This is a genomic window from Pandoraea anhela (assembly GCF_902459655.1).
Lineage (GTDB): Bacteria > Pseudomonadota > Gammaproteobacteria > Burkholderiales > Burkholderiaceae > Pandoraea > Pandoraea anhela.
Genome location: NZ_CABPSB010000006.1, coordinates 1 through 57671 on the forward strand (window position 1 = coordinate 1; position 57671 = coordinate 57671).

General features: G+C 64.7%; 47 protein-coding genes (1 of these 47 running past the window's edge). 26 read left to right on the forward strand and 21 right to left on the reverse strand.

The window, feature by feature from the left end; genetic code table 11:
- The first annotated feature begins 330 nt into the window (after positions 1-330).
- On the forward strand, positions 331-2019 hold the full coding sequence (locus PAN31108_RS10325) for a phospholipase D family protein (RefSeq protein WP_150668783.1): 1689 nt from the start codon (positions 331-333) through the stop codon (positions 2017-2019).
- Between the two features lie 66 nt (positions 2020-2085).
- On the opposite strand, the gene PAN31108_RS10330 is transcribed toward PAN31108_RS10325, so the two are convergent.
- The 4 genes from PAN31108_RS10330 to PAN31108_RS10345 form a co-directional block, all read right to left on the reverse strand.
- Positions 2086-4674: a TonB-dependent siderophore receptor gene (locus PAN31108_RS10330; RefSeq protein WP_150668784.1), complete on the reverse strand. Its 2589-nt coding sequence runs from the start codon at positions 4672-4674 to the stop codon at positions 2086-2088.
- A 218-nt stretch (positions 4675-4892) separates the two neighbouring features.
- Positions 4893-5906 carry a FecR domain-containing protein gene (locus PAN31108_RS10335; RefSeq protein ID WP_370819628.1) on the reverse strand — a complete coding sequence of 338 codons (1014 nt, stop codon included), beginning with the start codon at positions 5904-5906 and terminating at the stop codon, positions 4893-4895.
- 11 nt (positions 5907-5917) lie between these two features.
- On the reverse strand, positions 5918-6433 hold the full coding sequence (locus PAN31108_RS10340; protein ID WP_150668785.1) for a sigma-70 family RNA polymerase sigma factor: 516 nt from the start codon (positions 6431-6433) through the stop codon (positions 5918-5920).
- Positions 6434-6620: 187 nt separating this feature from the next.
- A complete protein-coding gene (locus PAN31108_RS10345) occupies positions 6621-7334 on the reverse strand; it encodes a M24 family metallopeptidase (protein ID WP_150668786.1) in 714 nt (237 codons plus the stop codon).
- 325 nt (positions 7335-7659) lie between these two features.
- Between PAN31108_RS10345 and PAN31108_RS10350 the strand changes: the two genes are divergently transcribed.
- A complete protein-coding gene (locus PAN31108_RS10350; protein WP_150668787.1) occupies positions 7660-8631 on the forward strand; it encodes a GlxA family transcriptional regulator in 972 nt (323 codons plus the stop codon).
- Between the two features lie 297 nt (positions 8632-8928).
- Positions 8929-10128 (forward strand): acyl-CoA dehydrogenase family protein, encoded by a 1200-nt coding sequence (locus PAN31108_RS10355; RefSeq protein ID WP_174994922.1) that lies wholly within the window; start codon positions 8929-8931, stop codon positions 10126-10128.
- A gap of 51 nt (positions 10129-10179) precedes the next feature.
- Here PAN31108_RS10355 and PAN31108_RS10360 read toward each other — a convergent pair whose 3' ends face one another.
- Positions 10180-11163, reverse strand: a complete 984-nt coding sequence (locus tag PAN31108_RS10360) for a LysR family transcriptional regulator (protein WP_150668789.1) — start codon at positions 11161-11163, stop codon at positions 10180-10182.
- 90 nt (positions 11164-11253) lie between these two features.
- Between PAN31108_RS10360 and PAN31108_RS10365 the strand changes: the two genes are divergently transcribed.
- The 16 genes from PAN31108_RS10365 (at position 11254) to PAN31108_RS10440 (ending at position 26985) form a co-directional block, all read left to right on the forward strand.
- Positions 11254-12879: an ATP-dependent acyl-CoA ligase gene (locus PAN31108_RS10365; protein WP_150668790.1), complete on the forward strand. Its 1626-nt coding sequence runs from the start codon at positions 11254-11256 to the stop codon at positions 12877-12879.
- A 139-nt stretch (positions 12880-13018) separates the two neighbouring features.
- Complete coding sequence (locus PAN31108_RS10370) at positions 13019-14353, forward strand: MFS transporter (protein ID WP_150668791.1); 1335 nt, start codon at positions 13019-13021, stop codon at positions 14351-14353.
- A 1-nt stretch (position 14354) separates the two neighbouring features.
- Positions 14355-15539 (forward strand): thiolase family protein, encoded by a 1185-nt coding sequence (locus PAN31108_RS10375; RefSeq protein ID WP_150668792.1) that lies wholly within the window; start codon positions 14355-14357, stop codon positions 15537-15539.
- Positions 15536-15838 carry a zinc ribbon domain-containing protein gene (locus tag PAN31108_RS10380; protein ID WP_150668793.1) on the forward strand — a complete coding sequence of 101 codons (303 nt, stop codon included), beginning with the start codon at positions 15536-15538 and terminating at the stop codon, positions 15836-15838. Before PAN31108_RS10375 ends, PAN31108_RS10380 begins: the two co-directional genes overlap by 4 nt.
- A 24-nt stretch (positions 15839-15862) precedes the next feature.
- On the forward strand, positions 15863-16582 hold the full coding sequence (locus PAN31108_RS10385) for an SDR family NAD(P)-dependent oxidoreductase (protein WP_150668794.1): 720 nt from the start codon (positions 15863-15865) through the stop codon (positions 16580-16582).
- Between the two features lie 53 nt (positions 16583-16635).
- Positions 16636-17874, forward strand: coding sequence for a dienelactone hydrolase family protein (locus PAN31108_RS10390; RefSeq protein WP_150668795.1), 1239 nt, complete (start codon positions 16636-16638; stop codon positions 17872-17874).
- 165 nt (positions 17875-18039) lie between these two features.
- Positions 18040-19131, forward strand: coding sequence for a porin (locus PAN31108_RS10395; RefSeq protein WP_150668796.1), 1092 nt, complete (start codon positions 18040-18042; stop codon positions 19129-19131).
- 150 nt (positions 19132-19281) lie between these two features.
- Complete coding sequence (locus tag PAN31108_RS10400) at positions 19282-20199, forward strand: MBL fold metallo-hydrolase (RefSeq protein WP_246183882.1); 918 nt, start codon at positions 19282-19284, stop codon at positions 20197-20199.
- Between the two features lie 219 nt (positions 20200-20418).
- On the forward strand, positions 20419-21435 hold the full coding sequence (gene paaA, locus PAN31108_RS10405) for a 1,2-phenylacetyl-CoA epoxidase subunit PaaA (RefSeq protein ID WP_150668798.1): 1017 nt from the start codon (positions 20419-20421) through the stop codon (positions 21433-21435).
- 47 nt (positions 21436-21482) lie between these two features.
- The gene (paaB, locus tag PAN31108_RS10410) at positions 21483-21779 is read left to right on the forward strand and encodes a 1,2-phenylacetyl-CoA epoxidase subunit PaaB (protein ID WP_039393802.1); all 297 of its coding nucleotides are present in this window, start codon (positions 21483-21485) and stop codon (positions 21777-21779) included.
- Between the two features lie 85 nt (positions 21780-21864).
- Positions 21865-22668, forward strand: a complete 804-nt coding sequence (gene paaC / locus PAN31108_RS10415) for a 1,2-phenylacetyl-CoA epoxidase subunit PaaC (RefSeq protein ID WP_150668799.1) — start codon at positions 21865-21867, stop codon at positions 22666-22668.
- 46 nt (positions 22669-22714) lie between these two features.
- Positions 22715-23293 carry a 1,2-phenylacetyl-CoA epoxidase subunit PaaD gene (paaD, locus tag PAN31108_RS10420; RefSeq protein WP_370819630.1) on the forward strand — a complete coding sequence of 193 codons (579 nt, stop codon included), beginning with the start codon at positions 22715-22717 and terminating at the stop codon, positions 23291-23293.
- Between the two features lie 32 nt (positions 23294-23325).
- A complete protein-coding gene (gene paaE, locus PAN31108_RS10425; protein ID WP_150668801.1) occupies positions 23326-24414 on the forward strand; it encodes a 1,2-phenylacetyl-CoA epoxidase subunit PaaE in 1089 nt (362 codons plus the stop codon).
- Between the two features lie 210 nt (positions 24415-24624).
- Positions 24625-25413: a DUF1835 domain-containing protein gene (locus tag PAN31108_RS10430; RefSeq protein ID WP_150668802.1), complete on the forward strand. Its 789-nt coding sequence runs from the start codon at positions 24625-24627 to the stop codon at positions 25411-25413.
- A 9-nt stretch (positions 25414-25422) separates the two neighbouring features.
- A complete protein-coding gene (locus PAN31108_RS10435; protein WP_150668803.1) occupies positions 25423-26091 on the forward strand; it encodes a TetR/AcrR family transcriptional regulator in 669 nt (222 codons plus the stop codon).
- A 237-nt stretch (positions 26092-26328) separates the two neighbouring features.
- Positions 26329-26985: a GNAT family N-acetyltransferase gene (locus PAN31108_RS10440; protein WP_150668804.1), complete on the forward strand. Its 657-nt coding sequence runs from the start codon at positions 26329-26331 to the stop codon at positions 26983-26985.
- Positions 26986-27075: 90 nt separating this feature from the next.
- Here PAN31108_RS10440 and PAN31108_RS10445 read toward each other — a convergent pair whose 3' ends face one another.
- Positions 27076-27564 (reverse strand): Lrp/AsnC family transcriptional regulator, encoded by a 489-nt coding sequence (locus PAN31108_RS10445; protein WP_150668805.1) that lies wholly within the window; start codon positions 27562-27564, stop codon positions 27076-27078.
- Positions 27565-27808: 244 nt separating this feature from the next.
- Positions 27809-28027, reverse strand: coding sequence for a hypothetical protein (locus PAN31108_RS10450; RefSeq protein WP_150668806.1), 219 nt, complete (start codon positions 28025-28027; stop codon positions 27809-27811).
- A gap of 618 nt (positions 28028-28645) precedes the next feature.
- On the opposite strand from PAN31108_RS10450, the gene PAN31108_RS10455 reads away from it, so the two are divergent.
- Entirely contained in the window at positions 28646-32212 is a 3567-nt protein-coding gene (locus PAN31108_RS10455) for an indolepyruvate ferredoxin oxidoreductase family protein (protein ID WP_150668807.1), read from the forward strand.
- Between the two features lie 173 nt (positions 32213-32385).
- On the opposite strand, the gene PAN31108_RS10460 is transcribed toward PAN31108_RS10455, so the two are convergent.
- Positions 32386-34665, reverse strand: a complete 2280-nt coding sequence (locus PAN31108_RS10460; RefSeq protein WP_150668808.1) for an NADP-dependent malic enzyme — start codon at positions 34663-34665, stop codon at positions 32386-32388.
- Between the two features lie 325 nt (positions 34666-34990).
- Positions 34991-36247 carry an MFS transporter gene (locus tag PAN31108_RS10465; RefSeq protein ID WP_150668809.1) on the reverse strand — a complete coding sequence of 419 codons (1257 nt, stop codon included), beginning with the start codon at positions 36245-36247 and terminating at the stop codon, positions 34991-34993.
- Between the two features lie 442 nt (positions 36248-36689).
- On the opposite strand from PAN31108_RS10465, the gene PAN31108_RS10470 reads away from it, so the two are divergent.
- Both PAN31108_RS10470 and crcB read left to right on the forward strand, forming a co-directional pair.
- Positions 36690-37379: an orotate phosphoribosyltransferase gene (locus PAN31108_RS10470; protein WP_150668810.1), complete on the forward strand. Its 690-nt coding sequence runs from the start codon at positions 36690-36692 to the stop codon at positions 37377-37379.
- A gap of 180 nt (positions 37380-37559) precedes the next feature.
- On the forward strand, positions 37560-37958 hold the full coding sequence (gene crcB, locus PAN31108_RS10475; protein WP_150668811.1) for a fluoride efflux transporter CrcB: 399 nt from the start codon (positions 37560-37562) through the stop codon (positions 37956-37958).
- A gap of 5 nt (positions 37959-37963) precedes the next feature.
- On the opposite strand, the gene PAN31108_RS10480 is transcribed toward crcB, so the two are convergent.
- Positions 37964-38863 (reverse strand): helix-turn-helix transcriptional regulator, encoded by a 900-nt coding sequence (locus PAN31108_RS10480; RefSeq protein ID WP_150668812.1) that lies wholly within the window; start codon positions 38861-38863, stop codon positions 37964-37966.
- Between the two features lie 128 nt (positions 38864-38991).
- Here PAN31108_RS10480 and PAN31108_RS10485 point away from each other — a divergent pair, with 128 nt between their 5' ends.
- Complete coding sequence (locus PAN31108_RS10485) at positions 38992-39825, forward strand: class I SAM-dependent methyltransferase (protein ID WP_246183883.1); 834 nt, start codon at positions 38992-38994, stop codon at positions 39823-39825.
- A gap of 40 nt (positions 39826-39865) precedes the next feature.
- On the opposite strand, the gene PAN31108_RS10490 is transcribed toward PAN31108_RS10485, so the two are convergent.
- The 4 genes from PAN31108_RS10490 to PAN31108_RS10505 all read right to left on the reverse strand — a co-directional run bounded on the left by PAN31108_RS10490 (position 39866) and on the right by PAN31108_RS10505 (position 44481).
- Positions 39866-40621, reverse strand: coding sequence for a peptidylprolyl isomerase (locus PAN31108_RS10490; protein ID WP_150668814.1), 756 nt, complete (start codon positions 40619-40621; stop codon positions 39866-39868).
- A 101-nt stretch (positions 40622-40722) separates the two neighbouring features.
- Entirely contained in the window at positions 40723-41283 is a 561-nt protein-coding gene (locus tag PAN31108_RS10495) for an LbetaH domain-containing protein (RefSeq protein ID WP_150668815.1), read from the reverse strand.
- A 289-nt stretch (positions 41284-41572) separates the two neighbouring features.
- On the reverse strand, positions 41573-42535 hold the full coding sequence (gene panS, locus PAN31108_RS10500; RefSeq protein ID WP_150668816.1) for a ketopantoate/pantoate/pantothenate transporter PanS: 963 nt from the start codon (positions 42533-42535) through the stop codon (positions 41573-41575).
- Between the two features lie 254 nt (positions 42536-42789).
- Complete coding sequence (locus PAN31108_RS10505; protein WP_150668817.1) at positions 42790-44481, reverse strand: DEAD/DEAH box helicase; 1692 nt, start codon at positions 44479-44481, stop codon at positions 42790-42792.
- Positions 44482-44948: 467 nt separating this feature from the next.
- Here PAN31108_RS10505 and PAN31108_RS10510 point away from each other — a divergent pair, with 467 nt between their 5' ends.
- Positions 44949-45866 (forward strand): LysR family transcriptional regulator, encoded by a 918-nt coding sequence (locus PAN31108_RS10510; RefSeq protein ID WP_150668818.1) that lies wholly within the window; start codon positions 44949-44951, stop codon positions 45864-45866.
- 88 nt (positions 45867-45954) lie between these two features.
- On the opposite strand, the gene PAN31108_RS10515 is transcribed toward PAN31108_RS10510, so the two are convergent.
- The 3 genes from PAN31108_RS10515 to mprF all read right to left on the reverse strand — a co-directional run bounded on the left by PAN31108_RS10515 (position 45955) and on the right by mprF (position 52046).
- The gene (locus tag PAN31108_RS10515; protein WP_150668819.1) at positions 45955-47262 is read right to left on the reverse strand and encodes a solute carrier family 23 protein; all 1308 of its coding nucleotides are present in this window, start codon (positions 47260-47262) and stop codon (positions 45955-45957) included.
- Positions 47263-47451: 189 nt separating this feature from the next.
- Complete coding sequence (locus tag PAN31108_RS10520; RefSeq protein WP_150668820.1) at positions 47452-49275, reverse strand: virulence factor family protein; 1824 nt, start codon at positions 49273-49275, stop codon at positions 47452-47454.
- On the reverse strand, positions 49272-52046 hold the full coding sequence (gene mprF, locus PAN31108_RS10525) for a bifunctional lysylphosphatidylglycerol flippase/synthetase MprF (protein WP_217426296.1): 2775 nt from the start codon (positions 52044-52046) through the stop codon (positions 49272-49274). Before mprF ends, PAN31108_RS10520 begins: the two co-directional genes overlap by 4 nt.
- Positions 52047-52537: 491 nt before the next feature.
- Between mprF and PAN31108_RS10530 the strand changes: the two genes are divergently transcribed.
- Entirely contained in the window at positions 52538-53833 is a 1296-nt protein-coding gene (locus PAN31108_RS10530) for a serine hydrolase domain-containing protein (protein ID WP_150668821.1), read from the forward strand.
- On the opposite strand, the gene PAN31108_RS10535 is transcribed toward PAN31108_RS10530, so the two are convergent.
- Positions 53805-54233 (reverse strand): GIY-YIG nuclease family protein, encoded by a 429-nt coding sequence (locus PAN31108_RS10535; RefSeq protein ID WP_150669000.1) that lies wholly within the window; start codon positions 54231-54233, stop codon positions 53805-53807. The genes PAN31108_RS10530 and PAN31108_RS10535 overlap by 29 nt on opposite strands.
- Positions 54234-54565: 332 nt before the next feature.
- On the opposite strand from PAN31108_RS10535, the gene PAN31108_RS10540 reads away from it, so the two are divergent.
- The gene (locus PAN31108_RS10540) at positions 54566-56038 is read left to right on the forward strand and encodes an SLC13 family permease (RefSeq protein WP_150668822.1); all 1473 of its coding nucleotides are present in this window, start codon (positions 54566-54568) and stop codon (positions 56036-56038) included.
- On the opposite strand, the gene PAN31108_RS10545 is transcribed toward PAN31108_RS10540, so the two are convergent.
- The 3 genes from PAN31108_RS10545 to sctE all read right to left on the reverse strand — a co-directional run.
- Positions 56002-56433: a hypothetical protein gene (locus PAN31108_RS10545; protein WP_150668823.1), complete on the reverse strand. Its 432-nt coding sequence runs from the start codon at positions 56431-56433 to the stop codon at positions 56002-56004. The two genes, PAN31108_RS10540 and PAN31108_RS10545, sit on opposite strands and share 37 nt — an antisense overlap.
- 82 nt (positions 56434-56515) lie before the next feature.
- Positions 56516-57208 (reverse strand): hypothetical protein, encoded by a 693-nt coding sequence (locus PAN31108_RS10550; protein WP_150668824.1) that lies wholly within the window; start codon positions 57206-57208, stop codon positions 56516-56518.
- 217 nt (positions 57209-57425) lie between these two features.
- Positions 57426-57671 carry the end of a type III secretion system translocon subunit SseC family protein gene (gene sctE, locus PAN31108_RS10555; RefSeq protein WP_150668825.1) on the reverse strand. It continues 1263 nt past the right edge of the window, so 246 of the gene's 1509 nt are visible here — the last part of the coding sequence; its start codon lies beyond the right edge, outside the window; its stop codon occupies positions 57426-57428.

Here is a 57671-nt window from a genome sequence, read left to right on the forward strand (position 1 = left end):
CCGGGCTTTGCAGCCCGTCGCTTCAACTTCGTCGCTGCTTTCGCTGCGTCGCTGTCGTTGCGAGAGACGAGATATTAGTGAAAACCCCGAACCTTGGCAAGCGCTTTGTGAAAATAATTTGAAAAGGGCAAAAAAAGGCCCGCGTCGTGAGCGGGCCGAGATCCATGGGACAGGACACATGGAGGAGACGGGTTCACTGTATCCCCGCCACCCCCGACGACGCAACGAATGAAATCGCATATGCTTCCCTGAAAGCCTTCCCATATGGAAAGGCCATGCAGGCGTCGATTCCCCGCTATCGCGACATCTATATAGATAAGAGCGTTCGAGATGCTTCCTTCGCAGGCCCTCCGCCGCTTTCACGCGCTGTTGCCCCATTGGTCAGGAACACACCGCTCGCGCCGTTGGCCCGCGTTCGGATGGCGGCGCCTCGCGACACTCATTCCGGCAGCGCTCATTCTGGCCGCCTGCACCTCGGTGCGACCACCGGCGGAGCCGTCGCCATGGACGGCCCATACGCCGGCGACGACGCCCGGCGCGCTCGCATCGGCGCTCGCGCCCGCCGTGCAGGCTCATCCGGGACAGTCCGGCTTCCAGTTGCTGGCGACGGGCACCGCCGCGTTCACCACCCGTCTCGCGCTCGTCCAGTCAGCGCAGCATAGCCTCGATGTTCAGTACTACAGCGCGGGCGAGGACATTACCGGCCGACTGCTGCTGCAATCGCTACTCGACGCCGCCCACCGGGGCGTGCGCGTTCGCATGCTGGTCGACGACATCAACCGTCGCCACACCGATCCGGCCTTCGCCGCGCTGGACCAGAGCCCCAACATCGAAATCCGCGTTTTCAACCCGTTCGGCACGCTCGACACGACGTTGCTCCAACGCGCCGGGAATCTGATCACCCAATTCGATCAGCTGAACCGTCGTATGCACAACAAGGCACTGGTCGCCGACAACCAACTGGCCATCGTCGGCGGGCGCAATCTGGGCGACGAATATTTCGACGCCAACCCCGACCTTTCCTTTCGCGACTTCGACTTGCTGTGCGCCGGCCCCGTAGTCGACGCCATCTCCCGCAGCTTCGATCACTTCTGGACCAGCCCGCAGTCCTACCCGCTCACGCAAGTGCAGTCCAGGATCGACAACGAGACGCTGGATGCCACCCGCGACGCCCTCGCCCAACACTGGCGCGACGCCGACACCGTGCCCGCCGGCCACGACGCACTCCATCAACCGCCCCTCGCCGCCAGCCTGCGCGACGGCACCGTCCCGCTCTTCTGGGCGCCCGCCGAACTCGCCGCCGACACCCCCGACAAACTGGACGCCCCCGCCACCGAGACGCAAAGCGCACCGGCGGACAAGCTGCGACAGCTCGCGGCGAACGCGCAGCGCGAGGTCCTGATCATCTCCCCTTATTTCGTGCCGCTCGACGGCGGCGTGCGATTCCTGTCGACATTGGCGCAACGCGGCGTCAGCGTGCGCGTGCTGACGAACTCGCTCGCCGCCACCGACGTCGTGCCCGTCCACGCCGGTTACGCCCGCTACCGTCCGGCCCTGTTGCAAGCCGGCATCGCGTTGTACGAGTTCAAACCCATCCGGAGCGACGACGGCGAGCGTCAGCCCCGTCGGGTGACGTTCGGCGGCTCCTCCCGGGCGAGTCTGCACGGCAAGGCGTATGTGATCGATCGGCGTGACGTCGTCCTCGGCTCGTTCAACCTCGACCCGCGCTCGGTACGTCTGAACACGGAACTGGCGATCGTGATCCATAGCCCGGAGTTTGCCGAACGAATGGCGCGCATCTTCGAGCGAGCGACATCGCCACGCGCGAGCTTTCGCGTCGAAATCGCCCCCACGGGCACCACGCCGCCCACGCCCACCCCACCGACGATGCTCCCGCTGCGGTGGGTCGGCGAAGACAACGGCCAGCCGCGAACGTTCGACGTTGAACCCTATGCCTCCTTCTGGCGTAATGCCGTAGCAGGCGCGTTCACTTTGCTCCCCAGCGACGACTTGCTCTGAGCCGCCGGTCGCGGCCACAGAACCTCCGCATCGGCCACAGCCGTCAAGGCATGACGTCAGGCGCGCTCAAAACTCGAACGTCGCCGATAACGTCGCGGAACGCGCATCGCCGATGGCGACGACGGTCTGACTCACGCTCGACGGGTAATACGTTTTGTTGAACACATTCTTGACGTTGAGCTGATAGTGAACGGGATGACGTCCGATCTTGGTATCGTACGTGGCGAACACATCGGCGACGAAGTACGCCGGCAGCGTGAAACTGTTCGCCGAATCGCCCGGACGCGACCCGATATAACGCCCGACCGCGCCGAGACGCAGATTGCCGCTGCCGTCGCCAAGCACCGGCCCCCAGTCGTACACCCCGGCCAGCGACGCCGTATGTCGGGCCGCGTTCACCAGCGTGTTGCCCGTGTAGATCGGGTCGTCGGTGATCTTCGCGTCGATGAATGCGTAGCTTGCGATCACGTTCCAGCGCTGCCCGATGCGCCCCGACACGTCCAGTTCGACGCCGCGCGAGCGCGCAGCCCCCGACGTGCGCCAATCCAGCGTGCTGCTCCCCGGCACGGCCTGCGACACGAGCACGTTGCGTTTGTCGATGTTGAACACCGCCAACGTGCCGCTCAGCCCGTTCGGCATATCGAGCTTCGCACCGACCTCATACGATTTGGCGTGCTCCGGCGGCACGTTCGAATCGATGACCACACCCGTCGACAACGGCGCGATGGTGGACGTGGGCTTGAGCGACTCCGAGTAACTGCCGTAGAGCGACAGATAGTCCCGCAACTTATAGACGACGCCCGCACGCGGCAGCCACTTCGAATCGCTGATATTCGTATTGGCCTTGAACGGCCGCCCCTTGCCCGCGATCTGGCTATAGGTCAGCAATCGCACCCCGCCCACGACAATCCATCGATCGCTCACGTGTATGGCGTCCTGGAAGAAGAGCGACGCATCGTGCAGCGTATCCGTCTGATCGCTATCGCTGGCGGACACGGTCGTTGGAATCACCTCGCAGCCGTACACCGGGTTCAGATAGGAGAACGTGCACTTCGCCGCCTGACGAATCAGGTCGCGCCGATAGATGCGTCGATACTCCCAATCCCCGCCGAACTGCAAGTCGTGACGCATGCCCGCGAGCGTGACCTTACCGTCGAGGTAAGCCGTGCCGAAGCTGTCGGTGCTGTCCGAGCCGAGCGTGCCGTCGTTGCTGCGCGAGACGATCCCCGTCTTCGCATTCACACCGGTGATACGTAACTGTCCCGCGTCGTAAGTCTCCGTGTTGTAGCTGTAGCCGAAGTGCGCCTTCCAGTCGGGATTGAACTGATGATCGACCGTGATCTGCGCCAGATGGGACTGTCCTGCCATCTCGTTATGCACATCGTCCAGACGCTCACGTGCCGGAATCGCGAGCGGCTTGTTCGTCGTCGGATCGAGCGCGGTGCCGCGATCGAACGGCGTCAGGAAGTTGCGGTACTCGTAAGACGCGACGACTTGGGTATCGCGTCCGTAATAGGCGAGCGTCGGCGCCACGAGCGTTTCGCGCTGCGACCCGAAGGCCCGCCAGTACTGCTGGTTGTTCTGATCGACGACCAGCCGGTAGGCCAGCCTCGAATCGCCGATGGGGCCGGTCGTGTCGAGCGTCTCTTCCATGCCGTTCTTGCCGTGACCGTAGGTCGTGCCAGCCACGCTCACCGCCGTATAAGGCTTGAGCAGCGGACGCTTGCTCACCACGTTGATCACACCGCCCGGATCCATGATCCCGTAGAGCAGCGACGTCGGCCCCTTGAGCACCTCGACCGAATCGGCGTTCGCGTTCAGCCCGCGGCCCTGCACGAGCGGCATGCTGTTGTGCATGATCGAGCCGTCGCGGTTGCCGCCGAAGCCGCGCTTGAGCAGCGTGTCCTGCGTACTCGCCAGCGTATTGCCCTGCACGATGCCGCTGACGTTGATGAGTGCGTCGTCGAGCGTGCGGGCGCGCTGGTCCGCGAGCACCTGATGCGGCACGACATTGATGGCCTGCGGAATGTCGAGTACCGGGGCGTCGGAGCGGGTGACGTTGGCGTCTGCCGGCATGCGGTACGCGTCGGACCAGGCCTGCGCCTGCACATGCGTAGTCGGCAGGGCGATGTCGCTCGCCCCACCATCTGCCGCCGCCGTCAACACCGTCGAGGCAACGGGCGCAGCCTGCGGCACCAGCGTATAGCCTGCCCCCTGCGGCGACGCCGTCAGCCCGGTGCCCGCCAGCAACTGGCCGAACGCGCCCGGCACGTCGAAACGCCCCTGCACGCCGGGGCTCAGACGCCCCGTGGTCAGCGCAGGCGAGTATGTCAGCAGGATGCCCGCCTCACGGCCGAAGCGCGTGAGCGCGGCGTCGAGCGGGCCGGCCGGAATGTCGTAGCTGCGGGCGGTGGCTCTGGCTGCGGCGTCGGACTGGGCCGTTGTCTGCGCATGGGCGACGTCTGGCCGGAATGTCGACGCGAACGCGGCGAAGGTGAGCGCGACGCCAGCGCAGATGCGGCGTCGATGCCAACCGGCGGTGGGAGAGGACGGCCGCGGCAAGCGGGGCAAGAGGGGCAAGGCGGACAGGGGGGACAGGGGGGGCAAGTGCGGCAAACGCAGGCAGCGCAACGATTCAGGTAACACGACGGCCATGATGTGAGATCTCGTACAGGCAGGAGAGAAGGTTTCACTTCCCTTGTCACGCGAGACCGACGAAACAGCTCACTGACCGTACAAAAAATCCGAAAAAAGTGGGGAGCAACCTGCAGCGCCCCGCCAGACGGGCGCCCGGCATGCCTGAACGGCCGCCGGCCGCCGGCCACCCGCCGACCCACACGGCACGGCCCCGTACCGGGGAGCAGCGCCGCCCCTTAGCTACGTGGTCCGACCGTCACCCAATACCGGGTGACGGACACGACCGACACCGGTAACGCGTGCGGCAGCACACCGAGAACGGCGTCGGTGTCCGCCAGCGGATACGTGCCGGACACGCGCAACGACGCCACCGCCGGATCGCAACGCAAATAGCCGCGCCGATAGCGCGACAGCTCCGCGAGGAAGGCGTCCAGCCGCAGGTCCACGGCAACGAACATGCCGTCGGCCCACGCGCCGTCGCCATCGGCGAGCGGCAGCACCGCCCCGACACCGAGCGCATCGAATTGCGCCTGCTCGCCGGCACGCACGATCCGAGCGCCCGCCGCGTCGTTGTCCAACGCCCCGGGGGCGACGCGAACCGCGCCCTCGAACACTTGTAGCGAGACGTTCGTCTCCTCTTGCGGCTGGCGCACCACGAAGCGCGTGCCCATGGGCTGGAGCGTGCCGTGCGATGTCGTCACGACCAGCGCGCGCGGCGGCGCATGCCCGGCATCCTTGCCGGTCGTCACCATGATTTCGCCTTCGATGAGCGCGATGCTTCGCACCTTCCCGTCCATCGACAGCCGCACCGCGCTACGCGTATTGAGAACGAGTGTCGTGCCATCGGCCAGACGCAATGTGCGACGCTCGCCCACGCCGGTCCGCGCGTCCGCACGCAGCCGCTGAATCGCCATCGGATCGCTCGCCACCCATGCCCCGCCGCCGACGAACAGCGCGCCAGCCATGGCCTTCACCGCCATACGGCGCGCCCGCGAACGCGGCGCACGCAACGCCGCCTGCGCGAGCGCCGCGCCGAGCGTGCCCGACGCATGACGCATGCGCGCATCCGCATGCTCGATATGACGCCATGCACGCTCGTGTTCGGGGTGCGCCTCGCGCCAGCGCGCGCACGCGGCGCGCAACGTGTCGGTGGCGTCGCCGCTTTGCAGCGTCACCCACCATTCGACGGCCTGCTGCGCAATCCCGGCATCGAAGGACGAGGAGGAGGATGGGGAGGAGGACGAGGACAAAACGGCGCGCGTCACGCCGCCTCCATCGCAAAGAAGCACTGCGTTCCTGCGCGCACCAGATGGCGCTTGACCGTCGCCAGCGAAATGCCCAGTTCGGCGGCGATGTCGGGATGCGTCCGTCCGTCGAGTTGCGCCAGCAGAAATGCGCGCTTGACGAGGGGCGGCAAGCCGTCGAGACATCGGTCGATCTCGAACAGCGTTTCTAGGACGATGGCGCGCGCTTCGGGAGACGGGGCGAAGGCTTCGGGCTGTTGGGCGAGCGCGTCGAGATAGGCGCGTTCGATCTGCGCGCGACGCCAGTCGTTGTAGAGCACGCGCTTGGCGACGGTCGTCAGAAACGCCCGCGGCGACGCCAGCATACGCGGCGGATCGCGTTCGAGCAGACGAACGAACGTGTCATGCGCAAGATCGGCCGCACGGTGCGAGCAGCCGGTCTTGCGGTGCAGCCAGCCATACAGCCAGCCGTGATGATCGGTGTAGAGTCCCTGCAACGTGGTGTCGCGTTGCAGCGTGTCGTCGGCGGGCATACGCCCCTCCTGTCCCCGGGCCAGGTGCGGCCGCGAGGCTCAGGCACCGTTTTGCAAATGAGAATCGTTCGCAGTATAACAAACAAGTCCCGGGGACACGGGATGGCCTGTCGCCCGCTTCGGCTACGCGTGGTGCGTATGCCACAACCGGCGTTCCGACCGTCCGACGACATGGATCGGCAACCGATCAGTAATAGGCGTCTTCCAGCAGCATGTCTTCGAAGAACGCGCCGAAGCGGTTCTGCGGATCGCGCAGGTGGATTTCCAGAATCCAGCGCATGGCCGACGGCGTCGTTTCGAAGTCGGCAAGCGAGCCGGTATGGATGGCCGCGTGCGGGAAGTCCGAGACGCGATGCCCCGGCAGATCGAAGTTCAGTGTCCAGCCCATGCGACGGGCGACCTCGTCCGCATGGGCGTAAAGCGCCTGTCCCGTCGCCCCCTCGCGCTGCCACTTCCGGCGCACGTCGTGGAACAGCGTTTCGGCGTCGCGGGCACAGCGTTCGTATTCTGCGTGTTCGCCAACGACGAAACTCGCGCCACCGTCGCCCTCCCACGCGTCGAAGCGTGGCGCGATGTCGATGAAGAAGATGTCGTTCTCAGCGAGCACCACGCCCGGCTCGGACGGCTGGCGCATCGGCTTGAGGGTGTTGGCGCCGAAGCGCACGCGGGTCGGATGCCAACTGAGTTCCAGACCGGCCGACACCAGCACGTCGCGGGCCATGGCGACAGCGGCTTCCTCGACCATGCCGGGCTGCACGTTGGCCGCAATGTCGCCGATCGCGGCGCGGGTCTTGTTGCGGGCGGCAAGCATGCCGTCGACGGAGAATGCCGGGCCGACACGTTCGGCGAGCGAGGCTTCGTCGGGATAGCGGACGGCGGAAGAAGGGGCTTGATTCGACATCGTGACCTCTCAAGGAGCAAGTGTTGGGGGCGGGCGGCGACGGCCGATGCCGCCGCTCACCGCCATTGTCGAAGCGCAGCCCTCACGCGCCGGACCCCGCGTGCGGCCCGATTGGGCCAACCAGCGGCATCTTCGCGCCAGCGTCCGGCCGACGCGTTGCCGATATGCCGCTTTCTGCCAAAATGGGTCGCATCGCTGCCAGCAGGGCACCGCTGTCTGCGGCTTTCGTTCAGGCCGTCGTTCACGCTTTCGTTCTGGCTTGCGTTCTGGCTTTCGTTCGCGCCGTCGTTCGCCGTCTCTGCCGCTACCCGTTTCCCGAACCGTCATGATCCGTAACGTTGTCCTCCTCGTTTTCCCCGGCGTGCAGTCGCTCGATGTCAGCGGTCCGCTCGACGTCTTCGCAGAGGCCAACCGCTTCCTGCTTCCGGGCGACCACTATCAGACGGAAGTCGTCGGCACGCAACACGGTGCCATTGCCTGCTCGAACGGCATGACGTTGCTGCCGCGCCGTCACTACCAGGATGTCGGCGGACATGTCGATCTGCTGCTGGTCGCGGGCGGTCCCTCGCTGCTGAGCGACGATCTCGGCCCGAACGTCTACCGCTGGCTCACCGACATGGTCCCGCGCGCGCAACGCTACGGTTCGATCTGCAACGGCGCGCTGATTCTGGCGGCGGCCGGGTTGCTCGACGGCAAGCGCGTGACCACGCACTGGAACGATGTCGACGTATTGGCCGAGCGCGCGCCCGGCGCGACCATCGAGGCCGATCGGCTGTTCATTCAGGACGGGCGTCTGTACACCTCCGCAGGCGTGACTGCGGGCATCGACCTGTCGCTGCATCTGCTCGCGCAGGATCACGGGCAGGAGGTGGCGTTGAATGTGGCGAAACGGCTGGTGGTCTTCACGCAGCGCGCAGGCGGACAGTCGCAGTTCAGCCCTTACCTGACCCCCTACGCCGAGCCGAATTCGCCCGTCGCGCAGGTGCAGCAGTACGTGCTGGCGCATCTGGCCGAGCCGTTGTCGGTCGGCGATCTGGCGGCAGTGGCGAAGATGAGCGTGCGCAACTTCTCGCGCGTGTTCGCGCGCGACGCAGGCGTGACACCGGCCGACTTCGTGAGCACCGCCCGTGTCGATGCGGCGCGGGTGATGCTCGAGAACGGCAACGCACCGCTCAAGACGGTGGCATGGGAATGCGGCTTCGGCGATCCGCACAACATGCGCAAGGTGTTTCAGCGTCGCTTCGGCGTCTCGCCGCAGCAGTACCGCGAGAACTTCGGGCAGCCGCAACAAGGATAAGGCTGGACCGGGCTGGACCGGGCCGCGCATTCGCCCGTCACGGATCACCCGCGACGCGACGAACGCCGCGCGCCCCGGCAGCGCAACGCCAGCGTGCCGGGAACGCGCGAATGAAAGCACGAACGAAAGCGCGAATTCATGAAGCGGGGTCGGGAGCCACGCGGAATAATTCGGGGGCGCGTCGCGTGCAGAAGATGGCACATGCGCCGTGCATCGTCGACAAGCATTGCTCCACGACGGCGTGCGATGGAACCCCACGCCGCCACACTGACGACATCCCGTCTCCCGAGTCATCTCATGCCAACCCCGAACCCGGCGAACGAAACGATCGACGACGCCACCGCGACTTTCGTCGCAGCGGCGCATGCCCTCGGTCCGCGCATCGCGGCACATCGCGACGCCTTGTCACGCGGCCCGGATCTGCCGCCAGAGATTGCCGACGCACTGGCACGGGCCGGCCTGACCCGATTGTGGCTGCCGCGCAATCTCGGCGGTGCCGAATTGCCTCCCGTCGACTATTTCCGCGTCATCGAAGCGCTCTCCACTCACGATGCGTCGGTCGGCTGGAGCGCCAGTATCGCCTCGACGGGCTGCCGTGCGGCGGGTCTCCTCGCGCCATCCGTGGCCACCGATCTGCTGGGCGCCGGCGGCTTTGTCGCCGGAAGCCTCAGCCCCACGGGGCGCGCCGTTCGCGAGGGGAACGGCTGGCGCATCTCAGGGCGTTGGCCATGGGCGAGTTTCATTACTTACAGCACGGTCACTGTCGCGATCTGCATCGAACACGACACCAATGGCGTGGCATGTACCGCGCCGGACGGCTCACCCGCGCTCCGAGGCGTGATGCTGCCGACGTCGCAGGTGACGGTTCGAAACACATGGGACGGCAGCGGATTGCGCTCGTCCGGCAGCCACGATTTCGACATCGACGACGTGCGTGTGGACGACGCGAGCACGTTTTCCCTCGCACGATTCGAAGCCACGCCCCATCAGGCCGGCGCGCTCTATGCGCTGCCATTCATCACGATGTTCGCGCTGGGAATCACGGCGGTCTCGCTGGGGATCGCTCGCGGCTCGATCGATGCGTTGATCGACCTCGCGCAACACAAAGTGGCCGCAGGCATGCAGGCGCCGCTGCGCGAGCGCGCGAGCGTTCAGGCAAGCGTGGCGAAAGCCGAACTCGCGCTGCGCTCGGCTCGCGCCTTTCTCTTCGAGACGGTCGACGTGCTGTGGACGCAGCAGGTGTCGGGGCGTGCGGCCGACATGACCCAGCGCGCCCTGGCACGAATGGCCAGTTTCAATGTCGTGAACGTCGCCAAAGACGTCGCGCAGATGTGCTTTTCCGCCGCCGGCGGATCGGCGGCGCGCAATGCTGCGCCGTTCGGCCGTCAGTTACAAGACGCGCAGGTCATCGCTCAGCATCTCGCCTTCGCCCCGGAGCATCTGGAGATTTCGGGACGCCTGCTGCTCGGCATGCCCGCAGGCACATTCCGCTTCTGAGTCGCTTCCTGGCGTCTTGGCTGCTTCGCTTCCTCTTAGGCGCTTAGGCACTCAGGCGCGTGGACGTTTCGATCGAGGCCGCAACGCCGGCGTCCCCGCCCCGCCTGCGCGCCTTCCCCAATTGCCACTGCCCAAAGCGTCCACCACCGACACCACGAACTGCCGGAACCACCGTATTCCCTCGTCCGCGTCGAACGCCTGATGCCAGTGAACCGTCGACTCCGCCTCGGGCGCGTCGATCGGCAACGGGTAAATCGCGAACTTCCCGGACGCGTTCAGGATTTGCGCCACGCCCCTGGGCAACGTGGCGACCCAATCGGTCCTCTCGAGGATCTCGGGCACGATCGTAAAGTGCGGCACGCTGATCGCCAGGCGCCGCTGTAGTCCTCCGCCACTCAGCGTCTCTTCGATCACGAAATGACTCGAATCCGTCGACGTCACCGCGATGTGGGACATCCCCAGAAACTGCTCGCGCGACAGCACGCGCGCGGGCAACCCCGGTCGCTTGCGTGTCATGCATGCGTATGTCTCGCGGAACATCACAATGTGGTTCGTCATGCCTTTGAGCGTCGGCAAATTGCCGATCGCAAAATCGAGCTGACCGAGCCTGAGCCGTTCTTCCACCTCGCTCGCATCGACCTGCTCGACGGACAACCGCACGTGCGGCGCGGCATGCTGGAGCGCCTCGCACAATCTCGGCAGGAACACCTGAACGCCGATGTCGCTCATCGAAAGCCTGAACTTTCGCGTGCTCGTCTGCGCATCGAACACCTTGTCGTGATTGAGCACTTCCTGAATGGAGACCATCGCCCGGCCCAACGGCACCGCCAACCGCTCTGCGGTGGGCGTGGGCAACATGCCATCCGGTGTGCGCACGAACAACGGATCGTCGAACAACGAACGCAAACGCGACAACGCATAGCTCGTCGCCGGTTGCGACAAACCGATGCGCTCTCCCGCCCGCGTAATGTTGCGCGCTTCAAGGACCGCGTGGAAAACCCGAAGCAAGTTCAAGTCGACGTCTTTGATATCCATGGCATTTATGGCGATGATATTTACGATGCATTTGACGGATATGTTACCCATTTCTAGACTTCCTGACATTCATCGAAGGGGTATCAGGACATGGGTTGTATCGAAACCATCGTTGCGCAAACCGAAGCGGCAACGCACGCGCCAGGCACGAGCCATACGCTTGCCGCGCTCCTCAGTGCGCGCACTGCGAGAAACGCGAGCGCGCCACTTTTCTCCGACCGCCATACGATCTTGACCGGCGCCGACGCCACCTTGATTGCCGCCCGTCGCGCAGGCACGCTCGCGGCACATGGCATCAAGCGCGGCGATCACGTTGCCCTGTTGTGCGGCAATCGCGTCGAATTCATCGAAATGGTGCTCGGTTGCGGGTGGCTCGGGGCTGTCGTCGTGCCCATCAACACCGCCTCACGCGGCTTCCAGCTCGCACACATTCTTCGCAATAGCGGTGCGCGACTTCTCATTGCCGAAGCTGCGCTGGTGGACTCGGTCAACGCGCTCGACGCGGACGACTTGCGTCTGGAAAACGTCTGGCTGATCGACGAGCCGACGCCGGAAGCCCTCGCGCCCGTGTGGCCCACCATGCCCTTGCCGCCGTTGGGAGACGCGGTGCCCGCAGCCCCGCTGACTGACGGCGATCCGTTCGCCATTCTGTATACGTCGGGCACGTCCGGCGTTTCCAAGGGCGTCGTGTGCCCTCACGCCCAGTTCTATTGGTGGGGGAAAAATACCGGAGGCGATCTCGGCATCGTCAAGGGCGACGTTCTGTATACCTGCCTGCCGCTGTTTCACACCAACGCCCTCAACACCTTCTTCCAGGCGCTGATTCTCGATGCCATGCAAGTCGTCGATCGCCGTTTCTCAGCAAGCGGATTCTTCGACTCGCTGGTCGACACCGGGGCGACAGTCACTTACGTGCTGGGTGCGATGGTGCCAATTCTGCTGGGTCGCGCCCCGTGCGCGAATGAGCGAAAACACAACGTGCGCATTGCGCTGGCCCCCGGGGTTCCCGGGAACTTTCATCGTGACTTTACGGAGCGCTGCGGCATCACGCTGATCGACGGGTTCGGTTCCACCGAGACCAACAGCGTGATCGGCGGCGACGTGACTGCGCAGCGTGTGGGTTTCATGGGTCGTCTCGCAGCGGGCTTCGAGGCACGGGTGGTCGATGCGAACGACCTGCCCGTGCCGGACGGTGAACCCGGGGAATTGATCCTGCGTGCCAACGAGCCGTTTGCTTTTGCCAGCGGCTATCACGCCATGCCCGACAAAACCGTGGAGGCGTGGCGCAATCTTTGGTTTCACACCGGCGATCGCGTCATCCGAAGCGAAGACGGCTATTTCCGTTTTGTCGATCGACTCAAGGATGCCATTCGACGCCGCGGCGAAAACGTCTCGTCTTTCGAAGTGGAACAGGTTCTGCTCAGTCACCCCGGCATTGAAACCGCCGCCGTATTTGCGGTGAAGTCGTCGCTTGCCGAAGACGAGGTAATGGCCGCGGTCGTGCCGTGCGCCGGGCACACCATCGATCCCCTCGATCTGATTCGCTACTGCGAACCAAGACTGCCCTACTTCGCGGTGCCTCGCTACCTTGACATCGTGTCGGACCTGCCGAAGACCGAGAACGGAAAGATTCAGAAATTCAAGCTGCGCGAGGCCGGCGTGAGCGCCTCGACATGGGATCTCGAAACATCGGGATACCGCCTTAAACGCGCTTGACGCCTCAGATTTCCCGCCCCCGACGTCACCGTGCGCTCACGTCGCTGAAGGGTACGGTACTGCGCGCGGGGCAATCGTAACGTCTCTATGTAACGTCTCTACATGCGTGCATCGACAGGTGCACCACCAGGAGCTTCAGATGGCAAGCACGCAAACGTATAGCGGCCCGGAATCAGGCGGGACGGTGGCTAATGTCGATGAGCGATCGCTTCGGCGCATTGTGTTCGCGTCGGTGATAGGCAACGCGTTGGAATGGTACGACTTCTTTCTGTACAGCACGGCCGCCGCACTGGTCTTCGGCGATCTGTTCTTCCCGAAAGGGACCGACCCGCTTCTCGGCACCCTGGCCGCGTTCGCCGGCTTTGCCATCGGGTTTGCCGCTCGCCCGCTCGGCGGCGTTCTGTTCGGCCACATCGGCGACAAGTTCGGGCGCAAGGGCGCGCTTGTCTGGACCCTCTCCATCATGGGCGGGGCCACGTTTCTGATCGGCCTGCTGCCCACTTACGCCCAGGCAGGCTTCTGGTCGCCGGTCTTGCTGATCGTACTGCGCATCCTGCAAGGCATTGCCGCCGGCGGTGAGTGGGGCGGTGGCGTTCTGATGATCAGTGAGTCCGCGCCTGCCGAGAAACGCGGCTATTACGCCTCATGGAGCCAGATCGGCGTGGGCGGCGGTTTCGTGCTCTCCGCCGCCGTTTTTTACGTCGTGCAGATGTTGCCGAAGGACGCATTCCTGAGCTGGGGCTGGCGTATCCCGTTCGTGCTGTCCATCGTCATCTTCGGCGTTGGGGTGTACATCCGTTCCCGTCTTCCCGAAAGTACGGAGTTTTCGAAAGCGGAAGCGGCCGGCAAGACCGTACATGCGCCGTTGCTCGATGTCATTCGCAAACACCCCAAGGAAATTCTGATGGCCATGGGACTGCGCGTGGCGGAGAACGGCGGTTCGTACATCGTCGTCGCGTTCGCGCTGGTCTACGGAAAATTCATTGGGGTCTCCAACGAGGTCATGCTCGGCGGCCTGATCGTTTCGATGATCGCCGAACTCTTTACGATTCCGTTTTGGGGCCGGCTGTCCGACCGCTGGGGCCGCAAGCCGGTTTATATGATCGGCGCAATGGGCTTCGTCGTGATGGCATTCCCGTTTTTCTGGATGCTGGACACCCATACCCCCGCGATGATCTGGCTGGCGTTCATGGTCGGCAACGCGGTTTGCCACGGCGCGATGATCGGCACCCAACCCAGCCTGATGGGCGAGCTGTTCAGCACCGAAGTGCGCTATTCGGGCATGGCGCTCGGGCACGAAGTCGCGTCGGTGTTTGCGGGTGGCCTCTCGCCGTTGATCGCAACCGCGTTGCTGGCGCATTACCACGCCTCCTGGCCAATCGCGCTGCTGATGATGTTCCTGGGCGCGGTCACGGTGGTTTCCCTCTTGTTCACACGGGAAACCACGCGTCAGGTCAAACGACAAGGGTATTGAGATGACGTACCGCGATTTTGACGGCGCGCTGATCGCCGCCGGCGTCGAAGTACCTTATCAACGACGCGCCACAGAAGGTACGACGGGAGATCTGCTCGCGGACGCATTCTCCCGAGCACTCGCCGAGTCGGGCTTCTCGACAAAGGACATCGACGGTCTGGGCGTTGCAGCCTTTACCCTGGCCCCGGACCATGCCGTCGACATGGCATGGCGACTCGGGTTGCGTCCGCGCTGGTGCATGGACGACTGCCACGGCGGCGCGAGCGCCATCAACATGCTCCAGCATGCGGTACGCGCGATCCAGTGCGGCGACGCCAACGTCGTTGCGCTGCTCTCGGGGGACCGCTTCGAAGCGTCCGACTTCAAGCAGTTGGTCGATCACTACAACCTGACGACACGCCATTTACTAAGACCGCTCGAAACGGGCGGACCCAATGCCGTGTTCGCGATGCTCACGCAACGCCACGCCCGGCGGTTCGGTTTGACGCCGCGTGACTACGGCGCACTGTGCGTCGCGCAGCGCGCATGGGCAGCGCAAAACCCCAACGCCGTCTATCGCAGCCCGATGACGCTCGCGGATTACCTCGAAGCGCCGCTCGTCGCCGACCCGCTGAGGCGTCTTGACTGTGTGCCGGTGGTCTGCGGCGCCAACGCCGTCATCGTCGCGCGTGCCGACCTCGTCCGCCGTAAGCCCAACATTCGCAACGTACGCAACGTTCGCATTCGCGCCGTGCAGAGCCTCTACAACACGGATCATCAGGCGGGCGACGGGTTGACCACGCCACTCGCCGCCGTGGCGCCGGCGCTCTGGCAGCAGGCAGGTGTGGCGCCGAGCGATATGGATGTCATCTCCGTGTACGACGACTACCCGGTCATGGCGTTGATCCAGCTCGCCGACCTCGGTTTCGCACCCGACGGCGACATGCGCGCCTTGCTCGCGCGCATTGCCGCGCGTGAACTGAACGTCAACACGTCGGGGGGGCAATTGTCTGCCGGGCAGGCCGGCGCGGCGGGTGGGATGCACGGGCTCGTCGAGGCCGTGACGCAGTTGCGGCACGGTGCCGGCGAGCGCCAGGTGGCCGGTGCTCGTCTGGCCGTCGTCAGCGGTTACGGCATGGTCGAGTATCGCTACGGCATGTGCGGCAACGCCGTGGTGCTTGAAGGCGTTACAGGAGAAGCCTCATGACGTTGTCGGTATTTCAGTGCAATGACTGCGATCACACACTCTTCCCTGCGCGCTACCTCTGCCCGAGCTGCGGCGGCGCCGACTGGCGAAGCGTGCCGATCCCCCAGGGCATCGTGTCGGAGGCGACCGTCGTCCGTCAACGCGTGGGGCAGCCCAACGCCGCGCCCCTTTATCTCGCGAGCGTGATCAGCATGGCCGGCCCCATCGTCATCGCGCGCTCGGGCGCTGCGCTTCATGCGGGCGATGTCGTCAATCTGACCATCGATGCTGCCGGCGCCATCTTGGCGTCACGCATCTGATGGCGGCCCGACGAGGAAATGATGATGCAAATCGAAGGATCCGTCGCCTTTGTCTCGGGCGCCAATCGCGGTGTCGGCGCATGTTTCGTGCAAACGCTGCTGGCACATGGCGCTCGAAAGGTCTACGCCGGGGCTCGCGACGTGGCGCTTGTGCCCACGAACGACAGCCGCGTCATACCGGTGAAACTGGACGTCACCCGTGCCGAGGACGTAGCGCATACTGCGGACCTCGCAAGCGACCTCAACCTGCTCGTCAACAACGCAGGCATCAACCGCCTCGTTCCGCCGTTCTCCGCCCGGCATGTAGACGCCGCCCGTGCGGAAATGGAAGTGAACTACTTCGGAACGTTGAACATGACGCTGGCGTTCGCACCGGCGCTCAAACGGCAAGGCGGCGCAATCATCAACGTGCTGTCGATCCTGGCACGCGCCACATTACCGGCCATGACGTCGTTGAGCGCATCCAAAGCCGCTGCGCTCCGCATGACCGAAGGCATGCGCGCCGAACTCGGCCCCCACGGCGTGCGCGTGCTCGCCGTGATGCCCGGCGCGATAGACACCGACATGATGCGCGATGTTGACGACACGCCCAAGCTCGCACCGTCCGAGGTCGTGCTCGCCACATTGGCAGCGCTCGGCGACGGCACTGACGACGTCTATGTCGGCGATATGGCCAGACAACTGGCGTGCGGGTTGGCCACGGATCGAAGCGCGGTGCTCAAGCGATTGGCCGGGAACGGCTGACCTGTCGGTTCGATCGTCCGAATCGATTCGGCATATTGCAAAGGAAGAAAAGCATGACTGGACAAACCATCGAAATCGCGGCCGAGGACGGGAAGTCGTTTTCGGCTTATCTGGCAACCCCCAAGCACGGCAAGGGCCCGGGGTTGATTCTGTTGCAGGAAATCTTCGGCATCAACGGCTTCATGAGGGAGACCGCCGACCGGTTCGCAGAAGAGGGTTATGTGGTCGTGGTCCCGGATTTGTTCTGGCGCATGGCCCCGGGGACCGTACTCGGTTACGGCGAAGCCGACTTCGCGCGCGCCCTCGAATTGAACGAATGCCTCGATCTCGGCAAAGCCATCGAGGACGTGGGGGCGACCGTCGAGGCACTGCGCGCCTTGCCGCAGCAAATCGGCAAGATCGGTGCGGTCGGTTACTGTCTGGGTGGGAAACTGGCGATGTTGGCCGCTGCGGCGACGGACATCGATTGCGCCGTCAGCTATTACGGCGTCGGTCTCGAAGCCTTCCTCAACGAAGTGCCGCAGATTCGCTGCCCAATGGCGTTTCACTTTGCCGGGAACGACGCCCTGTCGCCACCTTCCGTGCGCGAGACCGTCATCGCTGCGCTATCGGAGAACCCGCTCGTCGAACATTATGTTTATGCGGATTGCGATCACGCTTTCGCGACGCCCGAGCGCGAGCATTACGACAAGCCCGCGTCGATCATGGCGTACTCGCGCACCATCGCCCTGCTGCGCAAGGTGCTCGGTCCGGTGTACGACCTGAACGCCCTCTGGGAGCTGCATTGTTACCACGAGTTCGAGTCGCGCGACGTCGACGCGATCATGCCCACCATGATCGACAAGCCTTACGTCAATCACATCCCGACATTGACCGGTGGCGTGGGGCACGACGAGCTAAAGCGCTTCTACAAGTACCACTTCGTGCATGCGAACCCTGCCGATACACGCTTCATTCCGATATCGCGAACGATCGGGGCCGATCGCATTGTCGACGAATTCATCTTCTGCGCCACCCACGACCGTGAGATCGACTGGATGCTCCCGGGGATCGAACCCACGGGCAAATACATCGAAGTCGCCATGCTCGCCGTCATCTGCTTTCGCGGCGACAAGCTGTACAACGAACACATCTACTGGGATCAGGCCACGGTACTGGTGCAGACCGGCCTGCTCGATCCCACCGGATTGCCCGTCGCGGGCATTGAAGCGTCGCGCAAGCTGCTCGATGAGCGTCTGCCAAGCAACACGTTGATGCGCAACTGGTCGTCAAGCGAAGGCAAGCCGATCTGACGCTTCGGCGTCTTCCGATGATCGGGATATCCATTCGACTAACAATTAGTAATCCTAAAAAATGAATTAATACATGTCCGCCATCATCTGGCGGATTCCTCCCGCAACGCGATCACGATACGGGTGTTCAGTATGAAACTCAGGTTTGGATGTCTCGCGATTTTCATGAGTGTTTCCGTGCCCGCATCGGCACAGACGTCGTTCACCATTTACGGCGTCATCTCCGACGGCATCGGCTATTTCAGCAACCAGTCGGGAAGTTCGGGCGTTCAGCTCGTGAGCGGGGCGAATCAGAACAATCGACTCGGGTTTCGGGTCAATGAGGACATTGGCGGCGGGTGGTCGACCATCGCCACATTGGAAAACGGCTTCGATATCAATCAGGGCAAGTTCGGTCAGTGCGGTCGAATGTTTGGGCGGCAAGCCTTCGTGGGACTGTCGAGCAGGACATACGGCACGCTCACCGTCGGCCGGCAATACGACGTGCTGTGGGATTACCTCGATCGTATCGAGCCACAGTCGATGGGGCCGGGATTGGCGACGAGCATCGGCAGCAACGACAACATCGAAGGTAACTTCCGCTATAGCAACTCCGTGAAGTACAAGAGTCCGGAATGGAACGGTCTGGCGTTCGAGACGATGTATGCGTTCAGCAACAAGGCCGGCGCGTTTGAGCAGAACCGGGCCTTCAGTGCCGGTGTCAATTACACCCGGGGGCGTCAACGATATGCCCTGACTTACCTGGAGATCGATCGTCCTGGGACGTCAAACCCGTCGGGTGCCGTCAGCGACGATTATTCGGGTGGCGCGTTCCAGTTGTTCCACACCAGCCCGATAGATTCCCGCGTCGGGGTAGCGCGCCAGCGCGTTGTCGCCGGCGGCGCCGAGTACGCGTTCGGTAAAACACAGATCGGTGGCATCGTGTCCGATGTGCGCTACGCCTACCTCGACGGCACCAGCCTGCATATCAACAATGTCGACCTCACGGTCGTGTACAACGTCACCCCGGCGCTGGCGGTCTCGGCGGCCTACGTCTATTCGCTGGGTCATTACGGTGGCATCGACGCAACCTCGCACTGGAACCAGGGACAACTGAGCGCAGACTACTTCCTTTCAAAGCGGACCGATATTTACGCCTACGTGAACTATGTCAGAGCGTCGGGCCCGCTGGCGACGGCCGTCTTGTTCCTCGCCTCTGCCGCGTCGAGCAACAAGGAGCAGACCGCATTCGTCGCAGGTATTCGGCACCGATTCTGAAGCCGTGACGGTCGTGTTGCCGGACGCGCCGAACGGATCGGTCGGCATATCGATACCCTATCAACATGCGGCGCACGCATGACGCGTGCGCTGTTCAACAGGCGACACACGAAAATGTCACACGATTTTTCCGACAGGACCGGACAACCCATGGCCTTCGAGATGAAGGTCGGGAAAGTGGTGGTTACCGTCATTGTGGAGTCTTGCGCTCCGCTGCTCGCGTTAAGCGAAATTTTCCCCGGTGCGACCGACAGCATGCTTGCCGAGATCCGCACGGGCGACACCGACGCATGGTTCGACAAATCGTCCGACAGGCTCGTGGTCGCGATCCAGGGGTTTGTCGTGCGCAGCGAAGGAAAGATCATCGTCGTCGACACCTGTGTCGGCGACTGCAAGTCGCGGGTACGCGACGTGTTCGATCACGCTACGCAGGGGTGGCTGGAAAGGCTGGCCGAGAGCGGGACGCATCCGGCGCAGGTCGACACCGTAGTCTCCACCCATTTTCACGTCGATCACGTGGGGGGCAATACCCGGAGGGTGGACGGTCGATGGCAGCCCAGCTTTCCCAACGCACGATACCTGTTCGTCGAAGCCGAACTCGATTTCTGGCAAGGTGACGGTGGAGCTGCGGGTATCGCGCGCACCGGCGACTACCTCGGCGACAGTATTCGCCCGATCCTCGATGCAGGCCTGGCGGACATTGTCGCCGGCGATCACCGCATCACCAGCGAGGTCAGTCTGATGCCCACGCCGGGACACTCGCCGGGTCACGTTTGTGTCGTCATCGAAAGCGCAGAGGACTGCGCCATCCTGAGTGGCGACATGTTCCACTCGCCGTTGCAATGCCGTCACCCGTCGCTGAGTACGCGTTTTTGCGACGACCCCGCGCAATCGGCCGCCACGCGCATCGCCTTCGTCGAACAGAACGCCGACCAACGCACGCTGGTGATTCCGGCACATTTCCCATTCCCGAGCGCCGGGCATCTGTGTCGTGATGCTCATGGCACGCACTTCAGGTTTGTCGACCGCGACGCGCTCACGTGGATTCCCACCCATATCCCGTCTTAGGCACCTTCCGGTGCCCGTCTCCAGGCCCCATCCTCAGACGCGGCACCTCTCCACGCCCCCGGGCGCCTCTCGGTACCTTGCCTCTCGGTACCCGGCCTCTTTGCCTCTTTTAGGCATCTCCAAATACCTCCGCGGCTTAATGGAAAACATTTATTGACCGACCGGCCGGTCGGTTTATAATGCGTTCCATATCCCCACATGCCGCGGAGGCCTTCCTCTATGTATACGCAAGCCATCGATCTGGCCGGCAACAGCCCCAAGGGCGCAGGCGTTACCCTCGCCCTGAGTGAGGCCGAGCAGGCGCAGCAAGCTCGCTTCGACGCGCGTGTCGCCGACGAGCAGAAGATCGAGCCGCAGGACTACATGCCCGCCGAGTACCGCAAGACGCTCGTGCGCCAGATCTCGCAGCATGCGCATTCGGAAGTCGTCGGCATGCTGCCGGAAGGCAACTGGATCTCGCGCGCCCCGAGCCTCAAACGCAAAGCCATTCTGCTCGCCAAAGTCCAGGATGAAGCCGGGCACGGCCTCTATCTGTACTCCGCCGCCGAAACGCTCGGCACCTCGCGCGATCAGATGATCGATGCCCTGCACAGCGGCAAGGCCAAATACTCCAGCATCTTCAATTACCCCACGCTCACGTGGGCCGACGTCGGCGTGATCGGCTGGCTTGTGGATGGCGCCGCCATCATGAATCAGGTGCCGCTGTGCCGCTGCTCGTACGGCCCTTACGCGCGCGCCATGATCCGCGTGTGCAAGGAAGAGTCGTTCCACCAGCGTCAGGGCTTCGATGCCCTGCTCTCGATGATGCGCGGCACGCAAGCCCAGCGCGACATGGTGCAGGAAGCCGTGAACCGCTGGTGGTGGCCGGTGCTGATGATGTTCGGTCCGAGCGACAAGGACTCCATCCACAGCACGCAGACCATGAAGTGGGGCATCAAGCGCATCTCGAACGACGACCTGCGTCAGAAGTTCGTCGACGCAGCCGTCGAACAGGCCCGCGTGCTCGGCGTGACCTTCCCCGATCCGGATCTGAAGTGGAACGAGGCCCGCAAAGCGCACGACTACGGTGAGATCGACTGGAGCGAATTCTGGCGCGTGGTCGGCGGCGACGGCCCGTGCAACAAGGAACGTGTCGGCACCCGCGTGGCTGCCCACGAAAAAGGCGCCTGGGTGCGCGAAGCCGCCCTCGCCCACGCCGCCAAACAGCGCCAGCGCGCCGAGAAGCAGGCCGCCTGAGCGTTTAACGCCAGTCACGCCGCCCTCACAAGACATCAGGAACGATCATGACGCAAGCAAGCAACAAGGAATGGCCCCTCTGGGAAGTGTTCGTGCGCAGCAAAATGGGCCTCGAACACAAGCACAGCGGCAGCCTGCACGCCGCCGACGCCGAAATGGCGCTGCGCATGGCGCGCGACGTCTACACGCGCCGTCAGGAAGGTGTGAGCATCTGGGTGGTCCCGTCGGTCGCCATCACGGCGTCGGCACCGGAAGACAAGGCCGAATTGTTCGATCCGGCCGCCGACAAGATCTATCGTCATCCGACCTTCTACCAACTGCCGGAAGAAGTGAACCACATGTAAGCGGCCGCGCGCCGACGGACGCCACAACGTGGTCGAACCCGTCAAGGGCGCGCAGCACGCGACACCCCCAGCGAGACCCCAGAACATGAAACCGACGCAGGAACATCTGTCCTATCTGCTGCGCCTCGCCGACAACGCGCTGATCCTCGGTCAGCGCAACGCGGAATGGTGTGGTCACGGCCCCGTGCTGGAAGAAGACATCGCCCTCACGAACCTGAGCCTCGACCTCATCGGCCAGGCCCGCATGCTCTATCAGCACGCCGCCAGGCTCGAAACGGAACTCACCGGCTTCGCCAAGCAGGAAGACGACTACGCCTTCTGGCGCGACGAATTCGCCTTCCGCAACTGGACGCTCGTCGAACTGCCCCACTACGGCCCGACGGCCGGCACCACGGCTGCCGAGCGCGACTACGCCGTCACCATCGTGCGCAACTTCCTCTACTCCGCCCTCATGGTCGAAGTGTGGCAGGCGCTCACCCGGTCGGCAGACGAGGAACTCGCAGCCATCGCCGCCAAGTCGGTCAAGGAAGCGCATTACCACCTGCACCACGCACGCGACTGGCTCGTGCGCTTTGGCGACGGCACGCAAGAGTCGCACCGCCGCGCGCAGGCCGCCCTCGACTATCTCGTGCCGTACATGAACGAGATCTTCAAGCGCGACGCCCTCGAAGACACGGTAGTAGCCGCCGGTACGGGCGTCACGATGGCCGAGCTGAAGGACGCCTGGCAAGCCACCGTCAGCGACACCCTCACCGAAGCCACGCTGACGGCGCCGGTGGGCGGTGCGTTCGAGAGCACGGGCAAGTTCGGCCATCACTCCGAGCACATGAGCTATCTGCTCGGCGAGATGCAGGGAGTGGCCCGTCAGCATCCCGGCGCGAGCTGGTAAGCCCCCGGCGCACATCATGCCCACGACGAACCTGTTTGCCGACCCGATGACGAATCTGCCGCTCACGCCCGCCGTTGCGCCGGACGTCCTGACGCCGGCGTCGGAGGCGTCGCTGCCGCTCGCGTGGCAAACGCTCGACGCCGTGCCCGACCCGGAGATTCCCGTCGTGTCGATCCGGGAACTCGGCATTCTGCGCGATGTGCGCGTCGTCACGAACGATCAGGGCGCGACAGCCTTCGAAATCGTGATCACGCCGACGTACTCCGGTTGCCCGGCCATGCAGCAGATCGCCGAGGACATCGCCGCCGCCATGACCCGCGCCGGCCTCGGCCCGTGGCATGTCAAGACGGTGCTCGCGCCCGCCTGGACGACCGACTGGATCAGCCCGGAAGCCCGCGAAAAGCTGCGCGGTTACGGCATTGCGCCGCCCACCGGGGCACAAGCCGTCTCGGCAGACGTCCCGCGCAAGATCACGTTCTACGGCCGCCCGAAAGACGGCGTGCCCTGCCCGCATTGCGGCTCGCACGATACCGAAGTCGTCTCCGCCTTCGGCTCGACCGCCTGCAAGGCGCATTACCGTTGCCGTTCGTGCCAAGAGCCGTTCGACTACTTCAAGCCATATTGATTGGCCAGATTGACCCGACTGGGAAGCCCACGATGACGACCCCGCAATTCCATTCGCTGACGATTCGCGAAATCCGGCCCGAAACCGCCGACGCCATCTCCATCGCCTTCACGGTGCCGGACGCGCTGCGCGACGCCTATCGCTTCACGCAAGGCCAGTTCCTCACGCTCAAGACCGACATCGACGGCGAAGAAGCCCGTCGCTCTTACTCGATCTGCGTTGGCGTGCCCGAATACGAGGCCACGGGCGAACTGCGCGTGGGCATCAAGCGCGTGCCGGGCGGCAAGTTCTCCAACTTCGCGAACGACAATCTCAAACCGGGTCAGCAAATCGACGTGATGACGCCGGACGGCCGCTTCTTCACGCGCCTGTCGGCGGACCACGCCAAGCATTACGTCGGCTTCGCCGGCGGCTCGGGCATCACGCCGATGCTCGCGCTCATCAAGACGACGCTCGCCGCCGAACCGGATAGCCGGTTCACCCTTGTCTACGGCAACCGCTCGGTGCCCGCGATCATGTTTGCCGAGGCGCTCGAAGACCTGAAGAACACGTATCTGGGCCGCCTGCGTCTGTACCATGTGCTGTCCGACGAAGCCCAGGAAGTCGAGTTGTTCAACGGTTTGCTCGATCGGGACAAGTGCGCGGCGTTTCTGGACACGCTCATCCCGGCATCGAGCATCGATGAGGCCTTCATCTGCGGCCCCGGCCCGATGATGGACGCCGCCGAAGCCGCGCTGGCCGCCGCCGGCGTCGCCAAGGAAAAGATCCACGTCGAGCGCTTCGGCGTGCCGTCGCCGCAAGCCGGTGCCAAGCCGGTCGTCATCACAGACGACACGCCCATGGCCGAACTGGTCGTCGTGATGGACGGCAAGGAACGCCGTCTGCGTCAGCCGTACGAGGGGCAGAGCATTCTCGACACCGGCCTGGCCGCCGGATTGTCGCTGCCCTACGCCTGCAAGGGCGGCGTGTGCTGCACGTGCCGCGCGAAGGTGCTCGAAGGCGAAGTGGCGATGGACAAGAACTACACGCTGGAAGATAACGAAATCGAACAGGGCTTCGTGCTGACGTGCCAGGCGCGCCCGCTCACGGAACGCGTGGTGGTGAGTTACGACGAGCGCTGATCGGTCGGTAACGGGGTGAGGTGGTGGGGCGGTGGGGCGTCTCTTGCCGGGTCGAACGTCCGTTTACCGTAGTGTGCGAACGCCACGCGATCTAAGGTCAACACGGGCCAATACAGGTGAAAGCCGCCTGAAATCCCGCCAATGTGCCGATGATGTCCGGCATTACGGGGGCGTCAACCCGAGGTAGCGGGAATACCGTAAACTACCGGCATGAATACCATCCATGTCGTCTGTGGCGATATTGCCGCGCAGCAGTTGCGCGCGGCGATGGCGCAAGCGCAACGCGCCGACCCCGTCCTTGTCCTGCGTGACGATCTGGCCATCGGCCCGTTGCGCGAGATCGACGAGAACGAACGGCAACGTGCCGCTTTCTGGCAGCGCGTCGCACCGTCGGCCGGTCGCGATTACGCGGGCGAATTGCGCGAAGCGCTCGTGTCGCTGCAACGCCTCGTCGAGGGCGACAATGCGGTAGTCTGCTGGCATGGAGACAGCGCGTGCGATCAGTTGATGCTGCGTCGCGTGGCCTTCATGCTTCGCAGCACGCCTGCCCGTCTGAACGAAATCGCCTTGCGCGGCAGCGATCTGAGCCCCGCCGGTCACGCGAGCGACGCCAACCGCCGGACCAGCGTCGGCATGTACTCCCCGGATGTGCTGGCCCAACGGTTCGCACGCATCGCCCCGATTTCGTTACTTCGCATCGGACGGCTATCGCTGGAATGGCGGGCGCTCAAGCAAGTGAATACGCAGGTGCGGCGCTGGGTGCACAACACGTTCGAAGGCGCGACCTTCGCGGAGATCGACGATCAGATTCTCGCGCGCGCCCCGGTCGCCTGGACACCGATGGCCGCGTTTCTCGGCGAACTGATGCCCCGCATCGAAGGGTTTTTCGCCACGGACAGTTTTCTTTTGTGGCGCTGCCGCGAACTCGGTGCGGCAGGCCGGCTAGCGCTACGCGGCGACACCACAGCCGCTAGCGCGTGCGATTTACGACTGGAGTAACCCCCGTTTATGGCACGTACCAAAGCGCCCGATCACGAATCGCAGCGCGAACAGATTATCGACGTCGCCGCCGACGCGTTTGCCCGCGCGAGTTATCCGAGCACGTCGATGTCCGAACTGGCCGCCGCCTGCGGCACGTCCAAAGCTCGCCTGTATCACTACTACGCCAGCAAGGACGCCATCCTCTTCGATCTGCTGGAGCGCTACACCAAGCGCCTGATGCTGATCGTCACCGAGGTCGAAGCGCTCGGCCAGCGTCGTGGTCTGTCGGAACGCGATACGTTTCACGAGCTGATCCGCGCCTTCCTGGACGAGTACGAGACGTCGCAGACGCGTCACATCGCGCTGCTCAACGACGTGAAATTCCTGAACGACGAGCAACGCGAGATCGTGTTGAACCGTCAGCGCGATGTCGTCGCCGCATTTGCACGCCAGCTCACACGAGCCTTCCCCGAACGCGTGGCCAAGCATAATCAGACCGCGCTCACGATGATGCTGTTCGGCATGATCAACTGGACGTTCACGTGGCTCAAACCCGGCGGCCGCATGCGGTACCGCGACTTCGCCAACGAAGTGATCGCCGTGCTCGAACACGGTCTGGCCGCCCCGCTGCCCGAGGGCGTCGATGCCGGAATTTCGGCACCGGCACCGGCCACGCCATCGCGCATCCAAAGTTAGCAAGTAATCACTCACACAAGAAGGGCGTTAATGCGCCCTTTTTTGTTGCCTCGCAACAACTCCATTGAAAATGCCTCGGATCACCGGATCCAGAAAAGACGCCATGCGTCAGCGACTTAGACGCTTACCTCCACAGTCAACGTATATTTCCTAGGGTTTTTACCTATCCGATCGGGTATAATTCTTTTGCGTCGCACAATGCAGTGCACGTACTAAAGAATACTCAAGGATTACGCCATGACTGCCCCGAACCACACGCCCGACGTCGCCCGCGCGACGGTTGCCGCCAACGAGCGGTCGAGCGTGCTGATTCGTGAGCTGACGTCCGGCGATGTCCACCGTCTGCAGCGCCACTTTCTGGCGCTCGGCGAAGAGGACCGCCTGCTACGTTTCGGGCAGGCTGTCTCCGACGACGTGATTACCCGTTACGTCGCCAGCCTCGACTTTTCCCGTGACAGCGTTTTCGGCGTCTATGACGACAACCTCGCGCTCGTCGCGGTGGCGCATGTCGCGCAGTTGCCCGAAGGCAAGAACGGCCGTGTCGCGGAGTTCGGCGTCTCGGTGCTCGAATCGGCCCGTGGCCGTGGCATCGGTTCGCGTCTGTTCGAGCGGGCGGCGATCCACTGCCGCAACAAGCGCGTCGACACCCTTTACATGCATTGCCTGTCGCGTAACGCACGCATGATGCGTATCGCCAAGAAGGCCGGTATGGAAATCAACTTCGCGTACGGCGAAGCCGACGGTTATCTGAGCCTGCCCCCGGCCGACACGCAATCGATGCTCTCGGAAATGATGCAGGAGCAGATTGCGGCATTCGATTACGCGCTCAAGCGTCAGGTACGCAATGCGCGGCGTCTGGTCGGCGCGCTTCTGCCGAATCAACGCGCTGCCTGAGATCGCTCGAACGTACCCGAGCGTTGCGCCTCATGAAAAACCCGGCCTTGGCCGGGTTTTTTGTCTTCGTCAGAATGAAATGCACGTCGATCAGGGAAGCGGCAACGCCGTCGTCTCTTTCAACTGGTCGAGGACGAAGCTGGTTTTGACGTCGACCACGCTGGGGTGCACGAGCAGATGCGTCTGCATGAATCGCGAGAAGTGCGCCATGTCGCGCACATGCACCCGCAGCAGATAGTCCATGTCGCCCGCCATCGCGTAACACCCGACGACTTCCGGCCAGGAATCGACCACGCTGCGGAAGTGCTCGATGACCGAGCCGCCCTGCCCGTCGCCGGGATGTCGTTTGTCGAGCCGCACACTCACGTAAGCCAGCAGCCCGAGTCCGAGGCGCGTGGGCTCGAGCAGCGCGACGTAGCCGCGAATCACGCCCGCCTCTTCGAGGCGACGGATGCGCCGCAGGCATGGGCTCGGCGAGAGACGCACCTGTTCGGCGATTTCGAGGTTGGAGAGGCGTCCGTTGCTTTGCAGCAAGGCAAGAATGCGCCGATCGATCTTGTCCAGTTCCAGTTTTGACATATATCTCCCTATTATTGGTATTTATGCGCAATATTATTGCGCAATTCTCCACTTATAAGGAAGTGTAAGGCGCAAAAACGTGGTTACAAGAGATTACAGCGCAGGCGAGCCGTGATCGACGCAAAGAAAAAAGGCGCTTGCCTGAATCGGCAGCGCCTTACGCTTGAGGAGTGTATCGCCACGCAACGGGTATGGCCGTGATGGCAACGCACTCAGGGGGATCAGGCCGAAATCACGATGTGACCTAGCGGCGCTGGAATTCGCGCGGGTCGATCGTGCGCTGGTCGAACGGGCCTTCGTAACGCTGCGGCGTCTGGGTGGTGCGCTGTTGCGTCATTGCGCTCGCCGGGGTCGATTCGGCCACCTTGTCGCGTGCCAGTTCGTCTGCGCGAGCGACGCTGACTTCCAGCGTCAGGAACGACGCGGAAACCAGCAGGAATTTGGCGATATTTCGTCGGTTCACAGTGACTCCTTTCTTACGTATCACTTTTTATGCGAGGCGCACGGATGTGCGCGCGGAGAACGTATACAACGTATTGAACGTCTCAAGTAACGCGTTAGTGAGCATTTTGCCCGCCACGTTCCCGCTTTCCCCGAACCGTTACACGTTGTTACCCCCGTGTCAGAAGGCGCCGACAAGCGGACGGTTGCCGACATAATCGCGACACAATGCTGCCATATTGCAGCAATTTCCCCAATCAAAAATGCGTCGCTATGCCGCACCTGCCGCTTATGTGAGGGGTGGGACGTGGGGAAACGGCACGCAGGCGGCAGACAGGGTTTACGCCAGACGTCTGACGTTTACGTAAACGTCATAATCCTCGCTATACTGCGCTCGATCGGCAACCTATGAGACGTCACCGCCACCGTCGGGCAACGCCATGACACCGGTGATACCATGAGGCCGACTGGCATCAGCATCACGAAAAAAGGCCCCGCCCACCGAGTGACATCACGTCTGTGAGTCCTCGGGACAAGCGACGAAAAGGCCGGCATTCACGCTGCCGTCCTGCTTCACAAGAGCGGGAGGGGCAGGAAGTTTTGGCGATCCCAAAATCAGTGAGAGTGAGGAGCACACCCCATGAACGCCCCCGTCAATCCGAGTTTGCTGGCCGCACTAGAATCGGTCACGCTCGACGACAAGTACACGCTCGAGCGCGGTCGCGCTTACATGAGCGGCATCCAGGCCCTGGTCCGACTACCGATGTTGCAGCAGGCGCGCGACGCTGCGGCAGGGCTCAACACCGCCGGCTTCATCTCGGGTTATCGCGGCTCGCCGCTCGGCGGTCTGGATCTGTCGCTATGGAAGGCCAAGCAGCACCTCGCCGGCCATAACATCGTCTTTCAGCCGGGGCTGAACGAAGACCTCGCCGCCACCGCCGTGTGGGGCTCGCAGCAGGTCAATCTGTATCCCGCCAAGTTCGATGGCGTGTTCTCCATGTGGTACGGCAAGGGCCCGGGCGTGGACCGTTCGATGGACGTGCTCAAGCACGGCAACTCGGCCGGTTCGTCCAAGCACGGCGGCGTGCTGGTGCTCGCCGGCGACGACCACGCCGCCAAATCCTCCACTCTCGCGCATCAGTCCGAACACGTCTTCAAGGCAGCCGGCATTCCGGTGCTGTTTCCGTCGAACGTGCAGGAGTACCTCGATTACGGCCTTCACGGCTGGGCAATGAGCCGTTACTCCGGCTTGTGGGTCGCCATGAAGTGCGTGACGGACGTGGTCGAGTCGTCGGCCTCCGTGCTCATCGATCCGCACAACGTCGACATCCGCCTGCCGAACGATTTCCTCATGCCGCCCGACGGCCTGAACATCCGCTGGCCCGATCCGCCGCTGGTGCAGGAAGCGCGCATGATCGACCACAAGTGGTATGCCGGCCTCGCCTACGTGCGCGCCAACAAGCTCGACCGCGTGACGATCGACTCGCCCAACGCCCGCTTCGGCATCATGACCGGCGGTAAGGCGTATCTCGACGTGTGCCAGGCGCTCGCCGATCTCGGTCTGGACGACGCCACGTGCCAGCGCATCGGCATCCGTCTCTATAAAGTGGGCTGTGTGTGGCCGCTCGAAGCGCAGGGCGCGCGCGCGTTTGCACAAGGACTTCAGGAAATTCTGGTGGTCGAGGAAAAACGTCAGATCCTCGAATATCAGATCAAGGAAGAGTTGTACAACTGGCGCGACGACGTACGTCCGCGCGTGTACGGCAAGTTCGACGAAAAGGACGGCGCCGGCGGCGAATGGTCCGTGCCGATGGCCAACTGGCTGCTGCCCGCGCACTACGAACTCTCGCCGGCGCTGATCGCCAAGGCGATCGCCACGCGTCTGGAAAAATTCGAGCTGCCGAGCGACGTGCGCGATCGCATCGCAACGCGTCTGCGCGTGATCGAGGCGAAGGAGCAGGCACTGGCCAAACCGCGCGTGGCGGCGGAGCGCAAGCCATGGTTCTGCTCGGGCTGCCCGCACAACACGTCTACCAACGTACCCGAGGGCTCGCGCGCCATCGCCGGGATCGGCTGCCACTACATGACCGTGTGGATGGACCGCAAGACCGACACCTTCTCGCAGATGGGCGGCGAAGGGGTGCCCTGGATCGGCCAGGCGCCGTTCTCGTGCGACGAACACATCTTCGCGAACCTCGGCGACGGTACGTACTTCCACTCGGGTCTGCTCGCGATTCGCGCGGCGATCTCGTCGAAGGTCAACATCACCTACAAGATTCTGTACAACGATGCGGTCGCCATGACCGGCGGCCAGCCCGTCGACGGCACGCTCACCGTGCCGCAGATCGTGGCACAGGTCGACGCGGAAGGCGCCGCGAAGATCGTCATCGTGACGGACGAGCCGGAAAAGTACGACGGCGTGAAGCTCGTCGGCGACGTGCCCGTCTATCACCGCAGCGAACTCGACCGCGTGCAGCGGGAGCTGCGTCTGGTGAAGGGCACGTCCATTCTGATCTACGACCAGACATGTGCGACCGAGAAGCGCCGCCGCCGCAAACGCGGCGCGTACCCCGATCCGGCAAAGCGCGTGGTCATCAACGAGTCGGTCTGCGAAGGCTGCGGCGACTGCTCGGTGAAGTCGAACTGTCTGTCGGTCGAGCCGCTGGAAACGGAGTTCGGCACGAAGCGTCAGATCAACCAGTCGACGTGCAACAAGGACTTCTCCTGCCTGAACGGCTTCTGCCCGAGTTTCGTGACGGTGGAAGGCGGGCAGCTTCGCAAGCCGAAGACGGCACAGGTCGATAGCAGCGGTCTGCCGCCGTTGCCCGAACCGGCGCTGCCGGCGATTACGCGTCCGTACGGCATTCTCGTGACGGGCGTGGGCGGCACGGGCGTCGTCACCATCGGCGGCCTGCTCGGCATGGCGGCGCATCTGGAGAACAAGGGCGTCACCACGCTCGACGTGACCGGCCTCGCCCAGAAGGGCGGCGCGGTGACGAGCCACGTGCAGATCGCCTTGCAACCCGAAGACATCCATGCGACGCGCATCGCCATGGGCGACGCGCGCGTCGTGATCGGCTGCGACGCCATCACCACGGCCAGCGACGACACCCTGTCACGCGTGCAACACGGTGTGACGAACATCGTGGTGAACAGCGCCCATACGCCGACGGCCGAGTTCATCCGCAATCCGAACTGGCGCTTCCCCGGTTCGAGCACGGAGAACGATATCCGCGCGGCTGCCGGTGAGAGCGTCGATTTCGTCGATGCCAATCATCTGTCGCTGCGTCTGCTCGGCGACACCATCTACACGAACCCGTTCGTGCTCGGCTATGCATGGCAGAAGGGATGGGTGCCGCTGTCGTACGCCGCGCTCAATCGCGCCATCGAACTCAATGGGGTGGCCATCGAGAAAAACAAGCAGGCGTTCGAATGGGGACGTCGCGCGGCGCACGATCTCGCGAGCGTGCGCAAACTCGCGCAGCAAAACGAAGCGCCGGAGTCGTCGGCCACGGGCGGCAAGCTGATCACGCTGCACTCGCCGCGCGCGCTCGACACGCTGATCCAGCGTCGCTACGACCAGCTCGTGGCGTATCAGGACCGCGCGTATGCCGAGCGTTTCAAGCAGACGGTCGACCGGGTGCGCGCCGCCGAGGCGGCCCTGCCGAACGACGCCTCGCAAATGCCGCTGACCGAAGCCGTCGCCCGCGCGCTGTACAAGCTCATGGCGTACAAGGACGAGTACGAAGTCGCACGTCTGTACACCGACCCGGCGTTCATGAAGAAGATCCACGAGCAGTTCGAGGGCAACTTCTCGCTGCGCTTCCATCTGGCGCCGCCGTCGCTCGCAAAGCACGACGACAAGGGGCATCTCGTCAAGAAGGCCTATGGCCCGTGGATGATGAAGGCGTTCGGTGTGCTCGCGAAGTTCAAAGGCCTGCGCGGTGGGGCGTTCGACATCTTCGGCCGCACGGCGGAGCGTCGCATGGAACGCGCGCTGATCGGCGAGTACGAAGCGCTGGTGAACGAACTCGTGGCGCACCTGAACGAACGCAACCTGTCGCTGGCCGTGCAACTGGCCGAGTTGCCGCAGGAAATGCGCGGCTACGGCCACGTGAAGGAGCAGAACGTGGCGGCCACGCGCATCAAGTGGACGAAGTTGCTCGCGCAGTTCCGCGACGGTGGCTCACACCGGGTCGCGGCCTGAACGCCTCGCCTGAACCCCGACTCACGCGGTCGGGGTGAGGCATTCGCCCAATGAAAATCCCGCCGGCGCGCGAGCGTCCGGCGGGATTTTTTTATGCGCTACCGACTCGCGCGCACATCGGGCGAAGGTCCATCAAGGCCCGTCCAGGCCCGTCAGGCGCGCTGGCCCGGGCATCAACGCGTGACGTTCGCCGCGGCGACGGCCGTCATGTTGATGATACGGCGCACGGTAGCGGCCGGCGTCAGGATGTGAACCGGCTTGGCGCAGCCCAGCAGGAACGGGCCGACCGTCACGCCTTCGCCGCCCGTCATCTTGAGCAGGTTGTACGTGATGTTCGCCGCTTCCACGTTCGGCATGACGAGCAGGTTCGCTTCGCCGGCCAGACGCGACGCCGGGTAAGCCGCACGACGGATCGTCTCCGACAGGGCGGCGTCGCCGTGCATTTCGCCGTCGACTTCCAGTTGCGGGGCACGCTCGGCGAGCAGTTCGGCGGCGCGCGCCATACGCTGGGCCGATGCCGACTTCACGCTGCCGAAGTTCGAGTTCGACAGCAACGCCACCTTCGGGGCAATGCCGAAGCGCTCGATTTCCTTCGCGGCCAGCACCGTCATCTCGGCGAGTTGCTCCGACGTCGGCACTTCGTTCACGTACGTGTCGCTGATGAACAGGTTGCGCTTTTCCAGCATCAGCAGATTCATCGCGGCGTAGTTATCGACACCGGCTGCACGGCCCAGCACCTGATCGACGACATCCAGATGACGATGGTACGTATCGATCATGCCGCAGATCATGCCGTCCGCTTCGCCCAGACGCACGAGAATCGCGCCGATGAGCGTGTTGTCCTTGCGCATGGCGGCCTTGGCGACTTCCGGCGTCACACCATGGCGCGCGCCGAGGTTGTGATATTCCTGCCAGCAGCGCTGATAACGCGTGTCGTCTTCCGGATTCACGATCTCGAAGTCGACGCCCGGCTTGAGCTTCGAGCCGATCTTTTGCAGACGCATTTCCACCACGGCCGGACGACCGATGATGATCGGTTTGGCGATGCGCTCGGCCAGCACGAATTGCGCGGCGCGCAGCACGCGCTCGTCTTCGCCTTCGGCGAACACGATGCGGGCGGCGTCGTTACCGAAGCGTGCACGCGCGGCGGCGAACACCGGACGCATGATGAAACCGGTGCGATACACGGTCGTGCCGAGTTGTTCGCGGTAGGCGTCCATGTCCTCGATCGGACGCGTGGCCACGCCCGAGTCCATGGCGGCTTGCGCCACGGCCGGTGCGATCTTGATGATCAGACGCGGATCGAACGGCTTCGGAATGATGTACTCCGGGCCGAATTCGAGCGACTGGCCTTCATAGGCGCGCGCGACTTCTTCGCTCTGCTCCTCTTCCTGCGCCAGTTCGGCGATGGCACGCACGGTGGCGAGCTTCATTTCTTCCGTGATGGTGGTGGCGCCCACGTCGAGCGCGCCACGGAAGATGAACGGGAAGCACAGCACGTTGTTGACCTGGTTCGGGTAGTCCGAACGGCCGGTCGCGATGATGCAGTCCGGACGCGCTGCCTTGGCGGCTTCCGGGCGGATTTCCGGCTCGGGGTTGGCGAGCGCGAGAATCAGCGGCTTCGGACCCATCGTCTTGACCATGTCGGCGCTCAGCACGCCGGCGGTCGAGCAGCCCAGGAACACATCGGCGCCGTTGCTGGCGTCGGCCAGCGTACGGGCTTCGGTCGCCACGGCATAGCGCGCCTTGCTCTCGTCGAGCTTGTCGCGGCCGGTATGGATCACACCCTTCGAGTCGAGAACGAGAATGTTCTCCTTCTTCAGACCGAGGTTCACGAGCAGGTCCAGACACGCGATGGCGGCGGCGCCCGCGCCCGAGCAGACCAGTTTCACCTTGCCGATATCCTTGCCGACGACCTTCAGGCCGTTGAGGATGGCGGCCGAGGCGATGATGGCGGTGCCGTGCTGATCGTCGTGGAAGACCGGAATCTTCATGCGCTCGCGCAGCTTCTTCTCGATGTAGAAGCACTCCGGCGCCTTGATGTCTTCGAGGTTGATGCCGCCGAGCGTGGGCTCGAGCATGGCGATGGCTTCGACCAGCTTGTCCGGATCGTGTTCGGCGAGTTCGATGTCGAACACGTCGATGCCGGCGAACTTCTTGAACAGGCAGCCCTTGCCTTCCATCACCGGCTTGGCGGCGAGCGGGCCGATGTTGCCCAGACCCAGCACGGCGGTGCCGTTGGTGATCACACCGACGAGGTTGCTGCGCGACGTGTAGCGGTTGGCCGCGAGCGGGTCTTCGGCGATGGCTTCGCAGGCGTAGGCCACGCCGGGGGAGTAAGCCAGGGACAGATCGATCTGGTTCGACAGCGGCTTGGTCGGCGTCACCGAGATTTTGCCCGGACGCGGGTTCTCGTGGTACGCCAGGGCGCTTTGTTTCAGTTGTTCATCCATATCTCGATACCTAATGACTTGGCGACGATCGGGCCGGTGCCGCATGCGGGCAGCAAAAGGACTCGGTCGTCTTTTGACGGATCACGGCGGGAGGAAGAAGCCAACCGGAGGGATTCGGCGATTGTGTCGTCGACGGGGTTCTTCTCGGCGCGATGGCGTGATGACCATCGCTTCCCCGATCCTGGAAACCGCGCTCACACGCGTCGGACCGGGGGACTGACAGTGGCCGGTGCACACCGCAGGACGCAAAGTGTACACCTTGCGATGAAACCATGATGCGGCACGCGCGACAGGGCGACGCGTGCAGCGCAATACTGCATGGGCCTTACTGCAGCGCTTCGCCGCGACGCTCCGGAATCAGGAGCAGCGTGGCCAGAATGTCCAGTACGTAAATACCGGCAAGGAAGACGAGCGCGATCTTGAACGAGAACGCCGCCGCCAGCGCGCCGACCGTCAACGGTCCGAAACCGCCCACGGCGCGGCCGATGTTGAACAGCACGTTTTGCGCCGTTGCACGCGCCGCCGTCGGATACAGCTCCGAGATCAGCGCGCCGTAGCCGCCGATCATCCCGTTCACGAACATGCCCATCACCGCGCCGCCGATCAGCAGCGAGAACTGCGACTGAAGCTGCGCATACACGAACACCATCACGACGGCGCCGATCTGGTACGTGATGAACGTGGGGCGACGACCGAAGCGATCCGCCAGACGGCCGAACAGCCAGATGCCGAACGCCATGCCGAGCACGGTCACCGCCGTCCACATGGCGGACTTGGTGAGCGAATAGCCGAACGTCTTCGACAGATACGACGGCATCCAGATCATCAAGCCGTAATAGCCGAAGTTCTGCACCGAGCAAAGCAACGCCACGCCGAGGCTCGCGCGCGTGGTGGCGGCGTCCTTGACCAGCAGCTTGAGCGGCGCGTGCTCACGCGGTTGCTGTTGCTGTGCGAGGAACATTTCCGGCTCGCCGAGCGTGCGGCGCATGACGAACGACACCACGGCCGGCAGCAGACCGATGGCGAACATGCCGCGCCAGCCGATGACCGGCAGCAGCAGCGGCGTGAGCAGCGCGGCGGCGAGCACGCCCGCCTGCCAGCCCAGCCCGACGAACGACGAGGCGCGCGCCCGACGCTCCGGTGCGCACGCTTCCGCCGCGAGCGCCATGCCGATGCCGAACTCCCCGCCCAGCCCGATACCGGCAATCGTCCGGTACGCCAGCAGATCCCAATAGCCCTGCGCCAGCGAGCACAGGCCGGTGAAGACCGCGAACAGCAAGATCGTCCACGACAGCACGCGCACGCGGCCGAAGCGGTCGGAGAGCATGCCGAAAACGATGCCACCGACGACCGCGCCGATAAGGGTCCACGTGACGAGCGCCCCCGACTGCGCGCTGGAGAGCGCCAGATCGGCCGCGATGGCCGGCAGGATGAAGCCGAGGATCAGCAAGTCAAAGCCGTCCATGGCGTAACCGATGGCCGACGCCCACAGGGCGCGGTTCGCATAGGCGTTGTCGTGCTTTGCGGCGGTCGGCGTCGGGCTGCCCGGTGTGGCAAGGGAAGGCGAGGAATCGTGGCGCATTGTGGCGTGGGGGCTTGGGGTGGGGTGGCGTCGGGTGGCTTCGGGTGGTGTCTGGCCGGGTCCGAATTTCGGCGAGAGTGTATGCCTGTCATAAAGGCTCGGCAACTGTCTCTTTTTTTGGATTCATCTGTCGTTGCCATTTTTTCATATGCGCGGTGCGCGCACTCATTGCGGATATCACGATCCGACAATGTACGCTCAGTGCATAATTGGCGTCGCATCTGCTGAAACTTGTGGCATAATTCGCGTTTAAGCGCAGGCGGGTCGTTGCAAGACGCACCGCCCGCCGCCTCAGTAGGTGTTTTGGCCGCGCACAGCGATCCATCGACATATCGACAATCGACATATGGGCGATGGGCGACACGCCGCCGACTCACCCATGACACCCATGACTCCGGGCTGCACGCCGCACGGCGCGGCAGCTACGCTAAGGAACCGCATCATGATTGGCATCGACCGCCAGGCGATTTCCGACATCACCGCAAAGATCCTGCTCGAAGTGGGCGCGGTGCATTTCAACGCCGAGAAGCCGTACATCTTCACCTCGGGCTGGGCCAGCCCGGTCTACACCGACTGCCGCAAGCTGATCTCGTACCCGCGCGTGCGCCGTACGCTGATGGACTTCGCCGAGGCCATCATCATTCAGGACGTGGGCTGCGAGCAGTTCGACACGGTCGCCGGCGGGGAAACCGCAGGTATTCCGTTCGCTGCCTGGATCGCCGACAAGCTGATGCTGCCGATGCAGTATGTGCGCAAGAAGCCGAAGGGTTTCGGCCGCAATGCGCAGATCGAAGGCGATCTGCCGGAAGGCTCGCGCGTGCTGCTCGTTGAAGATCTGACGACGGACGGCCGCAGCAAGATCAACTTCTGCAAGGCGCTGCGCGAAGCCGGTGCGAAGGTGAACCACGTGTTCGTGATCTTCCACTACGACATCTTCCCGGAGAGCCGTCAGGTGCTCAAGGACATCGACGTGCAACTGCACTCGCTCGCCACGTGGTGGGACGTGCTGCGCGTGGCCAAGCAGCAGAACCACTTCGACACGAAAACGCTGGACGAAGTGGAGAAATTCCTGCACGCGCCGGCCGAGTGGTCGGGCGCGCACGGCGGCGCCACGTCGTTCCCGAAGGACTAAGCCCTTCGGCCACGCGAATGGCAACGCGCATAGTATTCGCTTGAGAGGCGAGGATGGTCAGCCGCGAACACGGCTGGCCGTTTTTTTATGGTGAGCGTCGGTTGCGCGCTGTGCCGCAGGCCGGCGGTGCATCATTTGCGGGATGGGCTTTATCCGCATCACGTGCTGGAGGGAACCCCCATGTTGACTTCGGTCGTCGCTATCGGTGTGGGCGCTGCGCTCGGCGCACTGCTGCGCTGGGCGCTCAGCGTACACCTGAACGCCATCCTGCCCACGCTCCCTCTCGGCACGCTCACCGCCAACCTCGGCGGCGGCTATCTGATCGGCATCGCCGTCGCGCTGTTCAGTCACATTCCGTCGATACCGGTCGAGTGGCGTCTGTTCATCGTGACCGGATTTCTCGGCGGCCTCACCACCTTTTCCACGTTTTCCGCGGAAGTCACCGGATTGCTGCGCGAAGGCCAGCTCGGCTGGGCATCGCTCATCGTGATCGTGCACGTCGGCGGCTCGCTCATCATGACGCTGCTTGGCATGGCCACGGCGACCCTGCTCGTCCAATGGTTGCGTCCCGCGGTGTGATCGCGTCAGGCGAGCAGCATCACGAGCTTTACGTCATCGTGCCCCGACAACCGGAACGTGACCTGTGCGAAGTCGATGTCGCCCCGCACGGGATGATGGAAGCCACGCCGCCCGCCTTCACGCTCGACGACATCCTGCTGCGACCAGAGCGCGGCGAACACCGGACTTTCCCGTTGCAGGGCGTCGGTCAGCGCGCGCACGGGAGTGTCGTCGAGATATGCGCTGCATTCGGCACGAAATTCGGCGACGACGCGTCGCGCTCGGCGCTCCCAATCCTGAATCAACGTTCGCGCACCCGCATCGAGAAAGATGTAGCGCAGCAGGTTTTTCGTGCCGGCGCCCCCGGATACGCCCGGCGTGTCCAACCATCCACGAAAGAGGTCGGCAGCGGCGGCGTTCCACGCGAGCATGTCCCAGCAGCGATCGAGCGCATAGGCCGGGGCCGCGACGGCGGCCACTGCGGCCTGCACCTGCGCCGCCGCGTGATGCGGCAACGGCGCCGCGCCACGTTCCGGATCGCGCTTGCCCGCGAGATCGAAAAGATAAGCCCGTTCGGCGCGCGAGAGCCGTAACGCGCCGGCGACAGCCGCCAGCGCGCCGGCCGAAATCGACACTTCGCGTGCCTGCTCGATCCAGGTGTACCAGGTCGACGATAAGCCGCACAACTGCGCCACTTCCTCGCGCCGCAGCCCCGGTGTGCGACGTCGCCCCATCGGCGGCAAACCGACGGCGGCAGGCGTGAGACGCTCCCGGTGCGCTCGCAGGAAATCGCCCAAGGCGCGACGCTGGCGGGCATCGTCCGCGTGGGGCGCCCGCTCGCCCGGTTCGCCCGGCGGGTCGGGTGGCGAGGGCGAATGTGAAGCGGGAAACGATGTCGCGTTCGGCGATATAGGGGTAGTTTTCATACCAGGATAAATAGGCAACTTGTACCGGTATCGACGAGCCATTATCGTGACATTCATCGATGTCGTGCAAGCCCTCGGCATCGGCAACGTCCCCCCAGCATTTCGCCCGACAAACGAAGGAGACTTCCGTGAGCGACACCCGCGATACTGGCGATACCAGCAATACCAGCGATTACCGCCGCGCCACAGCCACACCGACCCACGACTCGCACAACGCCGTCGTCACGGGCCAATTCGGACCGCAGGCCTGCGCCTATCTGACGAGCGCCAACCATGCGCAGGGGGCGGATCTGGAACAGCTCGCCGCCATCGCTCGCGCGCACGCGCAAGCCCAGGTCCTCGATCTCGGTTGCGGCGCCGGCCATGTGAGTTTCTTCACGGCACCGCACGTCGCGCGCGTCGTGGCTTACGACCTCTCGGCCGACATGCTCGGTGTCGTCGCTGGCGAAGCAGCAAAGCGCGGGCTGAAGAACATCGACACGCAACTCGGCGCAGCCGAATCGCTGCCGTTCGGCGAGGCGAGCTTCGATCTCGTCTTCAGCCGCTACAGCGCCCACCACTGGGCCGACGTGGGCGCCGCACTGCGCGAGATGCGCCGCGTGCTCAAGCCGGGCGGACGTGTCGTGATCTGCGACGTCGCCTCCACCGGGCAACCGCTGCTCGACACGTATCTGCAAGCCGTCGAAGTGTTGCGCGACACCTCGCACGTGCGCGATTATTCGACGGGGGAATGGCTGGCGATGGCGGCTGGCGCGGGATTCTCGGTGGCGTCGGTCACGCCGCGTACGCTCGACCTCGACTTCGCGACGTGGACGACGCGCATGCGCACGCCGGTGCCGATGCAGGTGGCCATTCGCGCCTTGCAGACGGCGATGGCCGAGAGCGTGCGTGAACACTTCCGGATTCAGGAAGACGGCTCGTTCACGCTCGACACGGTGACGCTCGAGTTCGTCGCCGGCTGATCGACGGATCGAGCGACGGATCGAGCCTCGCCGGGCGAGGCTACTGCACGCGCGTCGGTCCGTCGCTGTCGTTCGCGCCGCTGATCTCCGCGGCGTCCGCGAGCAGCGCCACGTAGTGACGCAATGCGCGCACACGCGCCTGCTCGTACAACTGTGCGGCAATGCGATCGGCCACGCGCTCGAACGGCGGCATACGCCCTTTCACTCGTCGCTCGATGCGTACCACGTGAAAACCGTAACGCGTATTGACGAGTCTGGGCAGCACGCCGAGCCTGTCGCCGCAGAACAGCACGAGTTCGAACTCCGGCGCACCGCTGCCTCGCGCGAGCATCCCGAGACTGCCGCCGTCGCGTGCGGATGGGCAATCCGACATCTTCCGCGCCACCGTCTCGAACGACGACGGTTCCGCGAGCACGGCGTCGAGTGCCGATTGCGCGCGCGCCAGCGTGCTCGAGAGCGGCACACCGGCCGAGAGCGCAAACAGAATGTGACTGGCCTGCACCTTGTCGCCGACACGGAACTGTCCGGCGTGATCGTGGAAGTACGCGCGGCACTCCGCCTCGGTGGGACGCCGCACCTGCACGTCTCGCGAGAACAGCGCTTCGACGACAGCGTCGTCGCTCACGCCTTCGTCCTCTGCGAGCAGGCGCAGATCGCGCGCCCGTTGCCGCAGCAACTCCCGACTCACGAGCGCGCGCTGTGCAGCGACTTCCGGATCGGCCGCGTCCCGATGCCGATCGATCTCATCGGCCACGCGGCGCGCGTCGATGACAATACCGTTGACACGCAAAGACATGACGAACTCCACCAAAAACGTTCACGGCGACGGCGCTCATGGGGTTCATGAGACTCGCCGGCAGCTTCGTCGAAGCGTACCGGCGAGCGGACATGCCGTCGTCAGAACTCGTTCTGAATACGACGATAAGCGCGGGCGAGCTGCACGTTCGTGCGGCTCACCGATTCGGAGAACTCACGCGCATCGACACTGACTTTCGGAATGGTCGCGAGATCCGTTTCGCGACTGATGTGCGTCGTCGACGGGATGTAGAAATTCTCGGGAATGTCCCGCCCGTCGACCACGCTGTTGTGCCGAACCACGACGCCGTCGTGCACGACGCAGTTGAACAGCACCGAGTTGAAGCCGATGAACACGTTGTTACCGATGACACACGGTCCATGCACGATGGAGCGATGCGCGATGGAAGTGTTCTCGCCGATGGAAACGCGTGCGCCGTCTTTCGAATGGATCACGACCCCGTCCTGAATGTTGGAATTGGCGCCGATCACGATCGGCTCCATCTTGCCGTGCTCATCGACCTCGTCGGCGCGAAGCACCGCATAAGGTCCGATAAAGACGTTCTCGCCGACGATGATCTGGCCGCACAAAATGGCCGTAGGATCGACAAACGAGGTCTCGTGCACCACGGGATAATCCCCGCGTGGGTTCTTTCGCAGCATGCTTGAGTAACTCCAGACCGCTCGCTCGTACGCCGGACCACGACACGACAGTGCGCACGGACCCAAAGGGTACGCGACACGTTCATGCCGATACTGGCCACGCCGGAATACGCCCTGTGGGCGAGCGGGGGAAAGGGAACACGGACGGGCGCCGTGATACAGACTCTCTCACCGCCGCGAACGGTATATCGTTGTTTTAGGCGATGGGAGACGGAAAGGCAAATGGCCGCGATGACGGTGCGGACACCCGTTGCGTGCCGCACACAACGCTGTGCGGCACGAGGAAAACTCAGTGCGTCGGACGCGTAGCCGACGCCTGCGAAGCGTCGGCGTCGTTGGCGGTGCCCGTCGGGCGACCGCGCCAGTAGCCCGCGAGCAACGAGCCCGAGAGGTTGTGCCAGACGGAGAAGAGCGCGCCCGGCAACGCCGCCAGCGGCGTGAAATAGAGCTTGCCGAGCGTGGCGGCAAGGCCCGAGTTCTGCATGCCGACTTCGATCGCCAGCGTGCGGCAGATCGATTCGTCGAAGCCCAGCAGACGACCGCCCCAGTACCCCCCGGCCAGACCCAGTGCGTTGTGCAGGATGACCCCTACCATGACCAGCGGGCCCACCGTGGCGATATGGGATTGATTCGCGCCGACCACGGCGCCGATGATCAGCACGATGGCCACCATCGAGACCAGCGGGAGAAAGCCTTCGATGGCGCGCACCGCACGGCCGAAGAAGTGGTTGATGAGCAACCCGGCGCCGATCGGCAGCGCCACGATCTGAAGAATCGACAACAACATGCCCTCGATGTCCACGGCAATCGAGGCATCGACATACAGGCGGGTGAGCAACGGCGTCGCAAACACGCCGACGAGTGTCGACATGGCACTGATTGTGACCGAAAGGGCCACGTCGCCTCGGGCGAGATAGATCATGACGTTCGACGCCGTGCCGCTCGCTACGCTGCCCACAAGCACCATGCCCGCAGTCAAGTCGGGGGGCATGTGCAGCACGCGTGCAATGATCCAGGCGGCCAGCGGCATGACCAGATAGTGCAGCACCACACCCGCAACGATGGGGGCGGGACGGGTGAACACCCGCTTGAAGTCGTCGAACGTCAGTGTGACGCCCATCGCGAACATCACCACGGTGAGCAGCGCCGTGACGTGCGGCGTAATACCGGTGAAGCTGCCTGGCGAGAAGAAAGCGAAAACGGACAGCAGCGCAGCCCACAGGGGGAACAGCCGGGTGACACGGGCGATCATGAGCGTCTCGGGGGCAAAAAGTTAATATTTTACTTATTTTGCGCAGCCCGCCGGTCCGGGAGGCCCCGCCGGTGTCTGCCGACGCCGGCGGATGCGAGTCGCCCGTATCGGGACAGGCGTCGTGACACGTGCCGTTGCACGTTTCGCCGCCACCGTCGCGAAGCCGCTTCGCGGCCTCCCGCAACCCCATGCCGCGGCTCAAATTCATCGGAATGTTGAGCCGCGTGCACATCGTCGATACCTCGGCGAAGCGCTTAGTCGCGCTTCGACTTGCCCATCAACAGAGCGCCGCCGGCACCACCGGCACCACCGGCGCTGTCGCGGCGGGCCGGACGCGAGCCACGCTGAGCGAAGTCGCCCCGCTCGCCGCCTGCCTGCCCGCGCGCCGTATTCTGCGCACCCTGGCTCTGGCCCTGGCGCGGTGCACTCGCACCCTGCGTGGTGCGGGCCGGCGCGCGTTGCGCGTCGCCCTGACGCTTGGCCGGCTGACGCTGACCGGCGCCGCCATGGCTTACCGTACCGACATGGATGCCGTTACCACGGGCGGCGTTATTCGCGCCACCACTACCACCATTGGCCTGACGACCGCCACGCTCACCGTCGCGACGCGGCTTCGTCTCGGCACCACCCTGCCCCTGCCCTTGTGCTTGACGCGGCGCACGACCACCGTCACGGGGCTCACGCGGCGCCCGGGTCGACTGACGCGCGTCATCCCCCCCGCCGCTGCGTCCCCCCCGGCCACCGCCCGCGCCACGGCCACTGCCTTGCTGATTCTTGCGAATCGGCTGTGCGACGGCATGCGGATCCGGCTCGAAGCCCGGGATCACTTCGCGCTCGATGGTGCGCTTGATGAGACGCTCGATCTGCTGGAGCAGTTGATGTTCGTCCACGCACACGAGCGAGACGGCTTCCCCGTTCGCCCCCGCGCGGCCCGTGCGACCGATGCGGTGCACGTAGTCTTCCGCGACTTCCGGCAGATCGAAGTTCACCACGTGCGGCAACTGGTCGATGTCGATACCGCGCGCGGCGATATCGGTGGCGACCAGCACTTGCAGCGTGCCGCTCTTGAACTCGGCGAGCGCACGCGTGCGGGCGCCCTGGCTCTTGTTGCCGTGAATCGCGAGCGCCGGAATGCCGCCCTTGGTCAGTTGTTCCGCCAGACGATTCGCACCATGCTTGGTGCGCGTGAACACGAGCACCTGGAACCAGTTGTGCTCGCGCACGAGATGTTCGAGCAGCTCGCGCTTGCGGTCCCGGTCCACCGGGTGAATCTTCTGCGCGACGGTCTCGGCCGTCGTGTTGCGGCGCGCGACTTCGATCAGTGCGGGCGACTTGAGCAGCCCGTCAGCGAGTTGCTTGATTTCGTCGGAGAACGTGGCCGAGAACAGCAGGTTCTGACGTTGCGCAGGCAGCGCCGCCAGCACGCGGCGAATATCGCGAATGAAGCCCATGTCGAGCATGCGATCCGCTTCGTCGAGCACGAGAATTTCGACGCCCGACAGATCCACGGTCTTCTGCTGCATGTGATCGAGCAGACGGCCCGGCGTGGCCACGAGAATGTCGACGCCGCGCGCGAGTTGCTTGACTTGCGGCACCATCGACACGCCGCCGAACACGGTCATGGACGTCAGACGCAGGTACTTGCCGTACTGCGTGACGCTTTCTTCGACCTGTGCGGCCAGCTCACGCGTGGGCGTGAGCACGAGCGCGCGCACCGCACGCTTGCCATTGGCGGCGGCCGGACGTGCTCGCGACGAGAGCATTTGCAGAATGGGCAGCGTGAAGCCTGCCGTTTTGCCGGTTCCGGTCTGTGCACCGGCGAGAAGATCGCCGCCTTGCAGGACGGCCGGAATCGCTTGCAGTTGAATCGGAGTCGGCTGCGTGTAACCGAGATCGGCTACCGCACGCAGGATGTCGGCCGACAGGCCGAGCGTTTCAAAAGACATATAAAGACCAATGCGCGGACGCCACGATGTGTGTCCCCGCGCGTATCGATGTTGTTTGTTCTTGATGGAATGCCCGCGTCGGGCGTGCGAAGCGCATCGCGCTCATCCGGGCGACGCGTCTGAAGACGCCGGCAAGACAACCCGCCGGCGAATGAAACTCTGCGACTTGGCGGGCAAGACCGTCGCGGGTACGGCCGTGTCTTGAAAGCGCGTAGTTTACCATGCGCCCTTTCCCAAGTCAGTCGCCTTCGTACCTCGTCGATGCGCCGGGCGCACACGATTCGGTGCAAACAGGCTCCCGCGAGCCGATATTTCAGGTAACGACGCAGACAACTACGTTCTACTACGTAAGAATCTGCACACCGCCGGCGCACGTGCATCGCAAATCGCTACACTGGCGCCATTGCCCCCGCGCCGCGAGCGTTCGACCCGGCGTGCGCCGCGCATTTCAGCCACGAGACGATGCCGTGAAATTCGACCTGACCGATCTGCGCCTGTGCCTGCTGGTTGCCGACGCCGGCAGCATTACCGGCGGCGCCGAGCGCGCCCATCTGACGCTGGCCTCGGCCAGCGCGCGCATTCGCGGCCTCGAAGAGACGCTGGGCGTGGCGCTGTTCATGCGGCATCGTCAGGGTGTCATTCCCACGCCCGCAGGTCGCGCCCTGCTCGCTCACGCACGCCGCGTGCTTGCGCAGATCGAGCAGATGCGCGGCGAACTTGGCGAATACGCCGCAGGCCTCAGGGGGAATGTGCGCATCGCATCCAATACGGTCGCGATGTCCGAATTCCTGCCCGATCTGCTCGGCGCGTTTCTGGCCGAACATCCGAATGTGGAGATTGCACTGCGCGAGCAGACCAGCCCTGCCGTCGTTCAGGCAGTGCTCGAAGGCGCGGCGGATATCGGCGTCGTCTCCGACTGGATCGAGTTGACAGGACTGGAGACGGTGCCGTTCCGGCAGGACAGGCTGGTGATCGTCACGCCGCCGGGCCATGCGCTGGCCGCACGCGACGACGTCGCGTTCATCGACGTGCTCGAGGCCGAATTCATCGGTCTGCCCGAGCAAAGCGCGTTGGCCGAGCATCTCGATGGGCATGCCAGACGGGCGGGACGTCCGTTGCGCTACCGCCTGCGGCTGCGCGACTTCGACAGTCTGTGCCGTGCGGTCGCCGCAGGCGCTGCGCTGGGCATCGTGCCCCTTAGCGCGGCCCGACGCTCGGCAGCCACGCTCGGTATCGGCATCGTGCCGCTCGTCGATCCGTGGGCGTTGCGCACCCTCGTGCTGTGCGTGCGCGAGCGCGACGCCCTGCCCGTCTACGCCCGGCAACTCCTCGAACGCTTGCAAGCCTCGCCCGTCACAGCGAACGATGCCGGCCGGCGACATTGACACGACAGTCGCCACAAACGAAAACGGCACGACGCCATCGCCGTGCCGTTCAGCCTCGCCGCGAGCGCGCGGCGCGAGCGCGACAGCCTTACATCGCCGCCGGGCGTGACACGCCGCGTCCGCGCAGCAACGCGTACAGAAGGATCGCGCCGAACGTCGCGCAACCGATGCCGCCGAGCGAGAAGTTGCCGAACTTCAGCGTGAAGTCCCCGGCGCCCAGCACCAGCGTGACCGCCGCCACGATCAGGTTGCGGTTGTCGGAGAAGTCCACCTTGTTCTGCACCCAGATGCGTGCCCCGGCGACCGTGATCAGGCCGAACACGACGATGGACACGCCACCGAGCACCGGCCCCGGAATCGTCTGGATCACAGCGCCGAACTTCGGCGAGAAGCCGAGCACCAGCGCGAGCACCGCCGCGACGGCGAACACCAGCGTCGAATAGATCTTGGTGACGGCCATCACGCCGATGTTCTCGGCGTACGTCGTCACCCCCGTGCCGCCGACGCTGCCCGACACGATGGTCGCCAGCCCGTCGCCGAGGAAGGCGCGGCCCATGTAGCGGTCGAGGTTCTGCCCCGTCATGGCGCTCACGGCTTTGATGTGTCCCAGATTTTCCGCCACCAGAATGATGGCGATGGGGGCGAGCAGCACCATCGCCTCAGGCTTGAACACGGGCGCGGCGAAATGCGGCAGACCGAACCATGCAGCGTTCGCCACGACGGCGAAGTCGATGGGCTTGCCCAGCCCCATGCCGTTCGTGAGCACGGCGTACAGCACATAGGCCAGCAGCAGCCCGACGAGAATCAGCAGACGCTGCACCATGCCGCGCGCGAACACGGCCACGAGGCCGACGCAGAGCACCGTCGCGAGCGCCATCCACGTATCGAAGCTCGTCGCGGACACGCTCTTCACGGCGACCGGCGCGAGATTCAGACCGATGACCGCGACGACCGCCCCCGTCACGACCGGCGGCATCAACGCTTCGATCCAGCGCGTGCCGACCGCCATTACGATCAGACCGATGACTGCGTAGAGCACACCGCAGGCGATGATCCCGCCGAGCGCAACGGGAATGTTCATGTTCGGGCCGCTACCGGCGTAACCGGTCACCGAAATGACCAGCCCGATAAACGCGAAGCTGGAGCCGAGATAGCTGGGTACACGTCCGCCGACGAGCACGAAGAACAGCAACGTGCCGATGCCCGACATGAAGATCGCGAGGTTCGGATCGAAGCCCATGAGCAGCGGAGCGAGCACGGTCGAGCCGAACATGGCGACCACGTGCTGCACGCCCATCGCGACGGTCTGCGGCCAGGGCAGGCGTTCGTCGGGGGCGATCACGCGCCCGGAGGCGGTGTCCTGTTGCTGCCACTTCGGGAAGTAACCCTCTGACATGTTCGATCTTCTCCTGTCTGTCTTGCCGTGTCGTGGAATGCGCGCGTGTGTCCGCATCATCCCGCCAGGTGCGTAGGACGATGGGAAAAACTGGCCGCAGTGTACGGAGCGCACGCACGGAAGGCAAGGCGAGAAATATCGGCTACCTGAGACGTGGGCGCCGCGAGACGGCGCCGGCCTGGCCCGACGTCAGCGTCTGGCCAGCCCCTGAAGGATCACGTCCGCCAGACCGGTGTAGTTGCCGTCGAAATGATGCCCGCCGGGCATCTTCACGATCTGCACACGTTTGGGATCGAGCCCAGGGCAATTGCTGTCGTCCTCGTCGGCCCCGTAGACACACATCGCCATGCCGTCGGGCAACCGGTGCACTTCCGGCCGGATCGGCAACCCGTTCTGGCTCGACATCACCCAGTTGGTCATGCGGAACTCGAAGTCGGCCTTCTGGCCGAGCCCCATCAGTACGAGCAACCCCACCCGCTCGCGGGCGACGGGCGGCAGCCGGTTGACCATGAACGGCAGCACGTCCGCGCCTTGCGAATAGCCGATCAGAATCGCGCGCTTCTTGTTCCAGCGGGTTTGGTAAAAGCGCATGAGACGGTCGATGTCGAGCGCGCCCGACGCCGGTGTGCGCGCGGACCAGAAGTAGCGCAGCGAATCGACGCCCACGACGGGAATGCCATGTGCGGCCAGTGCGCCGGCGACATCCCGGTCGAGTCCGGCCCAGCCGCCGTCGCCGGAGAGCAGGATCGCGAAGGTGTCGGCCTGGTTCGCGGCGGGTTTGCCCGTGGCGGGCACCTCGATCACCGGCAGGTCGGCGACAGCGGCCGGCGGGCGCGCCGTGCCGGCGACATGGTGAGCATTCAGACGGCGGAACGCGTTCTTGTACTGCGTCACCCAATCGGCCAGCACGGGCGTGGGCGACGCCCCCTGCGCCGCGGTGACGCCACTGGCGTCGATCGCCCCGAGACTGCCGGCCAGTCCGCCCACGAGCCAGCTCGAATTCGGCGTGCGTGCGGCGAACGCCTGCGCCACGTGGTCCGGGCAGCGCGGGGCCCGGCCAGGGCTGCCCGGACCGGCCGCCGGGCCACCCATGGCGAGCCACGGCGCGCTCATGACCGGCGCGGGCAGCAAGCGCATCGGCGCACCGCCCGCCGTATGCGTGATGCCGCGTCCGAAATGCACGCCCTCCCCCTGACACAGCGGACGCGACATCGGCAGCACCGGACAGAAGTCGACCGACAGCGCGCCCGAGAACGTCTCGTTACCGGCCTGCGCAAGCATCGCGTAGGCGAACGTTCCCCCCACGCCGTCGCCCACGAGAATCGGCGGGGTATAGCCCGGCAGTTTGACGGCGGCCTCGACCCATCGGCCGAAGTTGTCGAGATCGCCCGCCGCGTAGACGCAGGCGATCTCGTCCTTCGTGTAGTTCGCCATCAGCCGTGCCGTGTCGATCCCTGCGACGAGCGCCCCGGTGTCGGCCAGCGCGCGGGCCATGCGCTCGGCGCGAGGCGTCCAGCCGTCGTCGTCGGAGAAGAACAGCACCGTGGCATTCGGCTCGCCCTGCGGGCGGAAGATGGGAACGTTCTCGAAGCGTCCGTGCGTCAGAATCTCCGGCGCCGGATTGCCGCCTGCGCTGCGAAACGCGGCGGCACTGGCGGCCGCCGCAGCCGCTTGCGGCATGACGGGCGCCGGTGCGCCCGACCCCGCGGCAGACGACTGCGCCACCGGTCCCGCCTTGGGGGCAGGCTTCAATACGTTCAGCGCATGGCTGCGCGCCTCGGTCGATTGGGACGTCTGGGCCGGCACGGCGGTCGACGTCATCGCCATCGCCATCGCGGGCATCAGCGCACTCAGGACCGCGCGCGCCATGCGCCGTGTCGGCCAGTAGGCGCGCGGATATCCCACCCGCCCCACCCGCCCCGCCGGACACGCCAGCCCCGCCCGCATTGCACCGGTCTGGCGGCCAGCCGTCTCGCGTGCCGCCGTCGCCGCTTCGTTCGCGTTGTGCGTCATTTCGCAATCATCCCTTTCCAGCCGCCCCCCACGAGCGACGCCACGTCGGCCAGTGTCAGCATCGGCGCGATGCCGCCCGGAGTCATCAGATAGCGTGTTTCCCATTGCGGATCGAACTTCTCCTTGAAGCTGCGCAGACCACGGAAGTTATAGAACCGCGCCCCATGCGCGAACATCATCCGGCCGAAGCGATGCCAGCGAGGCGCGAGTTGATGCGTCTGCATGCCCGACATCGGCGCCATGCCGAGGCCGAAGCGCTGATAGCCCTGCGCCTTGAAGTGCAGCATCAGTTTGGCGAACAGGAAGTCCATCGTGCCCGGCGGGGCATCGGGCACCTGACGCATCAGGTCGATGCTCGCTTCGATACGCTGCACATCGGGGCACATCAGCGTGGCGAACGCGACGAGCCGGCCGTCGCGACGCACGAGCGCCACCGGCTGCCGTGCGACATAGGCGTCGTCGAACGCACCCAGCGAGAAGCCCTTCTCGCGCGTGTGCTGGCGCGCAAGCCACGCATCGGATACCGGACGCATCTCTGCGAGATGCGGCGCGACGTCCTCAGGCGACACGATCTCCAGCGTCAGTCCCTCACGCTCGCCGCGCGTCACGCCGTGTCGCAAGTTCGCCCGACGCGAGCCTTGCAGACTGAACTCAGGCAACGAGACGAACGCCTCCTCGCCCAGCTTGTAGGCACGGAGTCCCGCGTCGATATAGAGCGGCAGCGCTTGCGGACGCGTCTTGTAAAACGCCGCGCGCCCGCCATGCGAATCGGCCAGTTCGATGAAGCGCCATATCAGTTCGGGCCATTCCTTCTGATCGCCCACCGGATCCGAGAGCGAAACCCACGAGCGGCGATGCTTCGCGTACATGATGAAAGCGTTGCCCGACGGCGAGAACAGGAAGCTCTTGTCGCCCATGAGCGCGAGGCATGCGTCGGCGGCGGGTTGTTTGCGGATGACGGCCATGGCGCGCGCGAGTTCGTCCTGCGTGGCCGGCACCATCGCGCCGGGCGACTGACGCAGCAACTGCCACAACGACAGCCCCAGTCCGATCACCGCAACGACCATGAGCGCGCGCATCGAACGCGGTGCGTCGCCGTCGAACGTGAATTGCCACCAGAGTTGATTCGCGTAGCCGACGCGACGGTACGACATGAACATCAGCCAGGTACACGCCCCCAGCACCGAGAGTACGGCGATGATCCAGCCCGGCTCGAACGACTGCGTGAAGAGCGACGAGCGCCGGTCGAACTGCTTGCGCGAGACGAGCAGCAACGTCGCGAGCACGGCCAGGACGAACAGCTCCGACAAGGCGATGCCCTTCGGGATCGCCAGCACTGCGGCAATGACGGTCAGCGCGAGCGAGCCCCACCAGGCGGCGTCCAGGCGGTGCAGCAGACCGCGCGCGAGGAACAACATCGACAAGCCCGCCACGCTGCCCAGCAAGTGCGATACCTCCACGAGGAACAGCGGCACATGGCGGCGCAGGAAGTCCTCGGCGTCGCGCGTGGCGGGCGTCACGCCGGAAATGAGGAGCATGACGCCTGCGACGAGCGTAAGCGCCGCCAGCAGGCCGGGGAAGAGACGCACGGCCGCGCGTCCGATCGGTGCGGCCGGCCCCTGCCGCAACTCGAACCCGGCCAGCAGGCACGCCGCGAGCATCAGCGGCAGGAGGTAGTAGATGCCGCGATACAGTACCAGCGCCCCCGCGACCTGACTGATCGGCGCGTGCCCGTTCGTCGCCAGCAGAATCACCGCTTCGAATACGCCGACGCCGCCCGGCACGTGACTGAGCACACCGAGCGCCATGGCGATGGCGTAGAAGACGACGAAGGTCGGCAGATCCACCACCCCGGCGGGCAACAGGCACCACAGCGCAGCGGCAGCCATGCCGAGATCGGCCGCGGAAATGATTAGTTGCCGCAACGCCAGGCGTAGCGGCGGCAACGGCATCGTCCACCGCCCGAAGAGCGCCACCGAACGTTTGCGCGCGCACAGCACGAGGAACGCGGCGGCGCCCGCCAGCAGCAGCACGGCGAACAGTTGCAGCAGCCACGCGGGGATCGGCGCCAGCGCCGAGACGCGCGATGCGCCCCACAACATCCCGAGCGAGCCGAACACCGTCATGCCGAGGCCGAATGCGCCCGCGTTGAACGCTACCGCCTGCGCGACCTTCGATGCATCGACCCCGGCGGCGGCGTACATCCGCATGCGCACCGTGCCGCCCGTGAGCACGCCGAGACCGACGGAGTTGCCCAATGCGTAAGCGATGAACGATGTCAGCACGACCGTCGAGCGCTTGACCCGGGCCCCGGCGAAAGCAAGGCCGGAGATGTCGTAGCCCGTCAGCGCCGCGTAACTTGCCAGCGTTGCCAGCATGGCAAGCACGAGGCGCGTCGCGGGCGTGTCGTGAATGGCGGCGATCACGTTGTCGTAATGCACGTGCCGCAGCATGTGATGCAGCGCATCGAAGACGAACAGGCCGAGCAGGAGAACGCCCGCGACGATGAGCCAGGGGCGCGCCGCGCTCCAGGGAAAGCGGCGGAGCAGGCGGATGGGGGCGGGCAACGCGCGCCAGGCGTCCTCGATCGGGGACGGCGAGGTCGATAAGGGCGGCGACGGCCAGGACGATATCGCAGGGACGTCCGGCGGGCCGCCGGCGGCGGATGCCGCAGCGCTGGCGCCTGCGGTGGCCGTGGAACCCGTGGAGGCGGCCACTGAGGAAGTTGCATCGGCGGGCCGGCTCGGGCGCGCTCGGGGCGGTTCAGTCATGTTTCGGTCGATCCTTCGGCCGGCACGACGTCATCTACGGGACGCCGCCCTCACGGCCTGTGGGCGAGTCGGAGCCTGTCTGTCTGGGAGATAGCTTACACCGCGATGCGTAACAGGTCTTGTCGGTGCGCCACTGACAACACCGTCCGGTGAGCGCCGCCGTCGGTGGCAGCGCCCCGCCAGACGGGCGTTTCCGACCGATAGCTCACGACGCGAGGCAGTTTTGGCAGCGCAATATCGGTGACATCGGCAGCGCCATCCCCGCCGCGCGGGGCTGTGGCGGGGCGATTGCGCCCGACTATTGATCGATTGACGCGATACATGCAACTTAATGTAAAATGCGCGGGTTTTACTGGGTACTTACCCGAAGTTTTTCCTAAACTTCGATTTCGAATATCGCCGCAGTGCGGCACGTGCGCACGCCGAACCCTTCTGACTCCGAAGAGAGTCGATATGCGGTTCGAAGTTTTGTGCGCGGGGGGAGTGAACGAATGAACGTCGTACGGCATCGCCGTTCGGCAGGGGCACGCAGTACCGCGCAGCAGGGCATGCGACTCGATCCGCATGCCCTGTCGCGCGCAATGGGACACGCCCGCGCGTCTGCACGCCGTGTGGTCCTGACGATCCTGCTGGGCACTGCCACGCTGACGGGCGCGGGTGTCGCGCTCGCTCAAACATCGCAGACACCATCGACCGCCGAGCCGTCGGCTGCGGCTGCCGGCGGCAACAGCGCGGTCGTCGCCTTGCCCTCATCGGGCGCGGCGAGCGCCATCAAGCCGGCCGTGCCGATCGGTCAATCGACGATCACGCAGGGCGTGGCGCAACTCAAGGAGCGCTACAACCTCTCGCACGTCTGGCTGCGTACCGAGTCGGACGGCGGTGTGGCGTTGGAGGCCGCCACATCGGGCGACGACGTCCAGCAATTGCTGCCTGTGGCAAGTCTGTCGAAATCGGTGACGGCCATCGGCATCGCGCTGCTTGTCCAGCAGGGCAAGTTATCGCTCGACGCCAAACTCGGCGACTTGCTCGACGCGTACGCGAAGCAGCATGGCAAACCGCTCGACCCGAGCTTGCGCGAGTTGACCGTGCGACGTCTGCTCGCGCATCGTGCGGGCCTGGCGACGAACGGCTTCAACGATCCGGTCAACGGGTTGTTCAGCGGTCTGGCGATTCGTCGCGTAGGCGGCAGCGCGGACTTCTTCAACTACCTCGACGCAGGCGACGCCAGTCACTCGACGGGCCGCTCCGATTTCGTCTATTCCAACGTCTCGTATCTGTTGCTCGGCATGGTGATCGAGGCGGTCTCGGGCGAGGACTACAAGGACTTCTGCGAGACCTTCATCTTCGCGCCGCTGGGCGTGACGGATGCGAAACTGCCCGACAACTGGCGTCTGCTGGCGCCGTTCGCGGGGTGGCAGATGTCGACGGGCGCGCTGCTCAAAGTGTGGCGGGTGTTCGATATCCGGCGTCCGAGTCTGCTCACGGAGAAAACGCTGGGCGCGCTGTTGCTCGACAAGCAGTCGGGGCCGGTGAACTCGGATCGGGATGTGTATTACACGCTTGGCGTGTTCATGCTGCCCGGCGCGGGGGATCGCAGTTACCGCGTGAGTCACGACGGCATCGCGGACTTTTTCCGCACGCAGTCGACTTATTACACGGTCGTGGAGAAGACGGTGCCCGGCGACAGCTGGGCGCTCGTGGTGTCGCCGATTCCGTCGCGCGGCCAGTTCGGCGCGATTCAGCGCGACGTGCGGCGGATCATTCGTCAGGCGCGCCTGGTGCCCTGACGCCGGTCGTACCGGTGTCGGGGGCGCGCTCCTCGTACTTTTCGTACTTTTCGCCTGCTTTGCCCTCGCTCCCCGCATGGACGGAACCGCAGAGATCCGTGAGATCGCAGACGTAGGTCCCCGCGATCAGACCGCGCTTCTGCGACGCGCTCAGTTGCTTGATGCGGTATTCGGCACGTGAGGCGGCCGAGCGATCCGCAAACGACAGCGAGAGCAGAATCCGCGAGGGCGGATACGCCCGCGTGAATCGCGCGCCCTTGCCCGCCACATGCGCCGCATAGCGTGCATCGACGTCGACCGTAATGCCGGTGTAAATCCGTCCACCGGCACACTCCAGCAAGTAGAGAAACCATGGCTTCGGTGCTGCGGCGCCGGGGGTTTCGTTCGCTGCGTCATTCATCGCCAACACGCAAATCTTCTCCGTCGTGTCTTAGGGGGGCTCATGGGGGCCGGCGCTTATTGTAGGCCTGAAGCGGATTTTCGCCCAACGCCCGCCCCCCTCCGGCTCCCAGCTTTCGGCTTTCGGCTTGCCTACAGCGCATCCCGCATGCCTTGGGGGGGCACCGTTCTCGACAATCCCCGGCATCGTCCTCTCGCCGCTAGAATGCCAACGTACGTCCACGGTCGTCGCGTTGTGTCCGTCACGCCTTAGCCCCTCGTGACATCACTGACATCACTGACATCACTGACATCACCGACACCTCCTGGCCCAACACGAAAACGACAAGCGCCATGACCGAACCTGCTGCACCGGAGACTTCCCCCGCATCTCATACAGCGACCGCTGCCGGGCGCATGCGTCGCGAACGTCTGCGGGCCCGCCTGAAGGCGCTCGCCGGGTATGCCGCCTACGCGGCCCTTGCCTTCGCCCTGTGGGCCGCCAGCCATGGCAGCGCCACACTCGGATTGACGCCGACGGCCGCGCAGGCCGCCGTGCTCGTGCTTTTCACGATCGGTGCATGGGCGTTCGGATGGTTTCCCGAACCCGTCACGACCCTCACCTTCTTTCTGTTCGCCGTGCTGCTTCACGTCGCGAAGCCGGAGGTGATCTTCGCCGGCTTTCACTCGGCTGCGTGGTGGCTCGTCTTCGGCGGCGCCGTCACCGGACTCGCCGTTCGCACCACCGGTCTGGGATCGCGTCTGGCATCGACGGTCTTCGCACTCAAGCGCCCGACCTACCCGCGCTATGTGGCCTCCGTGCTGATCGCCAGCGTCGGGCTCGCGTTCGTCATGCCGTCCACGACCGGCCGCATTCTGCTCCTGATTCCCATCGTGCTCGCCCTCGCCGACCGCATCGGTCTCACCGAGGGCCGGCGCGGACGCACCGGTCTCGTCATGATGGTCGCCGCCGCCAGCTACATGCCGCCGACGACGATCCTGCCGGCCAACATCCCGAACAGCGTGCTGATGGGTGCGGCCGACGCGTTCTACGGCGTGAAGCTGCACTATGCGCCGTACCTGTTACTGCACTTCCCCATCCTCGGCGCCTTGAAAGCCGTGATCCTCATCTGGGTCGTCTGCCGTCTGTTCCCGGACGACGGCCCGCTCAACGACACCGCGACGACGACACCGCCGCCGCTCACAACCGACGCGCGACGCCTGTCCATTCTGCTCGCTCTCGCGCTCGCCGGCTTCGCGACGGACGCATGGCACGGTATCTCACCGGCGTGGATCTCCGTGGCCGCCGCCATTCTCTGTCTGCTGCCCGCGATTCATATCGTCACACCGAAGACCTTCACCGATCAGATGCAGATCACACCGCTCATCTACGTCGCGGGTTTCCTCGGCGTTGGCGCCGTGGTCGCAGATACGGGATTGGGGGAAAGGGTGGCGCGCCTTTGTCTGGACGCCGTGGGCATGACGCCCGGCACGCCGGTCGTCAACGCGGCGTGGCTGATCGCCATCGGGGCGGCCATCGGACTCGTCGCGACCTTGCCCGGTCTGCCGGCGGTGCTCACGCCGCTGGCGGGACAACTCTCGACGGCGAGCGGCTTGCCGCTCTACACCGTCCTGATGCTGCAAGTGCCCGTGTTCTCGACCGTCCTGCTGCCGTACCAAAGTCCGCCGATGATGATCGCCATGCACCTCGGCGGCGTGGGCATGCGCGACGGCACGCGTCTGACCGTCGCCATGACGATCATCACGCTGGTACTGCTCTTGCCGCTGGATTACGTTTGGTGGCGCGGGCTAGGCATGCTGCCATAGGCCGCCATCGAGGCGGATGCGCCACACGTCGTCATGCGACGCGTGGGCACGCCATTCGGATCGCGACAGAACACGAGCCAGCGGTCGCCGTCCTCCTCGCGCCAGAAGGCCCCCTCGCGCTCAAGGATCGCGCCGAGCCGCAGCCGCATATCGCGACGCCTCGGGTCGCTCACCCCCGGCAGGATCATCCCGCGCACGTAGCTCAGATGCGGGACGGTGCGCAACAACGTGCGGATCAGCTGGCAGAAGCGCCGCACGGCATGTTCGTTCGACCGCGCGCCGGGGTCGAGCCGAAAATCGGTGATCGTCAGCACATAGCCGGCGGTGAGTTTTTCCAGACGATGGCAAAGGGACAACTCGCCATTCTCGACGCGTTGTCCCATCGTGATGTGCATGCGTTCGCAGACCTCCGCGCGCGCCGTGAAACGGTGAGTTCTGAAAAATGCCGCAACGGCGCGCTCGCAGACTGTCATGGGCTTAGCGAATGATGTCGTACATTTTCGTGACTTGCTGGCCGATCATGCCGTACATCGAACGCGACACATCCCGGATATCGGCACTCGTGGCGTCGATCCGCTGACGCAGGCGCTCGTTGGTGCGCCGTGTCTCCTCGGAGAGCGACATCTCGAATTCGCCGAGCACGTCGTTATCCCGTCCGGCCAGCGCATCGTCGTTGGAGACGACATCGAAGGGCGACTTCACGAACTGACTCACGCCCTTGGTCGTCTCGCCCACTGCCGTGCCGACGACACGCAGCTTGCCCAGCTCACTGCCGAAACCCGCCGCGCCCGAGCCCACGCCGCCGACCAGCGAAAAGCTGCCGGAGACGATGCCCCCGATCGCCGACATCAGCCCCGAGTGGTAATGCGACCGGTTCGCGTTGTACTTCTCGGCACGCGCCGTCAGCCCGCGCTCGAACACCATGGCGTCGTGGCGCGTGCGGTACGCCTGATCGGTGTTGCGCTCCGCGACCCGCATGGCGAGAAACAGCGCGATGAGCGTCTGTGCCGATTGCAGTCCGTCGACCTTCTCGCGAATGCGCGACACCACGCCCGAGGGTTCCGCTCCCGCCCCACGGGCTGGCGCACGGTGTGGCGCGTCGAGCGCAGCGCCTTCGTCTGCACCGCGAGGGGTGAGAACTGCCGGCGCGCAACGCATTGTCATCGTCATATCCTGCTCCAGAAGTGTTCGGCGCGATGCTTTTCGCGCCGGGGTTTCGATAAGGTCTCGATAAGGTCTCGATAAGGTTTCGATAAGGATCCGAATAAAGCACCGATCGTGCGAGGCCGGCGGGTGCGCACTGAGCATGTCCTGAGCGCATCCCTTGCACGTCCGGTACATGTCCGGCACACGTCCTGTGAGTGTGTCGTGGCTGTGCTGTGGCGCCTCATGCGCGCGCCGACGACGCCGCCATACGGATGCGCATCTCGCCGGTTTTCTGCACCTGCTCGCCGGCAGAGACCGCCATGTCGGTTTGCATGCCGACCAGCGTCTCCATGCGCCGGGCCGTTTGCTTCTTGTCGTCGCCGTTCATCTGCATGAGCATCTGCAACCACACCATGTCGACGGACAGATCGCGCGCCTCGTTCTGCAACTTCGCACGTTGCACGCCGACGATGCCCTGCCCCAACGC

Coding starts and splice junctions, on each gene's coding strand:
- PAN31108_RS10325 (WP_150668783.1), top strand. CDS start 331: ATGCTTCCTTCGCAGGCCCTCCGCCGCTTTCACGCGCTGTTGCCCCAT.
- PAN31108_RS10330 (WP_150668784.1), bottom strand. CDS start 4,674: ATGGCCGTCGTGTTACCTGAATCGTTGCGCTGCCTGCGTTTGCCGCAC.
- PAN31108_RS10340 (WP_150668785.1), bottom strand. CDS start 6,433: ATGCCCGCCGACGACACGCTGCAACGCGACACCACGTTGCAGGGACTC.
- PAN31108_RS10345 (WP_150668786.1), bottom strand. CDS start 7,334: ATGTCGAATCAAGCCCCTTCTTCCGCCGTCCGCTATCCCGACGAAGCC.
- PAN31108_RS10350 (WP_150668787.1), top strand. CDS start 7,660: ATGATCCGTAACGTTGTCCTCCTCGTTTTCCCCGGCGTGCAGTCGCTC.
- PAN31108_RS10355 (WP_174994922.1), top strand. CDS start 8,929: ATGCCAACCCCGAACCCGGCGAACGAAACGATCGACGACGCCACCGCG.
- PAN31108_RS10360 (WP_150668789.1), bottom strand. CDS start 11,163: ATGGATATCAAAGACGTCGACTTGAACTTGCTTCGGGTTTTCCACGCG.
- PAN31108_RS10365 (WP_150668790.1), top strand. CDS start 11,254: ATGGGTTGTATCGAAACCATCGTTGCGCAAACCGAAGCGGCAACGCAC.
- PAN31108_RS10370 (WP_150668791.1), top strand. CDS start 13,019: ATGGCAAGCACGCAAACGTATAGCGGCCCGGAATCAGGCGGGACGGTG.
- PAN31108_RS10375 (WP_150668792.1), top strand. CDS start 14,355: ATGACGTACCGCGATTTTGACGGCGCGCTGATCGCCGCCGGCGTCGAA.
- PAN31108_RS10380 (WP_150668793.1), top strand. CDS start 15,536: ATGACGTTGTCGGTATTTCAGTGCAATGACTGCGATCACACACTCTTC.
- PAN31108_RS10385 (WP_150668794.1), top strand. CDS start 15,863: ATGCAAATCGAAGGATCCGTCGCCTTTGTCTCGGGCGCCAATCGCGGT.
- PAN31108_RS10390 (WP_150668795.1), top strand. CDS start 16,636: ATGACTGGACAAACCATCGAAATCGCGGCCGAGGACGGGAAGTCGTTT.
- PAN31108_RS10395 (WP_150668796.1), top strand. CDS start 18,040: ATGAGTGTTTCCGTGCCCGCATCGGCACAGACGTCGTTCACCATTTAC.
- PAN31108_RS10400 (WP_246183882.1), top strand. CDS start 19,282: ATGGCCTTCGAGATGAAGGTCGGGAAAGTGGTGGTTACCGTCATTGTG.
- paaA (WP_150668798.1), top strand. CDS start 20,419: ATGTATACGCAAGCCATCGATCTGGCCGGCAACAGCCCCAAGGGCGCA.
- paaB (WP_039393802.1), top strand. CDS start 21,483: ATGACGCAAGCAAGCAACAAGGAATGGCCCCTCTGGGAAGTGTTCGTG.
- paaC (WP_150668799.1), top strand. CDS start 21,865: ATGAAACCGACGCAGGAACATCTGTCCTATCTGCTGCGCCTCGCCGAC.
- paaD (WP_370819630.1), top strand. CDS start 22,715: ATGACGAATCTGCCGCTCACGCCCGCCGTTGCGCCGGACGTCCTGACG.
- paaE (WP_150668801.1), top strand. CDS start 23,326: ATGACGACCCCGCAATTCCATTCGCTGACGATTCGCGAAATCCGGCCC.
- PAN31108_RS10430 (WP_150668802.1), top strand. CDS start 24,625: ATGAATACCATCCATGTCGTCTGTGGCGATATTGCCGCGCAGCAGTTG.
- PAN31108_RS10435 (WP_150668803.1), top strand. CDS start 25,423: ATGGCACGTACCAAAGCGCCCGATCACGAATCGCAGCGCGAACAGATT.
- PAN31108_RS10440 (WP_150668804.1), top strand. CDS start 26,329: ATGACTGCCCCGAACCACACGCCCGACGTCGCCCGCGCGACGGTTGCC.
- PAN31108_RS10445 (WP_150668805.1), bottom strand. CDS start 27,564: ATGTCAAAACTGGAACTGGACAAGATCGATCGGCGCATTCTTGCCTTG.
- PAN31108_RS10455 (WP_150668807.1), top strand. CDS start 28,646: ATGAACGCCCCCGTCAATCCGAGTTTGCTGGCCGCACTAGAATCGGTC.
- PAN31108_RS10460 (WP_150668808.1), bottom strand. CDS start 34,665: ATGGATGAACAACTGAAACAAAGCGCCCTGGCGTACCACGAGAACCCG.
- PAN31108_RS10465 (WP_150668809.1), bottom strand. CDS start 36,247: ATGCGCCACGATTCCTCGCCTTCCCTTGCCACACCGGGCAGCCCGACG.
- PAN31108_RS10470 (WP_150668810.1), top strand. CDS start 36,690: ATGATTGGCATCGACCGCCAGGCGATTTCCGACATCACCGCAAAGATC.
- crcB (WP_150668811.1), top strand. CDS start 37,560: ATGTTGACTTCGGTCGTCGCTATCGGTGTGGGCGCTGCGCTCGGCGCA.
- PAN31108_RS10480 (WP_150668812.1), bottom strand. CDS start 38,863: ATGAAAACTACCCCTATATCGCCGAACGCGACATCGTTTCCCGCTTCA.
- PAN31108_RS10490 (WP_150668814.1), bottom strand. CDS start 40,621: ATGTCTTTGCGTGTCAACGGTATTGTCATCGACGCGCGCCGCGTGGCC.
- PAN31108_RS10495 (WP_150668815.1), bottom strand. CDS start 41,283: ATGCTGCGAAAGAACCCACGCGGGGATTATCCCGTGGTGCACGAGACC.
- panS (WP_150668816.1), bottom strand. CDS start 42,535: ATGATCGCCCGTGTCACCCGGCTGTTCCCCCTGTGGGCTGCGCTGCTG.
- PAN31108_RS10505 (WP_150668817.1), bottom strand. CDS start 44,481: ATGTCTTTTGAAACGCTCGGCCTGTCGGCCGACATCCTGCGTGCGGTA.
- PAN31108_RS10515 (WP_150668819.1), bottom strand. CDS start 47,262: ATGTCAGAGGGTTACTTCCCGAAGTGGCAGCAACAGGACACCGCCTCC.
- PAN31108_RS10520 (WP_150668820.1), bottom strand. CDS start 49,275: ATGACGCACAACGCGAACGAAGCGGCGACGGCGGCACGCGAGACGGCT.
- mprF (WP_217426296.1), bottom strand. CDS start 52,046: ATGACTGAACCGCCCCGAGCGCGCCCGAGCCGGCCCGCCGATGCAACT.
- PAN31108_RS10530 (WP_150668821.1), top strand. CDS start 52,538: ATGAACGTCGTACGGCATCGCCGTTCGGCAGGGGCACGCAGTACCGCG.
- PAN31108_RS10535 (WP_150669000.1), bottom strand. CDS start 54,233: ATGAATGACGCAGCGAACGAAACCCCCGGCGCCGCAGCACCGAAGCCA.
- PAN31108_RS10540 (WP_150668822.1), top strand. CDS start 54,566: ATGACCGAACCTGCTGCACCGGAGACTTCCCCCGCATCTCATACAGCG.
- PAN31108_RS10545 (WP_150668823.1), bottom strand. CDS start 56,433: ATGCACATCACGATGGGACAACGCGTCGAGAATGGCGAGTTGTCCCTT.
- PAN31108_RS10550 (WP_150668824.1), bottom strand. CDS start 57,208: ATGACGATGACAATGCGTTGCGCGCCGGCAGTTCTCACCCCTCGCGGT.